At 61.2% G+C, this 57089-nt stretch carries 51 protein-coding genes and 1 tRNA gene (1 of these 52 running past the window's edge); 29 read left to right on the top strand and 23 right to left on the bottom strand.

From position 1 onward, the window contains the following. Nucleotides 1-1473 carry the 5' portion of a M28 family peptidase gene (locus ASR47_RS22350; RefSeq protein ID WP_065310019.1) on the bottom strand. 159 nt of this gene lie to the left of the window's left edge, so only the first 1473 of its 1632 coding nucleotides appear in the window; its start codon is at nt 1471-1473; its stop codon lies off the left edge, out of view. A gap of 166 nt (nt 1474-1639) precedes the next feature. Between ASR47_RS22350 and ASR47_RS22345 the strand changes: the two genes are divergently transcribed. The 3 genes from ASR47_RS22345 (at nt 1640) to ASR47_RS22335 (ending at nt 6815) form a co-directional block, all read left to right on the top strand. Further along, the gene (locus ASR47_RS22345; RefSeq protein WP_065310018.1) at nt 1640-2536 is read left to right on the top strand and encodes an alpha/beta fold hydrolase; all 897 of its coding nucleotides are present in this window, start codon (nt 1640-1642) and stop codon (nt 2534-2536) included. Nucleotides 2537-2737: 201 nt separating this feature from the next. Continuing rightward, nucleotides 2738-4885 (top strand): DEAD/DEAH box helicase, encoded by a 2148-nt coding sequence (locus ASR47_RS22340; protein ID WP_082989137.1) that lies wholly within the window; start codon nt 2738-2740, stop codon nt 4883-4885. 304 nt (nt 4886-5189) lie between these two features. Then, entirely contained in the window at nt 5190-6815 is a 1626-nt protein-coding gene (locus ASR47_RS22335) for a methyl-accepting chemotaxis protein (RefSeq protein ID WP_065310017.1), read from the top strand. Between the two features lie 18 nt (nt 6816-6833). Here ASR47_RS22335 and bamE read toward each other — a convergent pair whose 3' ends face one another. The 4 genes from bamE to ASR47_RS22315 are packed head-to-tail and all read right to left on the bottom strand — an operon-like array spanning nt 6834 to nt 9817. After that, entirely contained in the window at nt 6834-7142 is a 309-nt protein-coding gene (gene bamE / locus ASR47_RS22330) for an outer membrane protein assembly factor BamE domain-containing protein (RefSeq protein WP_065310016.1), read from the bottom strand. Continuing rightward, on the bottom strand, nt 7139-7927 hold the full coding sequence (locus ASR47_RS22325) for a hypothetical protein (RefSeq protein ID WP_065310015.1): 789 nt from the start codon (nt 7925-7927) through the stop codon (nt 7139-7141). Before ASR47_RS22325 ends, bamE begins: the two co-directional genes overlap by 4 nt. A 51-nt stretch (nt 7928-7978) precedes the next feature. Next, nucleotides 7979-8329 (bottom strand): nucleotide pyrophosphohydrolase, encoded by a 351-nt coding sequence (locus ASR47_RS22320; protein ID WP_065310014.1) that lies wholly within the window; start codon nt 8327-8329, stop codon nt 7979-7981. Between the two features lie 33 nt (nt 8330-8362). Continuing rightward, nucleotides 8363-9817 carry a cytochrome P450 gene (locus ASR47_RS22315; RefSeq protein WP_065310013.1) on the bottom strand — a complete coding sequence of 485 codons (1455 nt, stop codon included), beginning with the start codon at nt 9815-9817 and terminating at the stop codon, nt 8363-8365. 114 nt (nt 9818-9931) lie between these two features. Here ASR47_RS22315 and ASR47_RS22310 point away from each other — a divergent pair, with 114 nt between their 5' ends. Next, nucleotides 9932-10789, top strand: a complete 858-nt coding sequence (locus ASR47_RS22310; RefSeq protein WP_065310012.1) for a helix-turn-helix domain-containing protein — start codon at nt 9932-9934, stop codon at nt 10787-10789. A gap of 75 nt (nt 10790-10864) precedes the next feature. On the opposite strand, the gene ilvB is transcribed toward ASR47_RS22310, so the two are convergent. After that, on the bottom strand, nt 10865-12613 hold the full coding sequence (gene ilvB / locus ASR47_RS22305; protein ID WP_065310011.1) for a biosynthetic-type acetolactate synthase large subunit: 1749 nt from the start codon (nt 12611-12613) through the stop codon (nt 10865-10867). Nucleotides 12614-12711: 98 nt separating this feature from the next. On the opposite strand from ilvB, the gene ASR47_RS22300 reads away from it, so the two are divergent. The 4 genes from ASR47_RS22300 (at nt 12712) to ASR47_RS22285 (ending at nt 15313) form a co-directional block, all read left to right on the top strand. Further along, entirely contained in the window at nt 12712-13173 is a 462-nt protein-coding gene (locus ASR47_RS22300; RefSeq protein WP_065310010.1) for an Lrp/AsnC family transcriptional regulator, read from the top strand. Nucleotides 13174-13288: 115 nt separating this feature from the next. Then, a complete protein-coding gene (locus tag ASR47_RS22295) occupies nt 13289-13906 on the top strand; it encodes an AIM24 family protein (protein ID WP_217270619.1) in 618 nt (205 codons plus the stop codon). 18 nt (nt 13907-13924) lie between these two features. Continuing rightward, a complete protein-coding gene (locus ASR47_RS22290; RefSeq protein WP_065310008.1) occupies nt 13925-14566 on the top strand; it encodes an AIM24 family protein in 642 nt (213 codons plus the stop codon). 3 nt (nt 14567-14569) lie between these two features. After that, a complete protein-coding gene (locus ASR47_RS22285) occupies nt 14570-15313 on the top strand; it encodes an AIM24 family protein (protein ID WP_065310007.1) in 744 nt (247 codons plus the stop codon). 2 nt (nt 15314-15315) lie between these two features. Here the strand turns inward: ASR47_RS22285 and ASR47_RS22280 are convergent, their stop codons facing one another. Beyond that, nucleotides 15316-16107, bottom strand: coding sequence for an enoyl-CoA hydratase (locus ASR47_RS22280; protein ID WP_065310006.1), 792 nt, complete (start codon nt 16105-16107; stop codon nt 15316-15318). Between the two features lie 31 nt (nt 16108-16138). Continuing rightward, a complete protein-coding gene (locus ASR47_RS22275) occupies nt 16139-16759 on the bottom strand; it encodes a head GIN domain-containing protein (protein ID WP_065310299.1) in 621 nt (206 codons plus the stop codon). A 153-nt stretch (nt 16760-16912) separates the two neighbouring features. On the opposite strand from ASR47_RS22275, the gene ASR47_RS22270 reads away from it, so the two are divergent. After that, nucleotides 16913-17470: a flavin reductase family protein gene (locus ASR47_RS22270; protein WP_065310005.1), complete on the top strand. Its 558-nt coding sequence runs from the start codon at nt 16913-16915 to the stop codon at nt 17468-17470. 63 nt (nt 17471-17533) lie between these two features. On the opposite strand, the gene gdhA is transcribed toward ASR47_RS22270, so the two are convergent. From gdhA to ASR47_RS22250, 4 genes are all read right to left on the bottom strand, one after another. Then, entirely contained in the window at nt 17534-18877 is a 1344-nt protein-coding gene (gene gdhA / locus ASR47_RS22265; RefSeq protein ID WP_065310004.1) for an NADP-specific glutamate dehydrogenase, read from the bottom strand. A 140-nt stretch (nt 18878-19017) separates the two neighbouring features. Further along, on the bottom strand, nt 19018-19404 hold the full coding sequence (locus ASR47_RS22260) for a hypothetical protein (protein ID WP_065310003.1): 387 nt from the start codon (nt 19402-19404) through the stop codon (nt 19018-19020). Continuing rightward, the gene (locus tag ASR47_RS22255) at nt 19398-19766 is read right to left on the bottom strand and encodes a hypothetical protein (RefSeq protein ID WP_065310002.1); all 369 of its coding nucleotides are present in this window, start codon (nt 19764-19766) and stop codon (nt 19398-19400) included. The genes ASR47_RS22260 and ASR47_RS22255 overlap by 7 nt, the downstream gene beginning before the upstream one ends. Before the next feature lie 157 nt (nt 19767-19923). Continuing rightward, nucleotides 19924-21171 carry a DUF819 family protein gene (locus ASR47_RS22250; RefSeq protein WP_065310001.1) on the bottom strand — a complete coding sequence of 416 codons (1248 nt, stop codon included), beginning with the start codon at nt 21169-21171 and terminating at the stop codon, nt 19924-19926. A 238-nt stretch (nt 21172-21409) separates the two neighbouring features. On the opposite strand from ASR47_RS22250, the gene ASR47_RS22245 reads away from it, so the two are divergent. Next, nucleotides 21410-21823 (top strand): hypothetical protein, encoded by a 414-nt coding sequence (locus ASR47_RS22245; protein WP_150127936.1) that lies wholly within the window; start codon nt 21410-21412, stop codon nt 21821-21823. 9 nt (nt 21824-21832) lie between these two features. Here the strand turns inward: ASR47_RS22245 and trhP are convergent, their stop codons facing one another. Continuing rightward, the gene (trhP, locus tag ASR47_RS22240) at nt 21833-23188 is read right to left on the bottom strand and encodes a prephenate-dependent tRNA uridine(34) hydroxylase TrhP (protein WP_065309999.1); all 1356 of its coding nucleotides are present in this window, start codon (nt 23186-23188) and stop codon (nt 21833-21835) included. Between the two features lie 175 nt (nt 23189-23363). Here trhP and ASR47_RS22235 point away from each other — a divergent pair, with 175 nt between their 5' ends. From ASR47_RS22235 to ASR47_RS22220, 4 genes are all read left to right on the top strand, one after another. Next, entirely contained in the window at nt 23364-23852 is a 489-nt protein-coding gene (locus ASR47_RS22235; RefSeq protein ID WP_065309998.1) for a sigma-70 family RNA polymerase sigma factor, read from the top strand. Further along, a complete protein-coding gene (locus ASR47_RS22230; RefSeq protein WP_082989109.1) occupies nt 23834-24805 on the top strand; it encodes a FecR domain-containing protein in 972 nt (323 codons plus the stop codon). Before ASR47_RS22235 ends, ASR47_RS22230 begins: the two co-directional genes overlap by 19 nt. 151 nt (nt 24806-24956) lie before the next feature. Next, on the top strand, nt 24957-27734 hold the full coding sequence (locus tag ASR47_RS22225; protein WP_065309996.1) for a TonB-dependent receptor: 2778 nt from the start codon (nt 24957-24959) through the stop codon (nt 27732-27734). 1 nt (nt 27735) lies between these two features. Further along, nucleotides 27736-30570: a M16 family metallopeptidase gene (locus ASR47_RS22220; RefSeq protein ID WP_065309995.1), complete on the top strand. Its 2835-nt coding sequence runs from the start codon at nt 27736-27738 to the stop codon at nt 30568-30570. A gap of 11 nt (nt 30571-30581) precedes the next feature. Here the strand turns inward: ASR47_RS22220 and ASR47_RS28245 are convergent, their stop codons facing one another. Beyond that, complete coding sequence (locus ASR47_RS28245; RefSeq protein WP_065309994.1) at nt 30582-32312, bottom strand: methyl-accepting chemotaxis protein; 1731 nt, start codon at nt 32310-32312, stop codon at nt 30582-30584. 418 nt (nt 32313-32730) lie between these two features. On the opposite strand from ASR47_RS28245, the gene ASR47_RS22210 reads away from it, so the two are divergent. Then, a complete protein-coding gene (locus ASR47_RS22210) occupies nt 32731-33567 on the top strand; it encodes a transporter (protein WP_082989106.1) in 837 nt (278 codons plus the stop codon). Between the two features lie 52 nt (nt 33568-33619). Further along, the gene (locus tag ASR47_RS28240; RefSeq protein ID WP_065309993.1) at nt 33620-35170 is read left to right on the top strand and encodes a methyl-accepting chemotaxis protein; all 1551 of its coding nucleotides are present in this window, start codon (nt 33620-33622) and stop codon (nt 35168-35170) included. A gap of 16 nt (nt 35171-35186) precedes the next feature. Here the strand turns inward: ASR47_RS28240 and ASR47_RS22200 are convergent, their stop codons facing one another. Both ASR47_RS22200 and ASR47_RS22195 read right to left on the bottom strand, forming a co-directional pair. Beyond that, complete coding sequence (locus tag ASR47_RS22200; protein ID WP_065309992.1) at nt 35187-36614, bottom strand: sugar porter family MFS transporter; 1428 nt, start codon at nt 36612-36614, stop codon at nt 35187-35189. A 205-nt stretch (nt 36615-36819) separates the two neighbouring features. After that, nucleotides 36820-37332: a host attachment protein gene (locus tag ASR47_RS22195; RefSeq protein ID WP_065309991.1), complete on the bottom strand. Its 513-nt coding sequence runs from the start codon at nt 37330-37332 to the stop codon at nt 36820-36822. Nucleotides 37333-37487: 155 nt separating this feature from the next. On the opposite strand from ASR47_RS22195, the gene ASR47_RS22190 reads away from it, so the two are divergent. The 5 genes from ASR47_RS22190 to ASR47_RS27210 all read left to right on the top strand — a co-directional run bounded on the left by ASR47_RS22190 (nt 37488) and on the right by ASR47_RS27210 (nt 43947). After that, entirely contained in the window at nt 37488-38147 is a 660-nt protein-coding gene (locus ASR47_RS22190; protein ID WP_245714448.1) for a hypothetical protein, read from the top strand. A gap of 823 nt (nt 38148-38970) precedes the next feature. Further along, nucleotides 38971-39972 (top strand): DUF4917 family protein, encoded by a 1002-nt coding sequence (locus ASR47_RS22185; protein WP_065309990.1) that lies wholly within the window; start codon nt 38971-38973, stop codon nt 39970-39972. Nucleotides 39973-40148: 176 nt separating this feature from the next. Then, on the top strand, nt 40149-42221 hold the full coding sequence (locus tag ASR47_RS22180) for a hypothetical protein (protein WP_150127935.1): 2073 nt from the start codon (nt 40149-40151) through the stop codon (nt 42219-42221). Next, on the top strand, nt 42221-42898 hold the full coding sequence (locus tag ASR47_RS27215; RefSeq protein ID WP_150127934.1) for a hypothetical protein: 678 nt from the start codon (nt 42221-42223) through the stop codon (nt 42896-42898). The genes ASR47_RS22180 and ASR47_RS27215 overlap by 1 nt, the downstream gene beginning before the upstream one ends. Continuing rightward, complete coding sequence (locus ASR47_RS27210) at nt 42895-43947, top strand: hypothetical protein (protein WP_150127933.1); 1053 nt, start codon at nt 42895-42897, stop codon at nt 43945-43947. Before ASR47_RS27215 ends, ASR47_RS27210 begins: the two co-directional genes overlap by 4 nt. Here the strand turns inward: ASR47_RS27210 and ASR47_RS22175 are convergent. Next, nucleotides 43924-45213, bottom strand: coding sequence for a DNA methyltransferase (locus ASR47_RS22175; protein WP_065310296.1), 1290 nt, complete (start codon nt 45211-45213; stop codon nt 43924-43926). The two genes, ASR47_RS27210 and ASR47_RS22175, sit on opposite strands and share 24 nt — an antisense overlap. Before the next feature lie 178 nt (nt 45214-45391). Beyond that, nucleotides 45392-45467 (bottom strand) — tRNA-Phe (locus ASR47_RS22170). Between the two features lie 209 nt (nt 45468-45676). Here ASR47_RS22170 and ASR47_RS22165 point away from each other — a divergent pair. Continuing rightward, nucleotides 45677-46357: a hypothetical protein gene (locus ASR47_RS22165; protein WP_245714446.1), complete on the top strand. Its 681-nt coding sequence runs from the start codon at nt 45677-45679 to the stop codon at nt 46355-46357. A gap of 6 nt (nt 46358-46363) precedes the next feature. On the opposite strand, the gene ASR47_RS22160 is transcribed toward ASR47_RS22165, so the two are convergent. Together ASR47_RS22160 and ASR47_RS22155 are read right to left on the bottom strand one after the other, a co-directional pair. Beyond that, entirely contained in the window at nt 46364-46783 is a 420-nt protein-coding gene (locus ASR47_RS22160) for a hypothetical protein (RefSeq protein WP_065309987.1), read from the bottom strand. A 180-nt stretch (nt 46784-46963) separates the two neighbouring features. Further along, a complete protein-coding gene (locus ASR47_RS22155) occupies nt 46964-49243 on the bottom strand; it encodes a S9 family peptidase (RefSeq protein WP_245714445.1) in 2280 nt (759 codons plus the stop codon). Between the two features lie 86 nt (nt 49244-49329). On the opposite strand from ASR47_RS22155, the gene ASR47_RS27575 reads away from it, so the two are divergent. After that, nucleotides 49330-49536, top strand: a complete 207-nt coding sequence (locus tag ASR47_RS27575) for a hypothetical protein (RefSeq protein ID WP_171899018.1) — start codon at nt 49330-49332, stop codon at nt 49534-49536. A gap of 38 nt (nt 49537-49574) precedes the next feature. Then, the gene (locus ASR47_RS22150; RefSeq protein WP_082989135.1) at nt 49575-51152 is read left to right on the top strand and encodes a DUF3300 domain-containing protein; all 1578 of its coding nucleotides are present in this window, start codon (nt 49575-49577) and stop codon (nt 51150-51152) included. Between the two features lie 8 nt (nt 51153-51160). Here ASR47_RS22150 and ASR47_RS22145 read toward each other — a convergent pair whose 3' ends face one another. Beyond that, nucleotides 51161-53056, bottom strand: a complete 1896-nt coding sequence (locus ASR47_RS22145) for a putative bifunctional diguanylate cyclase/phosphodiesterase (RefSeq protein ID WP_425402760.1) — start codon at nt 53054-53056, stop codon at nt 51161-51163. Nucleotides 53057-53232: 176 nt separating this feature from the next. Continuing rightward, nucleotides 53233-53544: a PsiF family protein gene (locus ASR47_RS22140; protein ID WP_065309983.1), complete on the bottom strand. Its 312-nt coding sequence runs from the start codon at nt 53542-53544 to the stop codon at nt 53233-53235. A 212-nt stretch (nt 53545-53756) separates the two neighbouring features. On the opposite strand from ASR47_RS22140, the gene ASR47_RS22135 reads away from it, so the two are divergent. The 5 genes from ASR47_RS22135 (at nt 53757) to ASR47_RS27200 (ending at nt 56563) form a co-directional block, all read left to right on the top strand. Further along, a complete protein-coding gene (locus tag ASR47_RS22135) occupies nt 53757-54296 on the top strand; it encodes a DUF2058 domain-containing protein (RefSeq protein ID WP_065309982.1) in 540 nt (179 codons plus the stop codon). A gap of 124 nt (nt 54297-54420) precedes the next feature. After that, on the top strand, nt 54421-54936 hold the full coding sequence (locus ASR47_RS22130; RefSeq protein WP_150127931.1) for a hypothetical protein: 516 nt from the start codon (nt 54421-54423) through the stop codon (nt 54934-54936). Between the two features lie 175 nt (nt 54937-55111). Next, nucleotides 55112-55543, top strand: a complete 432-nt coding sequence (locus ASR47_RS22125) for a hypothetical protein (RefSeq protein WP_065309980.1) — start codon at nt 55112-55114, stop codon at nt 55541-55543. A gap of 434 nt (nt 55544-55977) precedes the next feature. Next, the gene (locus ASR47_RS27205) at nt 55978-56232 is read left to right on the top strand and encodes a hypothetical protein (protein WP_150127930.1); all 255 of its coding nucleotides are present in this window, start codon (nt 55978-55980) and stop codon (nt 56230-56232) included. A gap of 1 nt (nt 56233) precedes the next feature. Beyond that, nucleotides 56234-56563, top strand: coding sequence for a hypothetical protein (locus ASR47_RS27200; protein ID WP_150127929.1), 330 nt, complete (start codon nt 56234-56236; stop codon nt 56561-56563). 35 nt (nt 56564-56598) lie between these two features. Here the strand turns inward: ASR47_RS27200 and ASR47_RS22120 are convergent. Then, nucleotides 56599-57089 (bottom strand): ATP-binding protein (locus ASR47_RS22120; RefSeq protein WP_171899020.1); only part of this gene is annotated, 491 nt, incomplete at its 5' end.

The following is a 57089-nucleotide window of genomic DNA, read 5'->3' as shown; positions in this document are numbered from 1 at the left end:
TTTCTTGAACGCAACCAGGCGCGCGCTTGACGCTTTCGAGTCCTTGACGAAGTCGAACGAGCCATCGCCCGAAAACACGGCCGAGCCCACGTTGAAGGCGGGAATGCCGGCCTTGGCGAACGCAAAATGGTCGGCGCGGTAAAAGGCGCCGGACAGGTCGGGGATGGCCGGCGCCAGGCGCAGGCCCATGCGTTTGGCCACCTTGGCGGCGCTCGCATACAGGCTGCTGCGCTCGGCGCCGGCCACGCCGATGTCATGCGTCTTGCCGACAAAATTCATGCTGTCGAGATTCAGGTCGGCGGCGGTCTTGGCCAGCGGCCACAGCGGTGCGCGCACCCAGGCGTTGGCGCCCAGCATGCCGGTTTCCTCGCCGGCCGGCCACAGGAAGATCTGCGTGCGGCGCGCCGGCTGCTTGACGGCCACTTGCGCCATCGCCAGCAAGGCCGCCGCGCCCGAGGCGTTGTCGATCGCGCCGTTGTAGATATGGTCGCTGCCGGCGGCGCCCTGGTCGTTGCCGTCGTCATCCTTGCCCAGGTGATCCCAGTGCGCCGAATAAATCACCGCCTCGTCTTTCAGTTTCGGATCGCTGCCGGGCACGCTGCCGGCCACATTGAATTGCTCGATGCCGCGGATGGTGCTGTTCAGCTTGACATTGACGGTGGCGTCCAGGGCCACCGGCTGGAATTCGCGCGTCTCGGCCTTGGCGCGCAGGGCGTCCAGGTCCTGGCCCGCTTGCTGGAACAGGGCGCGCGCCGTGTCTTCCTGCAGCCAGCCTTCCATCGGATTGCCGGCGCCGGCCAGGTTGAAACGCTCATGGCCAAAACCGTTGGCCGGCACCGACCACGGGTAGGAGGCCGACGCCGTCGTGTGGATCAGCAGCACGCCGGCCGCGCCCTGGCGCAGCGCTTCTTCGTATTTGTAGACCCAGCGGCCATACCAGGTCAGTGACTTGCCGGCAAAACGCTTCGGTTCCGCCGCGGTCGGCTGCGGATCGTTGACCATCATGATCACCAGCTTGCCTTTCAGGTCAACGCCCTTGAAGTCGTCCCATTGTTCCTCAGGGGCCTTGATGCCGTAGCCGGCAAACACCACGGGCGCCTCGAAGGCCACTTTCTGTTGCCCGTTGGACGCGCCAAACACGATGCCCTCGCCAAACTTGGGTGCGATGGTCTTGCCGCCGGCCTTGAAGGTCACCGTGCTGTCTGGCAAGGCCTTGCTGCCGACGATTGTCAGGCCCTGGCGATAAGTGCCGTCCTTCAAGGGCTGCAAGCCGGCCAGCGCCGCCTGGGTTTCCAGGTAGCGCACGGCCAGGTCGCCGCCGCGCTGGCCGGTGCCGCGTCCTTCGAGCAGGTCGTCGGCCAGGAAAGCCAGGTGGGCGCGCAGCGGCGCTTCGGCAACCACGGGCAGTTTCTGGGCGCTGGCGGCCGTGCCCAGCAGGGCAAGGCTGGCGGCGAGGGCAAGAGAGGTACGCATGAGGACTCCAAAATAGACAAGACTGGCTGCAACGATGATGTATCGACAGCAATCTTACTCTACGGACCATGTTTCCTGAACGTACAGCGCGGCGTGCCTGAGCCGAATCGGGTCACAATGGCCATGAGGGCCGCCAACCGGCAGGCCATGCAAGCAGGAGGCCGGCATGATCGACGTACGCAGCACCACCGAGCAGGCAGTCGCGGGGAACACTTTGCGCATGCCAGATGGCACGACGATTTACTACAAGGATTGGGGCAGCGGTGCGCCGGTGGTGTTCAGCCACGGCTGGCCGCTGTCGTCCGACGCCTGGGAAGACCAGATGTTTTTCCTCGCCTCCAACGGCTACCGCGTGATCGCCCACGACCGGCGCGGCCACGGCCGCTCCAGCCAGCCATTCGACGGCAACGACATGGACACCTACGCCGACGACCTGGCCGAACTGATCAACGCGCTGGACCTGCAGGGCGCCACCCTGGTCGGCCATTCCACCGGCGGCGGCGAAGTGGCGCGCTATATCGGCCGTCATGGCACGGCGCGCTTGTCCGGCGCGGTACTGGTGGGCGCCGTGCCGCCGCTGATGCTGCAAACGCCGGAGAATCCATTGGGCTTGCCGATCGCAGCGTTTGACGATATCCGCAGCGGCGTGCAGGCCGACCGCAGCCAGTTTTTCCAGGATTTGAGCGAGGCCTTCTATGGCTACAACCGGTCCGATGCGAAGCCGTCGCAAGGCGTGCGCGACGCATTCTGGCGGCTGGGCATGCAAGCCGGCATGCCGGCCGCCTATCTGTGCATCAAGCAGTTTTCGGAAACCGATTTCACCGAAGACCTGGCGAAATTCGACATTCCCACCCTGGTGATCCACGGCGACGACGACCAGATCGTGCCGATCGCCGCCTCGGCGCGGCGCACGGCCGAGAGCATCATCGGCAGCCGGCTGCTGGTCTATCCGGGCGCGCCGCATGGCCTGGCGACCACCCACAAGGACCAACTGAACACGGACCTGCTGGAGTTCCTGCGCCATGCGGCCGATGCGCCGACACTGGCTCCAGAGCATCTGTAGCAATTGCCTGATCTATTGCAAAACATGAAATATTGCTTGGTTTTTGCACCAATTGCGTGCGGATCGCCGATTTTTCTGCGTTTTGAATGGCAAAAATTGGCGATCTGCAGCCCGGTTCCACCCGGTCAGGTCCAGTAAAGAGTAAACTAGCAGATACACTCTTTCGCATTGGGCGATTCGAGCGAACTTGTGAGTGATTTCATGTCTGATACACCAATTTCCTTATTTTCCGATCTCAACCTGAGCGAGCCGCTGATACGCGCGCTCAAGGATGTCGGTTACGAAACACCGTCGCCTATCCAGGCGGCCACGATTCCATTGTTGCTCGCCAACCGCGACGTGCTGGGCCAGGCGCAAACAGGTACCGGTAAAACCGCCGCCTTTGCCCTGCCTATCCTGTCGCGCATCGATCTGAAACAAAGCTCACCCCAAGCCCTGGTCCTGGCCCCGACACGCGAACTGGCGATCCAGGTCGCCGAAGCGTTCCAGGTTTATGCTGCCCATATTCCGGGTTTCCACGTGCTGCCGATCTACGGCGGCCAAAGCTACGGCCCGCAATTGTCGGCGCTGCGCCGCGGCGTGCACGTCGTCGTCGGTACGCCGGGCCGCGTCATCGATCACCTGGACAAGGGTTCGCTCGACCTGTCCAAGCTGAAAACCCTGGTGCTCGACGAAGCCGATGAAATGCTGCGCATGGGTTTTATCGACGACGTCGAACGTATCTTGCAAGAAACACCGGAAGGCCATCAAACGGCGCTGTTCTCGGCCACCATGCCTTCCGTCATCAAGCGCATCGCCACCACCTACCTGGTCAATCCGGCCGAAGTGACGGTGGCCGCCAAGACCGGCACGGCCGACAATATTCGCCAGCGCTACTGGCTGGTGTCGGGCATGCACAAGCTCGACGCGCTGACCCGCATCCTGGAAGCGGAAGTGTTTGACGGCATGATCATCTTTGCCCGCACCAAGCTGGGCACGGAAGAGCTGGCCGGCAAGCTGCAGGCGCGCGGCTTCTCGGCCGCCGCCATCAACGGCGACATCCAGCAGGCGCAGCGCGAGCGCACCATTCAGCAACTGAAAGACGGCAAGATCGACATCCTGGTCGCCACCGACGTGGCCGCGCGCGGCCTGGACGTCGAGCGCATCAGCCATGTGGTCAACTACGACGTGCCGCACGATCCGGAAAGCTATACCCATCGTATCGGCCGCACCGGCCGCGCCGGGCGCAGCGGCGAAGCGATCCTGTTCATCACCCCGCGTGAAAAGAACTTGCTCAAAGCCATCGAACGCTCGACCCGCCAGCCGATCGGCATGCTGGAACTGCCGACCATCCAGGCCGTCAACGACGTGCGTATCGCCAAGTTCAAGGAACAGATCACGGAAACGCTGGCGCTGGGCGAACTGGAACAATTCCAGTCGCTGATCGAAGACTTCGAACGCGAACAGAATATCCCGGCCATCGAAATCGCCGCCGCCCTGGCGAAGATGGCTCGCGGCAATACGCCGCTGCTGCTGGACAAGAACAAGGCGCGCGAACAGGCGACCTGGCAGGATGACCGTCCGGCGCGCCCGGAGCGTTTTGAACGCAACGACCGTCCTGAGCGCGGCGACCGTTTTGAACGCGGCGAACGCAGCGAACGCCCGGCCTTCCCGAAAAAGGAACGCGTGCAACGCCCGGCGGACGCCGGCATGCAGACCTTCCGCATCGAAGTGGGCCATCAGCATGGTGTGAAACCGGGCAATATCGTCGGCGCCATCGCCAACGAAGCGGGCATCGATTCGAAGAATATCGGCCGCATCGAAATCTACGACGACTACAGCGTGCTGGACCTGCCGGACAGCATGCCGAAGGAATTGCTGGATCAACTGAAAACCGTGTGGGTTGCCGGCCAGCAGCTGCGCATCAGCCGCGACGGCGATGCGCCTGACCTGGCGCCAGCGGCCGCACTGCGCAAGCCGTTTGCCGCCAAGGCCGCGCCGGCCTTCAAGGATGTGCCGGAAGCACCGGCCGCCGATGCGCCTGTACGTGCGCCGAAGAAAGAGCGTCCACGTCCGGGAGTCACGGCGTATCGCATCGAAGTGGGCCGCGATCACCTGGTCACGCCGAGCAATATCGTCGGCGCCATCGCCAACGAAGCGAACCTGGAAGCCAAGCATATCGGCCGCATCGATATCTTTGACAAGCACAGCGTGCTGGACCTGCCGGAAGGCATGCCGCCGGAAATCCTCGACCACCTGAAATCGGTATGGGTAGCTGGCCAGCAGCTGCGCATCACCCTGGACGACGGCACCTCGGAGCGCAAGCCCGCGCCACCGCGTCCGAAAGCGCCGCGCAAGACCTACAAGTAATTCCACATTGCTCCTGCAGTGACCAGAGGCGCCTTCGGGCGCCTTTTTGTCGTCTGCCGGGAACATCCATTTGTCTTGTGTTGAATAAGGCTTTTTGCCGATGATTTGAATGGCGGCCGAAAATATTTTGTATGTTAATAAATAAATCGTATTAAATAAAAGAAAATATAAAATACTAATTGATATGTTTTTATATTATTCCTTTGCTGGTGTCAAAGCTGCCCCGCCAGTATGGCCGCCAGCCTTGATGTGGTATATTGTTTTTATAATTTAGCCATGCTATTTAAAAAACAAGGAGACGAGAATGCGCTTGAATATGCCGGTCACGCAGACGGAAACCATTTTAAATGATGGCATGACGATTGTTTCCACCACGGATTTGCAGGGAAACATTAATTATGCCAATCAGTATTTTATTGAAGTCAGCGGCTTTTCCGAATCAGAATTGCTCGGTGCGCCGCAGAATATCCTGCGCCACCCCGATATGCCGGCCGAAGCCTTCGTCGACCTGTGGCGCACCATCCAGAGCGGCATGCCGTGGACCGGCATGGTCAAGAACCGCTGCAAGAACGGCGACTATTACTGGGTGCTGGCCAATATCACGCCGGTGATCGAAAACGGCCGTCCGGTCGGCTATATGTCGGTGCGCACCAAGCCCACGCGCGAGCAGGTGGCCGAAGCGGCGGCGCTGTACAAAGGTTTCAAGGACGGCAACCAGGCCAAACTGGCGATCCGCAATGGCCGTGTGGTGGGCCAGGGGCTGGGCACCGCGCTGAAAGCGCTGAGCCAGCCGAGCTTGTCGCAGGGCATGGCGGTCAACGCCGTCTTTTTCTGCCTGTCCATGGCCGTGCTGGGCGGCGCCGTCTGGAATATCGACAGCGACACCCATGCAGCCACGCGCGGCTGGCTGATCGCGCTGGCCGCCACGGCCTCGGTGATCATGCTGGTGTTCTGGGCGTATCTGCACAACTCGGTGGTGCAGCCCTTGGGCGAGGCGGTGATGGTGGCGCGCAAGATGGCCGGCGGCGACCTGACGGGCACTATCGACAAGGTGCGCGACGACGACATGGGCCAGCTGATGGCGGCCTTGCGCCAGACCAATATCAATCTGCACAGCATCATCGGCGACGTGCGCGCCAATTTCGAGGATATCCGCGTGACCACGGCCGAGATCGCGACCGGCAATATGGACTTGTCCAGCCGCACCGAATCGCAGGCGTCCAGCCTGGAGCAGACGGCGGCCAGCATGGAAGAGCTGACCTCGACCGTACAAAGCAGCGCCGATCACGTGGCAACCGCCAACGACCTGGCGCTGCAGGCTTCCGCAGTGGCGGCCAAGGGCGGCACCATCGTCACCGAAGTGGTCAGCACCATGGATGAAATCAGCGGCTCCTCGCGCAAGATTCTCGACATTATCGGCCTGATCGACGGCATCGCCTTCCAGACCAATATCCTGGCCCTCAATGCCGCCGTCGAAGCGGCCCGCGCCGGTGAACACGGCCGTGGCTTTGCGGTGGTGGCCGGCGAAGTGCGCAGCCTGGCCCAGCGTTCGGCCACCGCCGCCAGGGAAGTCAAGCACCTGATCGACCATTCGATCGCCACCGTCAATGCCGGCACCGTACTGACCAGCAATGCCGGCGCCACCATGAAAGACGTGATCGCCTCGGTTGCCAGGGTGACGGAAGTGATGGACGAAATCTCGTCGACCACGCGCGAGCAGAACCAGGGCATCGGCCAGGTCAACCAGGCCGTGATCCATATGGACGGCATCACCCAGCAAAATGCCGCGCTGGTCGAGCAGGCGGCGGCCGCAGCGACCAATTTGGCGCAGCGTACCGACAGCGTGGCCAAGTCGATGTTTGTGTTCAAGTTGAAGCCGTCGCCGAGGCGCCGGGCCAGTGGCGTGGCGGTGCGGGCGCTTGTCAAATAAGCCAGGCGAGCAGCCAGGCTATTTCTTCAGCTGGTACACCTCGCCTCGCCGCACCTTTTTCACCACGCCATCCTGGCCGAACAGGATGATGTACTCGCCGCCTCCCGGCGAGCCGTCCGGGTAGGTGTACATCCACACTTCATTGCCGCTATCGAAACGTATCGAGGTGCTCTCGCCGAGCGCCGAACGCACCTGTTCGCGGGTGCTGCTGCCCACCTGCACGGTTTGCTCCAGGGTGGCTTGCGGCACGGATTTGCTGGCCTGCAGGGCGCGCGTGCCGGAGCAGGCGGCCAGCGACAGCAGCAGGGGAATCACCAGCCACTTCATGGCGCGACCTCGTCCATATAGTCGAACTCCAGCAAGGTATCGTCGGGCCAGCTTTTGTCCCATAGCGGCGCGTAGTAGGTGCGGTCGAGCAGCACCTGGCAGTCGCAGTAGGGCAATGACGCCGGGGTCTGTTCGCCGCCGGCATACAGCATCTTGAAGGGCAGGGCCAGGCGGCGCTCGCCGTGCACCAGGGTCACGCCCAGCAGCGGGCGGTCGGTAAAGAACAGGTAGTTGCCGTCCGGCTCGGAGCAGACCTTGTCGGTGCTGTACAGCATGCTCGACAGCCATGAAATAATGGCCGGATCGTTCGAGATCAGGCCCGAATCCATGCCGGCGCGGCATTCCAGGCGCAGGTCGCCCAGGCGCCGCGTACCCGGCGGCAAGCCTGGCGTGATGACCTGGGCGCGCCAGCTCATGGTGGTGGCCTTGCGGTTGGCGATCAGCACCGCGTCTTCGCGCAGCGCCTGCGCGTTGCGCACCGGGGCAAAGCTATTGTCCTCAGACAGGGGCAGCGGCACGCTGACGGTGTCGCCGGCAATGCGCAATTTGACGCCCTGCATGTCGACGCCGGGCTGGCGTGGCAGCAGCCGGAAACGCAGGCTGGCCTGCGGCGCCAGCGCATGGTCGCGCTCGAAGCGGTCCACGCCCTGCATCATCTTGCGGTAGGACTTGTCGACCGGGTCGCGCGTGGCGTCCACCTTGACGGTCGGTACGGGGGCCGTTTGCGCCACGGCCGGCACGCAGGGCAGCAGCGAGATCAGGAGCAGGGAAGTAAGAATACGCATGACACCATGCTACGCCGTTTCGCGCATCGGCCACGCACGGGTGAAGCGCGATCAGTAGTCGGAGTATTTGCGCGCGTCGCCACGCACCTGTTCCACCGGATATTTCTCGGCGTTCAAGACCATCTTTTCCAGCACGGCCGCATGCAGGTCGACGCCGCTCTTGTCGGCCAGGCGCACCAGGTACATCAGCACGTCGGCCAGCTCGTGGCGGATGCCGGCGCGTTTGGCGTCGTCCAGTTCCATGTCCGCGCCGGTCGGCAGCCACTGGTAGTGCTCGACCAGTTCGGCCACTTCCACCGACAGCGCCATGGCCAGGTTTTTCGGCGTATGGAACTGGTCCCAGTCGCGCTCTTGCGCAAAGGCGGCCAGGCGTGCACGGATGTCTTGCAGGCTGTCATTCATGGTGTGAACAAGGTGAAATAAAAGCCGATGGTATCACCGCGGCGGCGCCAGCCGCAGCGACAATCCCACCGGCGACATCACAAAGCCCATCAGTTCCTGCGCCTCGCCGCCATCGGGCGTGTCGACGCCGGCGATATCGAAACTGCCCAGCAGCATGGCCATGGCGATCTTGATTTCCAGCAGCGCCAGATAGCGGCCGGGGCAGGTGCGCAGGCCGGAACCGAAGGGCATGGCGGCGCGCTTGTTATTCACCTCTTCCTGGCCAGCCTCCAGCCAGCGCTCGGGCTTGAAGGCCTGCGCATCGGGAAAATGCGCATCGGACAGCGTATCGTGGCGCAGCACGCACCACACCACGCTGCCGGCCGGCACGGCCACGTCGCCCACCACGGTGTCGCGCAAGGCTTCGAGCGGCAAAAACGGCGCCACCGGCTTCAAGCGCATCGCTTCGCTGGCGCAGGCGCCCAGGTACGCCAGGCGGTCCATCTGCTCGATGGTAAAGCCGGCCACATCGGGCGCCAGGGTGCGCACTTCCTCGCGCGCCCGGGCCAGAGTGTGCGGGTTGCGTTGCAGCAGATAAATCATCCAGGAAATCGTATTGGCCGTCGTGTCTTCGCCGGCCAGCAGCATGGTCAGCACATTGCCGGCCACGGCGCGGTCGTCGACGCCGCTGTTTTTCTCGTCGGCGGCGGCGATCATGGCCTCCAATAGATTGGGCGGGCGCAGGCGGCGCGCCGGCTCCTGTTCCAGGCGCGTGCGGGCCTGGCGCACCAGACTTGATACGGCAACGTCGAGCGCCGCCACGTCGCGGTCCAGGCGCTTGTCGGCCGGCAATTTGAAGTAGCGCCAGTAGGGCAGCATCGACAGGCTGCGCCTTGCCACGGCCGGCAGAATCGCATCCATATGGCGCTGGATCACGTCCTCGCCCGCTTCCAGGGTATTGACCTCGGTGCCGAAGGCCAGCCCCGCGATAATGTCGACCGTATAGCGTTTCAGATCGCCATCGAGGCCGATGGCGGCGCCTTGCCGTGCCGACTCCTGCCAGCGCCGCTGCAGGCGCTGCGCCACCGTTACCAGCGACGGAAAGTAGGCCTTGATGGCGCCTGGGGCCATGCCGGCCATCACCATGCGGCGCTGGTTGCGCCATTCGCTGCCTTCGGCCAGGAACAGGCCGGGAATGCCGCCCATTTCCTCGGACACGATATAGCTCGACAGCGGCCGCCGGAAGCCGTCGGGCCGGTCGCGCAGGATGGCCGATACCGCTTCACTGTCGGCCACCACCAGCACCAGGGTGCGGCCGAACCAGGCGCGCATGAAGGGGCCATAGTGGCGTACCCAGCCTTCCACGTCGCGGTGGATGCGATGCAGTTTTAACTGGAAGCTGTTGCCCAGCACGGGCAGGGCGAATGGCCCCGGCAAGTGGCGGATCTGGCGCAGGGTGCTTGGAACGGCGGGGACATCAGGCGCGGCAGTGTGATCGAGTGGCGGCATGGCAAACTCCGTTGAACGGCGAATAATGGCATGACTGTAGCGCGCATGCTGGCGCCAGTCTTGAACGTATACGACATCACCCGGCGGTCATCGTTTCTCGCTACAATCGCTGTCATGCCTGCCGATGCCACTCCTGTCACGCGCCTGATCGCACCGCGCCTGGCGCTCGCTTCCTGCGTGCGCGCCTTTCTCGTGCGCGACACCACCGGCTGCGCGCCGTTGCCGCCGGCGCAGCGGCTGAACCGCTTCCCGGCCGCGCCCATGTGCAGCATCGCCTGGACCATCTCGGGCGAGCTGGAAGCGGCCGCGCCGGGGTTGAACGCGCTGGATGTGCGCATGCCGCCGGCCCTGTTCGGCGGCCCCCGTTCGTATCCGCTGGTCAGCTACAATCCCGGGCCCGTGCACTCATTCATCGTGATGTTTTATCCGGCCGCGCTGCATGCGCTGACCGGCGTGGCGATGGCGCCGCTGCTGGATCAGTTCCGCCCGTTCGACGCGCTGTTCGACGCCGAATGGCAATCGTTGTCGCAGGCTGTGCTGGCCGCGCCCGGCGATGAAGCGCGCGTGGCGCTGGTGGAGGGTTTTCTTGCGCCGCGCTGGCAGGTGGCGCGCCAGCAGGACGACCATCCGGCCAGCGCCGTCCACGACTGGGTGCGGCGCCTGGGCGTGCAGGCGGCGTCCAGCGGCCTGGCCAGCGGCGCGCGCAATATCGAGCGCCGCATCAAGACCTGGGCCGGCCAGCCGATGCGCACCCTGCACCGCATGCGCCGCGCCGAGCAGCTGTTTCTCGACGAGCGCGACGCCATGCTGCAAGGTAAAGTGTCCTGGTCCGATATCGCCGCCCATGGCGGCTATGCCGACCAGGCCCATCTGTGCCGCGAGACGCGGCAGATCACGGGCCTGAGCCCGACGGAACTGGCGCGCGCCAGCCGCGATGACGAAAGTTACTGGATCTACCGGATTTGGGCGTAGGTCGGGTTAGCGCGCAAGCGCGTAACCCGACAACACCACGGGCGTCAACAATGTTGTCGGGTTACGGCCTGCGGCCTAACCCGACCTACCCGACCCACGCTCTTGCGTGTATATACGCCCCTTGGACAAGGTAATCTCATGATGCCCCGCACCGGGCGCCATCATGGGAAAGCAGTTCTCTTCGCCATGCACGCGCACATCGAGGAAATACGGGCCGGGGGCGGCCATGCACTCGGCCAGCGCCGCGTCGAGTTCTTCACGCTTTTCCACCATGCGGGCCTGCCAGCCGAACGCGCGCGCCAGGGCGACAAAGTCGGGCAGCGCCTCCGTGTAGCTGTGGCTGTAGCGCCCGCCGTGGATCAGCTCCTGCCACTGGCGCACCATGCCCATGTAGCCATTGTTCGACAGCACTACCTTGACCGGCAGGTGGTGCTGCACGGCGGTGGCCAGTTCCTGGATATTCATCAGAATCGACGCGTCGCCGCTGACGCAGACCACGCGTTTGCCAGGATGGGCGATCTGCGCGCCGATGGCGGCCGGCAAGCCATAACCCATGGTGCCGGCGCCGCCCGAGGTGAGCCAGCGGCCGGGCTTTTCAAAGCGCAAGTGCTGGGCGGCCCACATCTGGTGCTGGCCGACATCGGTGGCCACGATCGTGTCGACCCCTTCCAGCGCCGCCTGCAAGCGCTGCATCAGGGCCTGTGGCGCAATCACGTCCGCAGTGTCGTCAAACGCCAGCGACTGCTGCGCGCGCCAGGTGCTGATGCGCTGCCACCATGGCGCCAGTCCGGGCAGGGCGCGTCCGCGCAGCAGTGCCAGCAGCGCCGCCAGCACCGGCGCGCAGTCGCCGCGCAGGGCCACATCGGCGCGTACCACCTTGCCGATGGAGGCCGGGTCGATATCGACATGGATGATTTTCGCGCCGGGGCAGAAGGCGTCCAGCCTGCCCGTGACCCGGTCGTCGAAACGCGCGCCAACACAGACGATCAGATCCGCGTGGTGCATGGCCAGGTTCGCTTCCAGCGTGCCATGCATGCCCAGCATGCCGAGAAAGCGCGGGCTGGACGCGGGATAGGCGCCCAGGCCCAGCAGGGTCAATGTACAGGGCGCGCCGGCCAGGTCGACCAGCGCCTGAAAATGCGCGCAGGCGGCCTGGCCGGAATTGACCAGGCCGCCACCGCCATAGAACACGGGGCGCTGCGCGCCGGCGATCAGCCGCGCCGCCGCTTCCAGGTCGGCCATGCCGGGCAGGCGCGGCGGGGTCGTGACCACTGGCGGCAAGGGCACGGGTGTCACCTGTGCCAGCTGCAGGTCTTTCGGGAAATCGATCAGCACGGGTCCGGGCCGGCCCTGCGTGGATTGCCTGTACGCTTCCTGCACCACCGCAGCCACTTCGCTGGCCGCGCGGATCTGCCGGTTCCATTTGGTAACGGGGCGAGAAATACCGAGCGCATCGCACTCCTGGAAGGCGTTGGTACCGATCGCCGTGGTCGCCACCTGGCCGCTGATGCAGATCACGGGGATGGAGTCGCACAGCGCGTCGAGCAGGCCGGTGGTGGTGTTGCTCATGCCGGGGCCGGAGGTGACGAAGACCACGCCGGGCCGGCCGGTGCTGCGCGCATAGCCTTCGGCCGCGTGGACGGCCGCCTGTTCATGGCGCACCAGCACATGGCGCAGGCGCGCCTCGGCGTGCAGCGCATCGTACAGCGGCAGCACGGCGCCGCCCGGATAGCCGAAGACGGTGTCGACGCCGAGCGCCAGCAGGTTGTCGATCAGCGTGCTGGCGCCATTGGCGGCGGGAGGAGTTGAGTGTGGTGTTTGCATGCCTTATTTTCTGCCGGCAAGCGCAGAAAAGGCTGCTGCGTTTCCCGGTTAAAATAGGTAATTCAGCAAAATTTTCTGTCAAATAGAGAAAGTACAGAATGAAACTCGACAAATTCGATCTCGCCATCCTGGCCGCCCTGCAGCAGGACGCCCGCATCAGCCTGCAGGAACTCTCCAGCCAGGTGGGCCTGACGTCGTCGCCTTGCTGGGCCCGCATCAAGCGCATGGAGGAAGACGGCGTGATCGAAGGCTATACGGTGCAGGTCAATGCGGCGAAAGTCGGCCTGGCCGATACCGTCATCGTGCAGGTCACCCTGGACGACCATTCCGACCAGGCGCTGTTCGAATTCGGCCATGCGCTGGCGCTGATCCCGGAGGTGCTCGAAGCGTTCCTGGTGTCGGGTGACTACGATTATTATCTGCGCATCGCCGTCAGCGACACGCGCGACTATGAACGGCTGCTGCGTGAGCGGCTGTATAAAATTCCCGGCATCCGCCACAGCAAATCGAGTTTCGTGCTGCGCCAGCTCAAGCACAGCCATTTGCCGCTGCAGCGCTGAGTTTCCTGGCGCGCAAGCCGCGTACGATAGGAATAGCGCTTGCACGCAAGCAAGTCCGCCGGTATCTTGTCGTTCAGCCATGGCTGTGTTGCCTGGCATTTCAGGAGGATCGCGAGTGACCAGTTTCCGCAACAATACCGACCGCCTGCTTGAAGTGCGTCTGCAGGACGAGAAAGTGCTGGCGATCGCCGGCGCCATGGTCGCCTACACGGGCAGCATCAAGTTTGAAAAATCCCTGCTCGGCGGCGAAGGCATCTTTGGCGCGCTCAAGCGCAAGGTGACCAACGAGGGCATGCAACTGATGCAGGCCTCCGGCAACGGCACCGTGTTCTTTGCGCACAATGCGTTCGAGATCACCGTGCTGGCGCTGGCCGGCGAAAAGCTGACCATCGAAAGCAGCAGCCTGCTGGCCTACGACACCAGCCTCAAAACCGGCACCAGCTTTGCCGGCCTGCGCGGCGCCAGTTCGGGCCAGGGCCTGTTTTCCACCACGGTGGAAGGCAACGGCAATATCGCCGTCATTTCGCAGGGCAACCTGATCATGCTGGAAGTGACGCCATCGACGCCGCTGCGCGTGGACCCGGACGCCTTTGTCGGCTTCAAGGGCGATATCCGCCAGGAATTCGTGTTCGACGTCAACTGGCGCACGATGATAGGGCAAAGCTCGGGCGAGTCCTACCAGCACAAATTCACCGGCCAGGGCGTGGTGTATATCCAGCCCGCCGAACGTTAAGCAGCCAGGAGCCACGCGATGCCGGTTTATCAGCAGATCAATGAAAAAATGCTCGAGGTCAAACTCAGCAACGAAGAAGTATTTGCGCGCAAGGGCGCCATGGTGTCCTACCAGGGCGACGTCCAGTTCAGCCGTTCCTTCCTGGCGGGCCAGGGCGTGCAAAGCCTGGCCATGCGCGCCGTCACCAACGAAGGCTACGCCATGATGGCGGCCAAGGGCAGCGGCAGCGTCTACTACGCGCACGCCGGCCTGTTCGTCACCATCATCCCCGTGCGCGGCGAAACCCTGTATGTGGAAAGCGACACGCTGCTGGCGTTCGATGCCCGCCTGACGGCCGGTACCATGTTCCTGGGCAACCAGGGCGGCGTGCAGGGCGTGGTGCGCGGCGCTGTTTCCGGCCAAGGCCTGTTTACCACCACCTTGCAGGGCACGGGCGAAGTGGCGATTTTGTCGGACGGCAATACCATCGGCCTGCCCGTCACGCCGGACGTGCCGGTGTTTGTCGATCCGCAAGCCTATATCGGCCATACGGGACAACTGAGTTCCAATATCGTTACCGACCTGAACTGGAAAACCTTTGTCGGGCAAGCCTCGGGCGAATCGTACCAGGTGAAATTCACGGGCCAGGGCACGGTCTATATCCAAGCGAGCGAAAGGTAAGCCATGACGATCTACAATCCCTCCACCTTGCCCAAAAACGATAACCTGAACCGCTTCTCGTACGTGATCGACGTCAAGGAACAGATCTTCATTCGCAAGGGCAAGATGATCGCCTTTTATGGCGAGCTGCGTTTCGAGGCCATGGGCAGCAGCGTGCTCGACCTGATCGTGCGCACGGCCTTCAATGCGCCCAAGTATGTGCACCATTTTGTCGTCGCCAACGGCCAGGGCCAGCTGATTCTGGGCGACAACGGCAACGACCTGGCCTGCTACGACCTCGACAACGCCAACATGACCATCCGCGCAAAAAACCTGCTCGGCTTTACCAAGGATGTGGTGTGCCAGGAATCGACCTTGCCCGGCTATCTGACCATGATCGGTACCGGCAAGGTGATCGCCTCGTCGAACGGCCCGGTGCACTTTTTGGAACTGCCGTGCCGGGTCGACGAGCAGGCCGTGCTGGGCTGGGCCGATTGCCCCAGCCCGTCATACCACTACGACTATGCGCACGTGCAGGGCTGGGCCTCGGCGGCCGGCGCGCTGACCGGCTTTACCTTGTCGGGCGAAGAAAAGCAGATCGATTTCACGGGCGCCGGCACGGTGCTGGTGCAGTCGTCGGAACTGGACATGGAGGGCAGCTCGACCCTGTCGCATCTGTTGTCGCAACTGCCGATGCTGGGCCAGGACGACCTGAACAAACTCAGTGTCTCGGCGCAGCAGCAGATGAAAGATAATCGCCAGTCCTGAACTTACGCTCGCCAGTTCGGCGAGCGTTTTTCCAGAAACGCGGTGATCCCTTCGTCCGCGTCTTCCTCCATCATGTTTTTCGCCATCACTTCCCCGGCATAGGCGTAGGCGTCGGCCAGCGCCATCTGGCGCTGGCGGTAGAACATCGCCTTGCCATGGCGCACGGCGGCCGGGCTCTTGTCCATGATGCTTTGCGCCAGCAGCGCCACCTGTTCGTCCAGCGCTTCGTCGGGCACGGCGGTGTTGACCAGGCCCCAGTCGGCGGCCGTGCTCGCGTCGATAAAGCGGCCCGTCACCAGCATCTCGAAAGCGCGCTTGGCCGACACATTTCTCGACAGCGCCACCGACGGCGTGGCGCAGAACAGCCCCACATTGATGCCGGAGACGGCAAAGCGCGCCGACGCACCGGCCACCGCCAGGTCGCAGCTGGCCACCAGCTGGCAGCCGGCCGCCGTGGCGACGCCATGCACGCGTGCAATCACCGGCACCGGCAATTCCTGTATCCACCGCATCACGCGCGAACATTGCGCAAACAGTGTCTTGTAATACGCCAGGTCGCGCGTGGCCTGCATCTCGCGCAGATCGTGGCCGGCGCAAAACGCCTTGCCTTCGGCGGCCAGCACCACGCAGCGCACCTGTGGCTGTTGCGCGATGATGTCGAGTTCGGCCTGCAGCGCGGCCAGCATGGCTTCCGACAGGGCATTGAATTGCAGCGGCCGGTTCAGGCGCAGCGTGACCAGGCCGCCGGCGTTTTCGCGCAGCACCAGCGGCGCGGGGTTGTCTTGATGGTTCATGCGGTCTCCAGCGATAAATGGTTCGTGGCGCTTACTTGGCCGCGCTGACGCTGCCGATGCCGGCCACCGATTTGTGCACGACTTTCGGCTTGCCGTAGTACACCAGTTCGCCCATGCCGCGCACCACGGCGTTCAGTTCGCCCGAGGAATATACCTTGACCGAGCCGATGCCATCGAAGTTGACGTCGACATTTTTCGCCAGCAAGGCGCGGGTATCGACTTCGCCCACGCCCTGGGCTTTCAGGCGCAGCCAGTCGATCTTGCCGTCGGCCAAGAGGCGCCCGGCGCCCTGGTAGCTGATATCGACGCGCGGGCCGTGCAGCTTGGTGAGGATTTTTTCGCCGGCGCCATCGGCGATCAGTTTGAGCAGCTGCGGCATGGTGACGATCACGCGCGGATCGCCCTCGGTCTTCTTGATGTTCTTGTCCTTCATGGAAATTTTCAGTTCGCCATTGACCACTTCGGTGATCACGCCGCTGAGGAATTTCTGGTCACCGCGCAGGGTCACGCTGTGCTCCTTGCCCGACTCCACTTCGATGCTGATCGGGCCGCGGATATCGATGGCGTTGAAAGCCGTGACCGCACGGGTCTGCTCATCGGCATGGACCAGCGGGCTGGCAACGAGGGCGGCGAACAGCAGAAGATGGCGCATGGCGATTTCCTTGTAAGGTTGATCCATGTATTCTAGGTTGCAATTTGAGCAAATGGGAAAATTTGCGATGAATGGCAAGAATTGCGGCTTCAGCTGCGCGCCCGGCGGGGTATTGTTGGGCTATGCTGGAGCTTGACGAGTCCAGGAGCCGCCATGAAAAATTATCACAAAGAAGATTACCCCGTCGACAATATCCGCCGCTTTCTCGAACCGGGGCCGGTGGTGCTGGTCAGCTCCACCTGGAAGGGCGAGAGCGACATCATGACCATGGGCTGGCACATGATGATGGAATTTACGCCCTCGCTGCTGGGCTGCTTTATTTCCGACGCCAACCACAGCTATGAAATGATCAAGCGCAGCATGGAATGCGTGATCAACCTGCCGACGGCCGACATGGTCGACCAGGTCGTGGCGATTGGCAACTGCAGCGGCGAAGACACCGACAAGTTCGCCGCCTTCGGCCTGACGGCGCAAGCGGCGGAAAAAGTCGGCGCGCCCCTGATCGCTGAATGCTACGCCAACTTCGAATGCAAACTGGCGCAGGTGGCGGGCAACCCCAGGGGCGGCTTTTTCATGTTCGAGTGCGTGAAAGCGCACGTGGCCACCTCGCCGAAGCTGCCCGAAACCTTGCATTACCGGGGCAATGGCGAGTTCATGGTGTCGGGCCGTACCATCAGCCGCAAGAGCCTGATGAAACCGGAAATGCGTTGACAACCGTAGGTCGGATTAGCGCGCAGCGCGTAATCCGACAACATTGTTGACCTCGGCGACGGCTTAAATAACCCCCTGCGCCAGCATCGCATCGGCCACTTTCACAAAACCGGCGATATTGGCGCCATCGACATAGCTGACCGTGCCGTCGCTGCGCGTGCCGTAGCGCTTGCATGCCGCATGAATGCCCTGCATGATCTGCAGCAAACGGGCATCGACTTCTTCGCGCGGCCACGACAAACGTGCCGCGTTCTGGCTCATTTCCAGACCGGATGTCGCCACGCCGCCCGCATTGCTGGCCTTGCCCGGCGCATACAACACGCCGGCTTCTTCGAACGCCTTGGCCGCTTCGATGGTGGTCGGCATGTTGGCGCCTTCGGCCACGCACTGCACGCCGTTGGCGATCAGGGTGCGCGCGTCGTCCAGGGTCAGTTCGTTCTGCGTGGCGCAGGGCAGGGCGATATCGACCGGCACATGCCATGGCGACACGCCGGCCTCGAAGCGCACGCCGGTACGCTCGGCGTAGTCGCTGACACGGCCATACAGATGGTTCTTGATCTCCATCAGGATCGCCAGCTTTTCGATGCTAAAGCCGTCTTCATCGATAATGGTGCCGCTCGAATCGGACACCGTCACCACCTTGGCGCCCAACTCCAGCGCTTTTTCCACCGCATACTGCGCCACATTGCCCGAGCCGGAGACACTCACGCGCTTGCCTTCGAACGAGGTGCCGCGGGTTTTCAGCATTTCCTGGGCAAAATAGACGGTGCCGTAGCCGGTCGCTTCCGGACGCATCAGCGAGCCGCCGTAGCTGGCGCCCTTGCCGGTGAATACACAGTCGGCGCGGTTGCTGAGCTTTTTCATCATGCCGGCCATATAGCCGATCTCGCGCCCGCCGACGCCGATATCGCCGGCCGGCACGTCGGTGTCCGCGCCCACATGGCGGAACAGTTCGCTGACAAAAGCCTGGCAGAAGCGCATCACCTCGCCCGCGCTCTTGCCCTTGGGGTCGAAGTCGGCACCGCCCTTGCCGCCGCCCATCGGCAACGTCGTCAGCGCATTCTTGAACGTCTGCTCGAAGGCGAGAAATTTCAGCACCGACAGATTGACCGACGGGTGGAAACGGATGCCGCCCTTGTATGGCCCGATGGCCATGCTGTGCTGGATGCGGTAGCCGCGGTTGACCTGCACCTGGCCATGGTCATCGACCCACGACACGCGAAACATCACCACGCGCTCCGGCTCGATCAAGCGTTCCAGCAAGCCTTGCTCCGCGTATTTCGGGTGCTGCTCCAGGAACGGCCACAAGCTGTCCATCACCTCGGTGACGGCTTGCAGAAACTCGGGTTGACCTGGATTGCGTGCGGCGACATGCTGGACATACTCGTGAGCAGATGCGTATTTCATCAGAATTCCATGGAGGTAAACGGTTATTTGGGCAACTATCTTCGCAGATTTCGCACGAAAATGGTGCGGAAATTTTGTTTTGAGTGGATTCTGCTACTTATTGGGGCGTTTTTTAAGCGGCGTGACGAGAGTAAAAGGGCCTACCGGGAGCACATCGCGCCACCCGCCGAGCCACCGATACTGAGCCCTGTCGACAGATCGAAACCGAACTCGCAGCGATAGCCATCCCGGGGGCGATGGCGGCACAGCAGCATGTCGCGGTGACGCAGGCGTATTTGTGGATCGGGGCAGCCATCGCGCAGATCGGGACCGATGGCCTTGAAAATGTCCTTTGCGGCTGTGCCCGTCAAACGAAAGGCGACCTTGGTATCGCCGGCAACGGGAGGCACGGCGTCATCGAGATAAGCGCCATAGATGGCGTAGAAAGCTGAAAAATCCCTTTGGACATAGTCCCAGGCCGCGCGGGCTTGGTGTGCCAGCAACAGGCATAGCGCAGCGGCAAAAAGCAGGCTGGCGCGTTTCAGCATAGGGAGCCGCCGATGCTGTGCCCGCTCAGCAGATCGAAACCGAAGTCGCAATGATGGCCATCGCTTGGGTGATAAGAGCAGCTCACGTGCGAGCGCTGGCGCAAACGGTTTTCACCCTCCACACCGCAGGTATTGCGCAAGTCCGGACCCATCGCATCGAACAATTGCTTTGCGGCTTTGCCGTCGATCCGGAAGGCGATGCGCTTGTCCTTGCTGGTGGGCGGTAGCGGGTCGCCCAAGCCGCCACCGTAGATCACATAGTGTCCTTGGACTGGCTGGTAAGAAAACAGCCACTTTTGCGCGGATTGCGCCAGGCCGACGCCGAAAACAAGGGCGAGAGCCAGGAAGAAGAGTGATTTCATGTCACCGTCTCTGCTGTTCGCTGTCAAGTGGGAAAAAGTCAGGTGTGCGCAGAGGCCAGCGCGTTTGATGATTGTTGCTGGTTTGTAAGGTCAAAACATTGCGCAGGATCACAGGCAGCCCCGAGGGCTGCCTGCGGACCGCGCCAGGCGCAAACTCTTACCCCGCCATCCCGCGCAGGATCAGTCCCGTAATATAGGCGCCGTAGGTGCCCAGCGCGTAGCCGAGCACGGCCAGCAGCACGCCCACCGGCGCCAGTGCCGGATGGAAGGCGCTGGCGATCACGGGCGCCGAGGCGGCGCCGCCGATATTGGCTTGCGAGCCGACCGCCATGAAGAACAGGGGGGCGCGGATCAGCTTGGCGACCAGCAGCATCAGGCCACCGTGGACGGCGATCCAGATCAGGCCCAGCAGGAACAAGAACGGTTTGTCGAACAGGGCTTTCAAGTCCATGTGCATGCCGATGGTGGCCACCAGCACGTACAACATGGCCGAGCCGATGGTCGAGGCACCGGCGCCTTCCAGGCTGCGCGCTTTTGTAAAGCTCAGCAGCAGGCCGAAGGTGGTGGCGAACACCACGATCCAGAAGAAATTCGAGGTCAGGCTGTAATCCTGCAAGCGCCATTCGGCCGGCAAGGTGTTGATCCAGGCGATGGTGGGGCCGGCCAGGAAGTGCGACAGGCCCGTCACGCCCAAGCCCACGCCGAGGATGATCATCACGTCGGTCAGGGTGGCGATGCGCGCATGCTGGGCACGGTAGCTTTCGATGCTGTCCTTGAGCGCGTTGATGGCGGACAGGTCGGCGCCGGTCCAGCGGTCGAAGGCGCCGGCGCGCCCGGCCAGGAACAGCAGCACGGCGGTCCAGACATTGGCCACCAGCACGTCGACGGCGACGAACTGGCCGAACAGGGTGGCGTCGACTTCAAATACCTCCTTCATCGCCGCCTGGTTGGCGCCGCCGCCTATCCACGAGCCTGCCACGGTGGTCATGCCGCGCCAGGTGTCACCGGCCACCGTTTCCGGATGGATCAAACGCATGGCTTCGAACGACACCAGGGCGCCCAGCATCACGCCGAGCGTGCCGGTCAGGAACATGATGATGGCCTTGGGACCCAGGCGGATGATGCCGCCGAAATCGATGGCCACGCATAGCAGTACCAGCGCGCTGGGCAGCAGGTAGTCGCGCGCCACCGCGTACAAGACCGAGGCGTTGCCGTCGATAATGCCGAAGGTGTTGAGCAGCGCAGGGATCAGGTAGCACATCAGCAGCGACGGAATATAGGTATAGAATTTTTTCCAGAAACCGGAGGTGCGCGAGGCGGACCAGAAAACGGCTCCCAGCGTCATGGCGAGCAGGCCGAGGACAACGGCGTCATTGGTGATCAGGGCGGGTGTGGCAGGTGGCATCGGCGATTCCGGTGGACGTGTCAGGGGCGGCCGGGATGCGGATAGCGGCCCCGGGCGTGGCGTGGTCGTATCGTATAGCAATGTTGGTGGCCAAACAAATTATTTGGCCGCCATCACCGAATGTTTACTTGTAAAATCAAACACATGCGCACGGCTTTGCGCACCCGGCAGGCATGCTGGCGCTGCCTGTTGCATGCAAATGATAAGCTCGTTGTCCCGTATATTTGCAGGAGGCGCCGTGGCATTTCGCTATGTAGAGTTGTCCAGAGAGGAAGCAAGAAAGCTGTTTCCCCGCACAGTCGGCTATGTCTTGTCTTTCAGCCAGTGCTTTGCCGTCGATGATGACAAGGGCGCGGTGCTGGCTTGCCTGGGCGGCAAGGGGAGTCTGGCGCCCGAGCGGGACGAACCGCCCAGCTACTACAATCTGAGCTGGGACGGCCACGTTTATGCAGCTTGCGGGCATGACAAGGTTGCCAAGGACGAGGACGGTTACCTCACCATCTTTGACCTGAACCTGGGCATCCCCGCGCCGCTGTGGCACAAGGAAGAAGAGGTGCTGCGGCTGTGGCGCGACGCGATGCAGGTACTGTACAGCGGCATGTACGGCAGAGACTCACGCGTGCGGGTGAATTTCGCCGGCCGTGCCGGCTGAACCTTTTCCCTACAGATACCGCGCCAGCAAGGCCAGGTCCAGTGATCCGTCGAGTTCGATGCGCACGAAATGCCCGCTGCCCGGCGCAACCTGGATTTCCTCGCCGGCCTCGTTGAGCATGCGGGTGATGGCGATATCGCGGTTGCCGGTCGGGTGCATCACTTCGATGCGGTCGCCGACGGCAAAACGGTTTTTCACGTCGACCCTGGCCCAGCCGTTTTCCACGCTCAGCACGTCGCCCACATACTGGCTGCGGTCCGCTTCAGAGGCGCCGCGCATGTAGTTCTGGTGGGTTTGCGTGTGGTGGCGCTGGTAGAAACCGTCGGTATAGCCGCGGTTGGCCAGGCCTTGCAGTTGTCCCAGCAGGGAAATATCGAACGGGCGTCCCGCCACCGCGTCGTCGATCGCCTGGCGATATACCTGCGCCGTGCGCGCCGCATAGTACAGCGACTTGGTGCGGCCTTCCACCTTCAGCGAGTGCACGCCGATTTTCACCAGCCGCTCGATGTGCTCGACGGCGCGCAAGTCCTTCGAATTCATGATGTAGGTGCCGTGTTCGTCTTCCAGTATCGGCATCAGCTGGCCCGGGCGCTGCGCTTCCTCGATCAGATAGGGCTGGTCGGCCAGCGGGTGGCGCGGCTGCTGGTGCAGGGCGGAAAAGGAATTGGCTTGCTGCAGCGCCTGTTCGAACTGCAGCGGGATCACCTGCATGGCGCCCAGGTCGCCGCTGGCGTCTTCGCTGGCGTGTTTCACCTTGTAGTCCCAGCGGCAGGAATTGGTGCAAGTGCCCTGGTTCGGGTCGCGGTGATTGAAGTAGCCCGACAGCAGGCAACGGCCAGAATAGGCGATGCACAGGGCGCCATGGACGAATACTTCCAGTTCCATCTCCGGACAGCGCTGGCGGATTTCCTCGATCTCGTCGAGCGACAGCTCGCGCGACAAAATCACGCGCGTCAGGCCCATGCGGTGCCAGAATTTCACGTCGGCCCAGTTGACGGCATTCGCCTGCACCGACAGGTGCACCGGCACGTCCGGCCACTTGTCGCGCACCATCATGATCAGGCCGGGGTCGGCCATGATCAGCGCATCGGGCCGCATGGCGATCACCGGTTCCATGTCGCGCAGATACGTTTTCAGCTTGGCGTTGTGGGCGAAGATATTGCTGGCGACAAAGAACTGCTTGCCGCGCGCATGCGCGCCTTCGATACCCTCCTGCAGCGCCTGCAAGGTGGAAAAGTCGTTATTGCGCACGCGCAGGCTGTAGCGCGGCTGCCCCGCGTAGACGGCGTCGGCGCCGTAGTCGAAGGCGGCGTGCATCTTGGCCAGCGAGCCGGCAGGCAGGAGTAATTCGGGAGCGTGGCGCATGGCAAGGATAGGCAAAGCCGGCGATTGTAGGCTGGGGGCGGCACAAATGCCTTGCCTTGGGTCAAGAGATTACTGTTGCATTTCGTGATCTGGGAGTGACAAATGGTAAAGGAATGCTTGTGACAATTCCACTTTTAAATGATAATGGTTCTCATTTAATGGTGAGGGGTTCCGGGTGGAGGTCAGTGTCGAGAGTCTGTATCGTGAGCACCGCTCCTGGCTGAACAGCTGGCTGCGGGCGCGGCTCGGGCATTGCTCGCACCGTGCCGCCGATTTCGTGCAGGATACCTTTGTACGCATCTTGCAGTCCGGCACCAGCGCCGCCGAGATCGCGCAACCGAAATCCTACCTGGCCACCATCGCGCGCGGCCTGATGGTTGACCATTTCCGCCGCAGCGACCTGGAGCAGGCCTACCTGGCCGAACTGGCGCACATGCCGGAAGCGCTGCAGCCTTCGCCCGAGGAACGCGCCATCCTGCTGGAAACCTTGCTGACCATCGACCGCATGCTGGCCGGGCTGGGGCCGAAAGTGCGCCAGGCCTTCCTGCTGGCGCAGATCGACGGCCTCGACTATGCGACTATTGCGCAGGAGCTCGACGTGTCTGTCAGCAGCGTCAAACAATATATGCGCAAGGCCGTCTTGCAATGTCTGAAATGTCTGTAAATCCGTCGGACGTCGAAGACCCGCACCTGGAAGCGGCGGCCGAATGGTTTGTGTCGCTGGCGGAGGAGGGCGGCGCCGAAGCGCTGCGCCGCTGGCAGCTGTGGCATGACGCGGCGCCTGCGCACCAGCAGGCGTGGGCAAAGGTCGAGCGGCTGCAAAGCCTGCTGGCCGGCGCGCCCTTGCAGGCGGCCCACGTGTTGCGTGTGCCTGTGCGCGAAGCACAGAAGCGCGAACGCAGGTCACGGCGCCAGCTGATGGCCTGCATCGGCGTGGCCTTTACCACCGGCATGGGTTGGGCCTTGCTGCCGGCCGCACCCGAACGCGCGCCCATCCGCTGGCTGGCCAGCGCGCGCGGCGAGCGCCGCCTGGTGACCTTGCCCGATGGCGGGCTTGCCTGGCTCGGCTCGAACACGCGCGTCGGCCTGGCCTACGATGGACAGCGCCGCGATATCTACCTGGCCCAGGGCGTGCTGCAGCTGACCACCGGCAGCGACGCGCGGCAACGCCCCTTGCGCATCGTCTCGCGCGATGGCGTGGTGCGCCCGCTGGGCACGCGGTTGACGATCAGCCAGTTTGCCGCGCATACCGTGCTGACGGTGCAGCAGCACGCGGCCCAGGTGCAGGCGCCAGGCGGCACCATGGCGACGGTGCGGGCTGGCCAGCGCGTGCGCTTTGCCAGCACCGGCTGCGGCCGCGTGCAGCAGGCAACGGTTGCCGACGATGCCTGGACCCGCGGCTTGCTGATGGCGCTCGATATGCCCTTGCCGGAATTTGCCGCCCAGTTTGCCCTGTATTCGGGGCAGGCGGTCGAGGTGGCGCCGGCCCTGGCCAGCCGCCGTGTTTCCGGCACTTATCAGATCGATGCGCCGGAACGCTCGCTCGCCACCCTGGCCGAGGTGCTGGACCTGCGCGCCGAACGCAGCGCGTCGGGCTGGCGGCTGCGTCCTCGTTAAAATAATTTTGCCAGGGGCTGTACTTTTTTGCCGCTGCTTCGGCCTACAGACAAGCCCATTATTTGTAGACGACAAAATGACCCCTGTTTTCGATAGCGCTGTCCCCGCTTCTGCTTCTGCACGCACTTTACGTCCCTTGCTGGCGGCTTTGTTGAGTGCCGGCATTATCCTGCCCGGCTTTGCCGCCGAGACGGCGCCCGTCAGCGCCGTGCGCGCGGCGCCGGCCAGGTCCTATGCGCTGGCGCCGGCGCCGCTGGCCGATGTGCTGAACCGCTTTGCCGCCGAGTCCGGCGTCATCCTGGTGTTTGACGCGGCCCTGCTGCAGGGGGTGCAGTCGCGCGGATTGCAGGGAAAATACGATGTGCCGTCGGGCTTCCAGGCCCTGCTGGCCGATGCGACATTTGAAGCCGTGATGAGCGCCTCGGGCGGCTATATCGTGCGCGCCCGTCCTGTTGCCGCGCCTGCGCGCGACGAACGCTCGGCGGCCGAAAAGCGGCCGGCGCACACCTTGTCGGGCATTACCGTCGAAGCGACGACCTTGCCGACGGTCGAGCGCATGGACCGCGAAATGCTCCGCAACATGCCGGCCATTAACGGCGACCTGACCAGCCAGCTCAAACTCAACCCGAACATCCAGTACAGCGAAGCGTCGCTGGCCTCGGCCACCGGCGGGGAAATCGCGCCGGCCGAGATCAGCATCCACGGCGCCAAGGCCTACCAGAATGAAATCCTGGTCGATGGCATTTCGATTGCCAACGATCTCGATCCTGGCAATAAAGTGACCACCACCAGCGTCGACCAGATTCCGGGCGGCGCGCAGGCGCTGGCCATCGACAGCAGCATCCTGTGCGAGGTCGACGTCAAGGATTCCAATGTGTCGGCCGAGTACGGCCGTTTTACGGGTGGCGTGGTCAGCGCCACCGTTTGTTCGGCGCGCAAGAAGTTCGGCGGCAATGTGTCGGTGGGCTACAGCTCGTCGAGCTGGAGCAAGCTGTTCATCGACCCGGCGCGGCAGGAGGAATTCGAAGGCTCGAGCAATGCCGATTTGCAGCCCCACTTCAGGAAGTGGACCTATAAAACCACGCTCGAGGCGCGGCCCGGCGACAGCTGGGGCGTGCTGATGAATGTGGTGCGCAGGAAATCCGAAATTCCGCTCAAGCGCTTTACCACCGAAAACGCCACCACCACCGCCAGCCGCGAAGTCACCCAGACCCGCCAGCAGGATACCGTGCTGCTCAAGGCCGACTACTCGCCGGCGGACAGCCGCCACAAGGGCGAAGTGACGATGGTGTATGCGCCATCGTCGAATACCTATTTCATGGAGAACTACCGCGACAGCAATTACACCATCGATGCGGGCGGCCTGAACCTGAGCGGCAAGTGGGAGTCGCGCTACGACCTGGCCAGAGTGACGCAGCAGCTGTCGTATTCGAAGAACGAGCAGTCGCGCCGCAGCGATGCCGATTATTACCGCGCCTGGCGCTGGTCGACCGACAAGAACTGGGGCGACCCTGCGAACGGCACCAATCCCACCAGTGGCGAAGGCGCGCGCGGCGATATCGACCAGGAAATCCAGACCATGCAGTACAAGCTGCGCGCGGCGTTCGAACCCTTTAACCTGGGCCAGACCCGCCACCGGGCCACGGTGGGCGCCGAACTGCGCCGCCAGGAAGCCAATTACGAGCGCCTGAAAGACCATTTCTACTATCTGACACTGGCCAACCTGCCAACCACCGGCACCGCTTCCCGCTGCACCTTGCCCAACGGTACGGTCGATACGCAAGCGTGTTCGGCCACCAGGACGCCGCGCCTGAACCTGGGCCAGTATTTTGGCCGGCTGATGGTGTATCACGCAGGCAAGTTCGATATCGAGAGCAACGCCTGGGCCGCGTATGCGGAAGACGAGGCGACCTGGCGCAACCTGACCCTGCGCGTCGGCGTGCGCGGCGACAGGGACAGCCTGGCCGGCGGCACCAACTTCGCGCCGCGCCTGAAACTGGGCTGGCAGGTCAACGATCCTTTGTACCTCGATGTCGGCGCCAACCGCTACTACGGCCGCAATCTGTTTGCCTATGCGCTGCAGGAAAAAGCCAACACCCTCTTGACCACGCAAACGCGCAGCAACAACCTGGTGTGGGGCGCGGCCACCACCAGCAAGCCGCTGAACCGCCTGGAAGACATGAAGTCGCCGTATGACGACGAACTGACCGCCGGCCTCACGTATGAATCGGACCTGCTGGCCGGCCCCTTGAGCGTGCGTTTTACGCACCGCGACGGCAAGGACCAGGTGGTACGGCTGTTGCGCTCGGGCCAGGCCGATTGCAACAGCAACAGCTGCTATATCTTCAGCAATGACGGCGGCAGCGTGACCAGGGACATCACCGTCAGCTGGTCCAATGCGCGCGCCTTCAAGATCGGCGACACGGCCAACCGCCTGTGGGTGGCCTTCAACAAGAGCGACGTCAAATCCAATTATGCGACCTATGCGGAAAACTACAGCAGCGCCATGCTGCGTGACGACCTGATCCGCTACGACGGCAAGGTGATACGCTATTCGGACCAGCCGGCGCAAAACTACAACCGGCCGTGGACCTTGCGCATCGGCGCCATGACCACCTGGCCTGCGCATAGCTTGAGCATCAGCAATATTTTGCGCATGCGCGGGGGCTACGAGCAGATTTTGCGTAACGGCAATTTTGTGTACCAAGGCACGACCCTGGAAAACTACGAGAAGACCCGCCTGCCGCAGGCCAGCGCCATCGATACCGTGCTGAACTGGAACCCGCGGGTCTACCGCAACCAGCGCCTCGATGTGAAACTGACCATCGAAAACATCACCAATGAAAAGAACAAGATGACCGTCAGCGACACCTATGCCACCTACGAGCGCGGCCGCACCTTTGCGCTGGAGATCGGCTATGGCTTCTAAGATGTTTACTACACCCAAAAAAATGCAGGCCATCGCGCTCTTGACCCTGTGCGTTGCGGTACTGGCGCCAGCGATGGCCGCTACCGCTGAAGCATTCCGCTGGGACAGCAAGGTGCGGCGCGGCCAGCTGGCCAATGGCTTCACGTATTACATCGTTGACAGCGCCGCCGATGCCGGCAAGCCGGTATCGCAGCCGGTGGCGCTGCAGCTGCTGGTGCGGGTCGGCTCGCTCGATGAAAAGGATGACCAGTCCGGCGTGGCGCACATGGTCGAGCACATGGTGTTTCAAGCCACCAGGGGCCATCCCGAGGGCCTGAAGACCCATATGGAAAGCCTGGGCTGGCGCATCGGTTCGCACTACAACGCGCAAACCAATTTCGAGCGCACCTTGTATTACCTGACGGCGCCACCTGGCCGTGTCGCCGCGGGCCTGGGCGTGCTGGGCGAGATTGCCGGCGGCGCGCTGATACCGGCCGATGGTCTCGAACGCGAGCGCCAGATCATCCTCGAAGAATGGCGCACCAAGCTCGGCGTGCGCGAACGCATGGACCGCCAGCGCCGCGCCATGCTGCGCGAAGGCTCTTTGTATCCGCAGCGCCCGACCATCGGCACGCAGACAAGCATCCGCCAGCAGCCGGCGGACAATTTGCGCCAGTTCTACCGCGACTGGTATCGCCCTGGCAACATGGCCCTGATTATCGTCGGCAAGGTCGACGCCGCCGCGCTCACCCCCGTGATCGAGCGCCACTTCGGCGCCCTGGTGCCGGCCGCTTTGCCGCAACGCAATTCGCCCGATCCCGTGCTGCGCGAGCAGCTGCGCATCACACGATTGCAGGACGCGGAAAGCGGCACCAGCCAGGTAGGCTGGATCACCCGTTTCACGGTCGACAAACGCCAGGATGAGGCCGGCCTGCGCGAGCGCATTATCGACCGCATCGCCGAGCGCAGCCTGCGCTCCCTGGTGCGCGAATCGGCCGACAGCCTGCCCGCTGGCGTCACCTCATTGACCGTCAGCAAGGGTGAGCTCGGCGAATCGACTTCGTCGCTGGGCTTTGCCGCCAGCGTGGCGGTCGACGCGCACCGGGCCGGCATGGAGCAGATTTTGCTGGTGCAGGAGCGCCTGCGACGCCATGGGCTGAACACTGCCGATATCGAACGCGAAATGGCCGATGTGCGCCGCCTGAACGGCAAGGGGCCGGCGCAACAGGGGGCGCGCGACTTCAACGGCTGGCTGCAAGTGCTTGTCGAAGCGGTGCAGGCCGAGCGGGCGCTGCAGGACCCGCTGCAAAAACAGGCGCAGATCGGCCGCATCCTCGATGGCTTGCGCCCCGCCGACATCAATGCGCGCGCGCTGCAGTGGATCGACGCGCCGGACCGCGCGCTGTTCATGCTGGCGCCGGGCCTGAGTCCATTGACCTTGCCATCGCAAGCGGAGGTGCTGGCGGCGCAGCAAAAAATTGCCTCGGCACCGTTGCCGCCCCTGCTGAAGCCGGCGCCGGTGGCCACCGCCGCCAGCATGCCGCAGCTGTCGTCCAGTGGCCAGATCGTGCGCCAGGATGAACTGGGCAGCGGCGTGCAGCGCTGGACCCTGGATAACGGCGATGTGCTGGTGTGGCAAGCAACGCCGCAGGATCAGAAAGATCAGCTGGTGCGCTTTGCCGCCCACTCGCAGGCCGGCTACCGCTTTGCCGGTGCGCCGGCGTGGCAATGGCAGCTGGCGGCCCAGCTGGGCCGCGACGCCGATGTGAGCGGCCAGACGCCGGGCGAACTGGCGCGCTGGGCGGCGCAGCACAAGGTAAAACTGTCGCAGCAGCAAAGCGCGACCCAGCTCAGCTACACCGCCCAGGTAGCCCCCGCGCAGCTGGAAGACCTGCTGCGCCTGTATGCGGCGGGTCAGCTGGAAAGCGAGATCGGTCTGGAAGCGCTCACCGGTGTCGGCCAGCAGCTGGCGCGCCAGGCGGCGCGCCGTCCGGACAGCGCCGGCGAGCGCGCCGGCCGCGAAATGAGTGTGCTGCGCTATGGCGAGCTGCCGCTGGACGGCTATCCCGATCCTGGCGCCCTGAAACAATTGATGACGGAACAGGGCTTGCAGACGGTGCGCGGACAATGGCTGCAGCTGCGCCGCCAGCCGGTGACGTATTTTGTCAGCGGCCCGTTTGACGCGGCCCAGGTACGGGACCTGGCCGAGCGCTACCTGGCCGGCATTGCGCGCCAGGGCGCCGCGCAGGCGCCAGCGGCGCTGGTGCAGCGCCCCGGTTATCGCGAAAGCCGCCTGGCCATCAGCCTCGAGCCGCAAGGCAGCGTGCGCGCCGAAGGCAGCCAGGCGATGCCATGGTCGCCGGAACGCGCCATGCGCACGGCGATCCTGTCGCGCATTGTCTACCGCAATCTGCGCCAGGAGCTGCGCGAAAAAGAAGCCGGCATCTACCGCCTCAACTACAAGCTGAGCCTGGACCCGCAAGGCCGCGCCAACAGCGAACTGTCGTTTACGGCCGCGCCGGAACGCCTCGACGCTTTATGGGCCTCGGCCAGGCGCGTGCTGGAGCGCCTGCCGCAGCAGCTCGATACCGCCATGCTGAAGGAAGAGATCGCCAAAATGCGCAGCGACGAATCGAAACGGGTGACGGACAGCACCACCCAGTTCAACCGCTTGCAGCTGAGCTACACGCAATACGGCGACGCACGCTACCTGGAAGACAGCAAGCAGCTCGCTGGCGTCTTGACGCTGGAGACCATGCGCGCGTTTGCGCAGGAGTTCAGGCTGGCGCAGGACATGGCGGTGGTGAAGGTGCTGCCGAAGCGTGCGGCAAGCAACGCTGCGGCAGCGCTGCCGTGACCAGGCACTGATCAGAACTCTTCCCAGTCCGACTCGGCGGGGGCGGCTTGCCGTGCGGGCTTGCTGGCCTTTGCCGCAGCGGGCGCCTGGGCGCGCGGCCTGGCGGCTGGCGCAGCCAGCTTGGGCCTGGGCGCGGCGCGCTGAGGCGTGATGGCCGTGGCCGCTGGCCTGGCCGGCGCACGTTCGGCGGACAACTGGAAGACGGCGACGGTCTGCAGCAATTGCCCGGCGCGGTTCTTCAGGCCGATGCCGGCGGCAGCCATCTGCTCGACCAGGGCGGCGTTTTCCTGCGTCACCTGGTCCATTTGCTGCACCGCCTCGCCGATCTGAGAAATCCCCTGGCTTTGCTCGCCGCTGGCGGCATTGATTTCCTCCATGATGTCGGTGACCCTGCGGATCGCCTCCAGTACCTCGCTCATGGTGCTGCCGGCCTGGTCGACCAGCAGCGTGCCTTCCTCGACCCGCTCCACGCTGGAAAAGATCAGCGACTTGATTTCCTTGGCCGCTTCGGCGGAACGGCCGGCCAGGCTGCGCACTTCGGTGGCCACCACCGCAAAGCCACGGCCCTGTTCGCCCGCCCGCGCCGCTTCCACGGCCGCATTGAGCGCCAGGATATTGGTCTGGAAGGCGATGCCGTCGATCACGCTGATGATGTCGGCGATCTTCCTCGACGACGCATTGATGCCTTTCATGGTATCGACCACTTTCGAGACCATCTCGCCGCCTTTGCCGGCCACGCTGGAGGCGCTCTGGGCCAGCAGATTGGCCTGGCGGGTATTGTCGGCATTCTGTTTTACCGTGGAACTGAGTTCCTCCATCGAAGCGGCGGTTTCCTCGAGCGCGCTGGCCTGGTGCTCGGTGCGCTGGCTCAGGTCATTGTTCCCCTGTGAAATCTCCGCGCTGGCCGTCGCCACTTCTTCCGAGCCTTCGCGCACGGTGGCCACGACCTCGGTCAGCGACACCTGCATGCGTGCCATGGCCGCCATCACGCTGCGCTGGTCGCCGTTGCGCACCGCCAGCGGCACGCTCAGGTCGCCTGCCGCCACTCTGGCCGCCATCTCGGACAACTGCGCCGGTTCGGCTCCCAGGGCTTGGCCCAGGTCGCGCACGATCAGCCAGCCGACAACGCCGCCGATCAATATCATGGCCGCGCCCAGCACCAGCATCAGGGTACTGGAGGTATTGGCCAGGGACTGTGCGTCGAGCGCCAGTTTTTCGGCGATATTTTTCTGGAATGTGCGCGAATCGTCCACCGCCTTGAAGACCACGGTTTGCGAGGCACGCACCTCGCCCAGCAGCGACTTCATGGCCGCGTCTTTCTGGCCATCGGCCGCCAGTTGCACGACATGGTCGATGGCCCGGTTATACATCGGCCGGTTATCGTTGAGCGTCTTCAGCAGTTCGATCGACGCAGGGCTCTGCAGGCTTTGTTGCAGCTTGGCGATCAAGGCAGCGTTGGCCGCACGCAAGGCCGTGATCCTCGATTTTTCTTCCGCGCGAAAGGCAGCGTCATCGGTGATGACGGCGTTGCGCACGCGCCTGGCGATTTCATTGAGATTGTCCTTAATCTCCGTAAATTGCGCGACCTTGACCATGCGGTTATTGGCCATTTCATCCACGGTCGTGCTCAGCGCATGCAGCCTGATCATGGCGATCACGGCAATGACAAAGCCCAGCACGATAACGGCGCCAAAGCCCAGTGCCAAACGGGTGCTGACCCTGGTATTTTTTAAAATCGACATACATTCTCCACAGAACATTGATAAAAAATGTTCAGGCTAAATTTTCAAGACAGACAGGGGTAGGCCGCAGCAAGTGGCGGCGTATGTACAACTTCTGATCGGACGGAATGGGTAAGGCGGCAGGGTTGAGGCCAGGACAGATGTTCAGTAATCAAAACATCATGTGCATGGAGCTTACGTAGTTTCTATTCGGCAATCAAGCGCTATCTGCATTTCGTGCTGAATTGAAACGGTCTTGTCCTCTGTGGCTTATATCGGCTTGCGCAATAAACGACACAAAGCCGGCACCTGCCTCCATTTCGCCAGAAATGGTCAGAATAATCTGGTGTAGCTGTCAGATATGCATCAAAATTAATTCGTCTTGGCAACTAGCGACAGCCGTTGCTACTGCAAGGCCGTGATGATGACGGAGACAACCATGAACCTGAGCACACCAGCGCGCGCAGTTTTTTTTCTCGGTGCCTGCCTGTATGGCGCCACTGTACTGGCGGCCGGGGACGACAGCAGCGACAGCGGCGACAGCGGCGACAGCGACAAGATTGCCACCGACCGGCCCGATTTCGTCGAATCAAGTGACGTGGTGGGCAAGTACCGATTTCAGATCGAAACGAGCGTGGCGCTGGAACGCAACAAGGTAGATGGTTTCAAGGAACGCACGTTCAGCACGCCCACCTTGCTGCGCTATGGCGTGTCGGACAATCTGGAATTGCGCGCCGAGACCGATGGCCGGCTGGTCGCAAGGACTGACGACCTGGTCGCCGGTACGCGCGTGACCGAGCGCGGCTATGGCGACCTGTCGCTGGGCGTCAAATGGCATGCCCTCGACGAAGCGGGCCTGACGCCGTCGCTGGCCGTGCTGGCCCACGTCGACCTCGATTCTGGTTCCGCCCGCTTCCGCGGCAAGGGCGCGCGTCCCTCGCTGCGCGCGGTGGCCGAGTGGGAACTGCCGCACGACATGTCGCTGGGCATCATGCCCGGCGTGCTGCTAGACAAGAACGACGCCGGCCGCCGCTACACGGCTGGCATCCTCGGCGTGGTGGTGGGCAAGGAGTGGAACGAGCGCTGGCGCAGCTTTGTCGAAGTGGCCGCGCCGCAGATCGCGCGTGCCAGGAACGGTGGCAGCCTGGTCACCCTCGACGTGGGTGCCGCCTATCTGCTGACCAGGCATTGCCAGCTGGATACCGCCATTGCGCGCGGCCTGAACCGCAATACGGCGGACTGGAGCTGGACCATCGGCCTGTCGCTCAAGCTGTAGCCTGCTGGCGCATTTCCTGTTCCTTGCCACTGATCCCACCTGCGAGCGCCCCATGAATTTATCCATCAAGAAAAAACTCCTGCTCTCCAACCTGGCGAATCTGGTCTTTGTGGCCTTGGTGGGCGTGATCGGCTATGTTGCGGTGCAAACACTGAACGGTTCGATGGACGCGATCCAGTCCAACGGCGCGACGATCAAGAACCAGTTGCAGGCGGACCAGGCCCATGACGCCTTGCGCGCCGACGTGTTGGCCGCATTCCTGGCCAGCGCACGCCAGGATCCCAAGGAGATGCAGCAAGTCACGCAGGATACCCAGGAGCATATGGAGTTGCTGCGCAGCCGTATCAAGGCGCTGGAAAGCGGCACCACCGATCCCGCCATCCTCAAGGCCATCGCCCAGGTGCGGCCCGATATCGTTGCCTATCTTGATGCGTGCGCCAGCATCGTGCCTGCGGCACTGGCCGACGCCGCCGCGGCGCAGGGCCGCTTCGGCGCCTTCACGACCGCTTTTCGCACGCTGGAAAAAAGCATGGCCGAGCTGAGCGAATTGATCGAAAAAGATTCCGCCGCCGCACAAGAGGAGGGCGACGCCGCCGCCATGGCGTCGAGCCGCAACATGCTGCTCGCGGCCTTGCTGTCCGGCGTGCTGGCGCTGGCCATCGGTCATGTGATTTCTCGTTCGATCACGCAGCCGCTGGACCAGGCCATCGTCTTTGCGGCCCGCATCGCCGACGGCGACCTGGGCACCCGCCTGGCGCAGCAGGCGGGCGACGAGACCGAAATCGGCCGCCTGAGGCTGGCGCTGCAGGACATGCAGGACAGCCTGCGCAAGATCGTTGCCGAGGTACGCAGCGGCACCGACACCATCGCCACCGGTTCGGCCGAGATCGCCAACGGCAACCTGAACCTGTCGGCGCGTACCGAGCAGCAGGCCAGCTCGCTCGAGGAAACCGCCGCCTCGATGGAACAGCTGACCTCCACCGTCAAGAACAATGGCGACAGCGCGCGCCAGGCCAACGAGCTGGTGCAGGCGGCCGCGCAGGTGGCGGTGCGCGGCGGCCAGGTGGTGGCGCAAGTGGTCGATACCATGGCCGAGATCAATGCCTCGTCGTCGAAGATCGTCGAGATTATCGGCGTGATCGACGGCATCGCCTTCCAGACCAATATCCTGGCGCTGAACGCCGCCGTCGAAGCGGCGCGGGCAGGTGACCAGGGGCGCGGCTTTGCGGTGGTTGCGTCGGAAGTGCGTGGCCTGGCGCAGCGCTCGGCCGCCGCCGCCAGGGAAATCAAGACATTGATCGACGCCTCGGTCGAACGGGTCGGCGCGGGCAGCCGCCTGGTTGCCCAGGCCGGCAGCACGATGGACGAGGTGGTCAGCAGCGTGCAACAGGTCAGCAGCATGATGGGCAATATCGCCACCGCCGGCCTGGAGCAGGAATCGGGCATCGAACAGATCAACCAGGCCATCGGCGCCATGGACGGCGTGACGCAGCAGAACGCCGCGCTGGTCGAGCAGGCCGCCGCTGTGGCCGCTTCACTGCAGGAGCAGTCGGCGCAATTGCTGCAGGTGGTCAGCGTGTTTCGCTTCGAGCGCCAGGGGTGACTTGCGCCGACTTCGGTCAGGCAGGTTTGCCCAGTTCCGTTGCCAGGAATTTTTCCAGCGCCTCCAGCGACTTGCCCTTGGTTTCGGGCAGGCAGGTGGCGACAAAGATCAGCGACACCACATTGATGCCGGCGAACACAAAGAAGGTGGCACTGCCGAACTGCGCCATGGCGACCGGGAACAGCAGCGCCACCAGGCCATTGAACACCCACTGGCAGGCCACGGCGGTGCCGGTCAGCACGCCGCGCAAGTGCATCGGGAACAGTTCCGACATCAGCAACCAGTACACGGGCGAAATCAGCATCTGCATGAACAGCAAAAAGCACAGGATGCAGAACAGCGCGGCGTAACTTTTCATGATTCCCTCTGGCATGAACAGCAGCACGGCGCCCAGCGCGGCCTGGGTGGCGATCACGAAACCGAGACCGGTGATCATCATCGGCCGGCGTCCATGCTTGCCGATCAGCCAGATACCGATAAAGGTGGCGATCAGCGCCACCACGCCATTGCCGATGGTGGCGGTCAGGGCCGCATTGGTGCCAAGACCCGTCGACTTCAGGATGATGGGCGTGAAATACATGAAGGCGTTGACGCCCGTAAATTGCGCGACGAAACCGAGGCCGATGCCGATCCACAGCAGTTTGCGTATCCAGGGCGTGCCGAGCACGGCCGTCCAGCCCGTCTGTTCATGCTCGATCTTGTTGAGCTTGACCATCTCGGCCAGTTCCAGTTCGATCTGCTTGTCGCTAGCACGGATCTGTTCCAGCACGGCGCGCGCTTCTTTCATGCGGTTCTTGCTGGCCAGCCAGCGTGGCGAGGCAGGCACGAACAGCATGCCCAGTCCCAGCAGGATGGCCGGCACGGCAGCGATCGCCAGCATATAGCGCCACACATGCGGCGAACCGGAAAAATGCGCCAGCGCAGCGTTGAGGATATACGCGATCAACTGGCCGCCGACGATCATCAGCTCGTTCTGGCTGACCAGCCTGGCGCGCCGGCTCGGTCCCGCCATCTCGGCGATAAAGACCGGCACCGTGGACGAGGCGCCGCCGACGGCAATGCCCAGCACGAAGCGCATGACGACCATGATCGCCACCGACGGCGCGAGGGTGGTGCCGAGCACGCCGATCAGGAACACCAGCGCCAGGCCCATCAGCGTGGTGCGCCGGCCGTACCTGTCCGATAAGGTGCCGGCCATCAGCGAGCCGATCGCTGCGCCAAATACCAGCGCCGAGGTAACGACGCCTTCCGTGACGGGAGTGAGGCCCAGCCCGCCTTGGGCAAGTGGCGTGCTCATGAAGGGCAGGGCGCCCGAGATGACGCCGGTGTCGTAGCCGAACGCCAGCGCGCCCATGGTGGCGGCGATGGCGACCTTGAACACGAAGCGGCTTTCCTTGGTGTCGGGCGGCATCGCCGCAGCGGCCGGTTGTGCAGTGGAAAGCATGAATGAATATCCTTCTGGAGTGATGTGGCTGTAGCCCGCGTGACCAGAAAGGTGGCGTTGACAATTGCTCAGCATTAATGTTGAGCAGAATAAATGAAATCGCTTGGGGTGACTGTTAGTTACCGGACATAAACGCAGGACGGTGCCATGCGCACGCTGCCGATACCGGCAAGCGTGCGGCATGGCAGGGGGCAGGGGGCAGGGGCTATGCTTGCCGGGATTGATGTGCTTGCAACTGCTCGCGCAACTGCTGGCCATTGCACTGTGTGTAGTCCTTGTTGACCTCGAGCTTGATCAGCGGCTGCAAGTGGCTATCGAGCGCCGCACGCAGCAGGCCCAGGAACTGTGGCGTGGCGGAGATGACCAGGTGCTGGAAGCAGCCTTCCTGGTGCGCCTTGAGCAGATAGGCTGAAATATCGCTGGCGAACTGTTCCGCCTCCAGCTCTTCAGGTGTGTGCGCCGGCTGGTAAGTCTTGTTCGGCGCACCCACATTTGCATTGTGCGCCAGGCCCACGCCCTCGGTTCCACCGATGTTGTGGCTGCTTTTTCCGGCAGCGGTGTTGCCTGTCCTGTCGGTCTCTCTTTCTGTTTCAGCCATGCGCAAGCGCGCGGCGGCATTGACCATGTCTTCAAGCTCGGCCAAAGGCTTTGCCGGACTGGTTTCGGAAAAAAATCGTGCCCGGCCTGCATTGGCGGCGATGATCCAGGTGGTTTCCATATGCCCTCCTCTCAAAAATCAATCGGAACGGTGATATCCGGAAGACCAGTATAGTCACGATAGACGACGCCTGGCGCACCGGCGTGGTGGCCGCGCACCGGGCAATATTTGACCATGTACACTGCTTCTTATCGACAATCAGCAGCGAGACCGCCATGCGCAATATCGATTTCAGTTCCTGGGAAGCGGCCATGACCACCATCGTCGGACTGGCGGTATTTACCTTGCTGGGCGTGGGCATCCGCATGCTGATGATGCAGACCATCCAGCAGCGCCGCGAACGCATGAACCGGCAGATCAATGAGCGCGTGAAAACCCTGATGGCGGCCTACCGCACCCTGGGTGGCTCATTTACCGGGCAGCTGACAGTCGACCCGACCCACCTGCGCGACCTGCGCGAGCGCGCGCTAGCCGGCGGGGAAGGGCAGCCAGATACCGCGACCGCCAGTTCCGAGCGCGCACGCCGCATCCGCGACGCGGTCGAAGCCGCCCTGGCGGATATCCTGCTGCTCGGTACCGAAGAACACTGCCGCTTGGCCGGGCAGGCGGCCAGCGACCTGGCGGCGGGCCGTCCGATCCATACGGCCGAACTGGTCATCAGCCTGCGCAGCTTTATCCGCAGCGCGCTCGACCTGGGGCCGATGCCGGACGATGTCGTAATTCCATTGCAGGGGCCGACGCGCACGCAGGGGAGCGCAGGACGGGGCAAGGCGGATGGGGACAAATCGGGGAATAAAGGTGGGGGCGGTGGTGGCGGCATAATGAGCATGGACACCGTGCATGGGACGGATTCCGTGCCACCGCATGCGATGTGAATCTGGAATATCTTTCGCGGAAACAAAAACTCCAACCCGGAGGTTGGCGTTTTTGACCTGTACCGCTGAATTTCTGGTGGCCCGGGGCGGAATCGAACAACCGATACAAGGTTTTTCAATCTTCGCGCTGCGTTACCGAACGTACCAGCGACTCGCTGGACTAAAGTTCTGCCACAGCCTGCCAATTTTTCATGGGGCGTTGCCGATCCAATACGCCAGCAAACACGCTGGTGCATCGCGTAGCGGCTCTGCCTACTCCTCGCAAGCCTAATGGCAGCGTAGTGCCGCTTAGGGCCGCGAAAACTGAACACAGGACCGGCTGCGGACCAGTGGGTTTCAGTACAGAGGAACGGATGGGTGGAGTCATTTCCTTAGTGCTACGATTTCAGCTTTGGCCATCCGTTCTGAGTTCATTACGAAAAGACCGGCGAAAAATAATCTAGATAATCATTCAAAAATTTTCCTAGATATTGAGAACATCATCTAGGGCCTCTGGGTTGTCCTTGGTATAGTCACAGCCTACATATCGTCTATGGATGATGTCTCTCTTCTCCATTCATTGCCAAGTCGGCCGTGCTGTGATGTTCGTACAGTATTTCTTTTGGAAGGAGTTGAATAGACGAGTTCTAGTGCGATTTCTGCTTGAACTCTGATCTCTGATGCGGACTCTTCGCAATGAATGCGCGGTGTGGTTTGATTGCAACCGAAAAAATAATATATCGATAAATCATGATTGATTTGCGAAAAACAACCGACTCGTTCCTTTTGCGCAAATTTTCCAGCTAATATACGGTAGCGTGAAAAAATTCAGAAGATAAATTAGATGCCTGATATAGTTCAATGGAATGCCATTCGAGAGCAGTTTCACAAAGGGGGGCTGTTGCTAGGGAATGGGGCTAGCATGGCACTGCATCCGGGGTTCGGGTACGAGTCTTTGTACGAAGTCGCGCAGCAAAGACAACACCTTACCGAGGAGGTCGCCGGTGTGTTTGCCGCTTTTAGGACGAACGATTTCGAGTTGGTGCTGCGCCGATTGTGGCAAGCTCAACTTGTAAACACGGCGCTCGCCATTGCTCCGGGACCTGTTGAAGCAGCCTATAAATTGGTAAGAAATGCCCTTATCGCGACTGTTCGCGACAGTCATGTGAAGTACGACGATGCAGCGCCGCACTTTCAAGCAATGTGGGCCTTTATGCAACAGTTCAGGACGGTGGTCTCGCTGAATTACGATTTGACCGTCTATTGGGCCATGATGGCTGGAAATTCAGCCTTAGGCGGATCTTGGTTCAAGGACTGTTTCCTCTACGGCGAATTTGTCGATGACTGGCAGAGCCGTCGGGAATTTTGGGGGCGAATGACTGATGCCTGCTTGGTTTTCTACCCTCACGGAAATCTTGTTTTAGCGAGAACATCAGATTTTGAAGAATGTAAGATTGCAGCTGGAAATAATTCAAATTTGCTGGAAAAAATACTTGCCGAATGGGAGTTGAACAATTTTTCTCCATTGTTTGTTTGTGAGGGAACTGCAGAACATAAAAAGAGGTCGATTGAAAGTTCAACCTACTTACAGCGAGTTTTTCGAGAAGTCATTCCAGCGCTAGGAGAGACCCTTGTGATTTACGGCTGGAATGCCTCTCCGCAGGATATGCACATACGCGAACAGGTGAAGATAGCTAGGGGTAACGCCCTCCGCGCAGTAGCAGTTTCGGTTTTCCGAAATAATCAAAACGAGGCGCAGCGATTACAAGAAGTGCTTCAGGAAATTGGTGTTGCTGAAATATATTTCTTTGACGCCGAAAGCTCGGGTTGCTGGATTCATACGTAAATTGATGATTGATCGCGTGTGCATAGGTCTCACATCAGTTTCCAGTTTACGCTAATCGGATCGAACGGAATTTCGGAGCTTGCCAAATATTTGGTTTGTTGGTGGCTAAACGATGCAACATAAGATAAAAATTTTGCGGAAGAGACCGCCATTTGCGAAACTATAAAAAATAAATTATGCAAAATTCAGATGCTAGCGCCGCAAAAGCCTTGTCGGTGCGCCAAATATATTTTCCCGTGATCGAGCACATTGATGTCGATGGCTACGTTCTTTACCCTGGTAAAGAAGACGCCGTCGGCCTATCACATGAATTCAGAGCAGGCGTCAACGTTATTCTGGGGATTAACGGGATTGGCAAGACGACGCTTTTGCTATTGCTCTACCGGATGCTTACCGGTGATCGGGACCTGCGCGAGGGCGAAGAGCTTGGGGGAGCGCAGCGGAAATTGACAAAGTCTGACAATTCAGTATTTGCGGTTCGTGTTCCAGATCGTGCAGCAAGCGCAACTGCAACTCTTCGGTTCCGCCTTAGAGATCGTACTATAACCATCACCCGGTCGCTCAAGGATTTATCGTTAGTTTCTGTTGTGCCGGATGAGGCAGGCGCAGCATTGCCAGTTCATACTGAACTTGAAGATACATACAAAGCAGTAGTGGCAAACTTAGCGGGTTTGGATGATTTTTTTGACTGGGTATTGCTATTAAAATATCTCGTTTTTTATCTTGAGGATCGCCGTTCTTTAGTATGGGATAAATGGGCCCAGACAGAAGTATTTCGAATACTGTTTTTGCCCGATTCTACTCAGGCCAATTACAAAGGCCTTCTCAATAGCGCCTTATCTGCAGATAGCCAAGCCCGGAATATTCAGTCGGTATTGACGGGCGAGCAAAAGAAGCTTGCCCGACTTGAAAGGGAGTCTGCGCAAGCAAGTCCGGAGGATTTGAGGTTGTTGCGGGCAGAGGTTGACGGCCTAGTCTACCGATCTGAGCGTGTCGAGACGCAGTTAGCTTCCTACGATGTGGAACGCATTCAATGTAGGGATAACGCTGCTAGGCTACGTAGTGACGCAGAAAAATTATCTCAGAAAGAGCGCGAACTGCGTGAGACTCTTCTTGCTTCAATTTTTCCGAAACTTAGCGATTACGGGGCGTTTGCCATTGCGTCGATTGAGGCATTGCGGGGCTGCATTGTTTGCGGCAGCGTAGATGCTGCACATCTCGAAGTGGCCCGTAAGCGTATTCACGAAAAATTGCATTGCCCTTTATGTGATGCTGATCCTCTTGAACAAGAGCAGACTGCGGCATCGGACGATGCTGCTGCCAATAGCCACGAGTTGGACGACCTGATTCAGCGTTCTGCTAGCATCAAAGCTGCTGCAGTGAAGGCGGAGGCGGAAGAAAATGCTGCAATTAGAAATTATTCTAAGGTACAAGCAGAAAAGTATGAAATTGAGCGAGATCTGCGAGCGTCCAGGCAGAAGTTAGAGGTAGTCGAGCGGGCGGCAGGAATTGTAAGTAGTGGTGGCGTAAACAACTCTCGTGAGCGACTTCAACTACTTCAAGAATCTGTAGATGATTATAAGATGGAGAAAAATGACGCGCTGGGGCAGTTACGCGTTCTCATTGAAGAAATTTCAGCGAATGTCGCTGATTTTAAAGAACAGTTAATTGAAGATTTTCAAAGAATTATTGCGCACTTCTTGGCGGAAAAATGTGAATTAACTTTTCGTACTGCCGCACGTAATATCGGACAGTCAAGCTCACCGGTTGCGTTATTGTTCCCGGAATTCCATGTCTTGATGACATCGGGAGTGTTTCGGGAAACGGGAACACCGCGTGAAGACACCGGTTCCGTTTCTGAATCTCAAAAGGAATTCATTGAACTGGCGTTCCGTATGGCAGTGCTTTCCGCGTCTTCCGGAAAGCATGCATGCACCCTCATCATTGAAACTCCGGAAGCCAATTTGGACGCTGTTTTTATACCCAAGGCTGGGGCTGCATTGAATGATTTTGCGCTTAAACGAGAGGGCGAGCGTTCCACAATTATTGCGTCATCGAACCTCAACGGGAGCCAAATGATCCCAGCTTTGCTAGGGCTCCTTGATAGCCACGGCGCATCTACCAAGCTTGAAACTGATGTGTCAAAAAATGTATTAAACCTACTTGATTTTGCTGCTAAAAGTGCCGCTCTGCGTGATTTTTCTGCGGAATATCAGACCCAGTTTGACAAGGCTATGGCGGGCATATAATGAATCCAAGCAAACCAGCGGGTAACTTTATCGGAGGCGGAGATGAAATGTTGTATCGTCGTTTTTGGATTCTCTCGCTTTTGTCGGGCGTGGAGGAAGTAGGGTGTTCTCCGATTGAATTGAAACGTTTCAATATCTTGGCCTATCTTGCAAACGCCGTAGCAAAGTGCTACGGCGTTACTCCGCTGGATCCTACGGTCCTGAAGGAGAATGATGGTCCTCTTTACCCGGAGCTGTTGTGGGAAATTGATCGGCTAGTTGGAATGGGGCTTGTGATAGTAAGCGACATCGTGGTCGATAGGTCGAAGGCTGTACGGAATGTATCGTACTCGATTTCCGCACGTGGCTTGAATTGCGAGTCGCAGTGCCGTGCACTGCATCGGGAATTTTCCCGCATTGGGGACTCTTTGCGATCAGCAGCCATGGCTTATTCGAGAAATCGCCTATCTTTGTCCATTGAGAGCCTAAAGAGCCGAGACGGTAATTACGCTGATACAACTGTCGCTAACGGTGAGGTAGTGGATTTTGGTGACTGGGTAAATACTAACGCGACAGCAAATTCGATTGACAGATTATCAAAGAAAATAGGCCAATCGCTGGAGTCTGATCCATCCGTGAGCGTAAATATCTACAACCGGTACCTCGCAGCGTTTTCTGCTGAAGGGGGCGCTGAATGAGTATTGATGATTTCGACGTTAAGTTCGGTGGTGTGGACCTTGCCTTACTCGATAGCGCTAGTGCGAGTGGAGTAGGCGCTGCATCTGATGCGGATCCAGTGCCTTGGGACCAGAGGTGGCATCGAAGCTTCGAAAGTTGGAAACCTACCGCCTCCACACCGGCTCCTATCATGCTCGTTTTTTGCAAAACTCCAAGCGTAATTGGAATGGAAAAAAGCTGTGCCAAAATTTTTCAGCTTGGCATGTATTCAAATCGCCCAGAATGCGGAGTATATTTGGTCGGCCGTTCTCCTACAGGAAACGGTTGGAAGTTACCTGCTACAGGCGAGGAACATCAACTCAACTGCAAAGCCGTAGAAACTGCCGGCCTTGATGAACTGCCAACGATTGTAGTTGGGCTTGTTGACGACGGAATACTATTTCTCCCAAGGGGAATAAAGCATGCGGACGATCACGGAGTATTGATCCCTGCTTCCCACGATGGCTCGCCAATGTCGGACGAGGTTCTTACTGCCGAGCTCGATTCATTCGCAGCGACGAATTTGCCATGCGATGAGTTACGATCCGAATTATGGACCGACGCCTCAAAATATTGGCCGATTAAAGAAGCGGAGGTAACAATACAGAAATTTTTACTTATAGCATTGCGTGCGGTATTCAAAAATTACGTGATTCTGTCCGAAACTAAAGTCGCGCCTGGCCGAATTGATATCTTGATTTTACCAGGCAGTTCGAAAGAGGCGGGGAAGGTGGTCTTGGAGCTAAAGGCGATCAGACAGTATGGATCTACTGGAATAGCGGTGTCTTCGAGCACGACAATTGCGCACTTGGTGGGAGGAGTTGTTCAGGCTACTACGTACTTTCAGGATGCTACCAATAAATATATCTGTACTTACGACATGAGACGAGACATGCTGGATGAGGTATTTGTGCAAGCTAGGGTCGATTGCGTTACCAATAATGTAAAGCTGCGGCCCTATAAAGTCTATCCCAATGCCACTTCGGTTAGACACGCTGTGCTGGCATCAATGGACTGCGAAGGCAAGTAAGATAAGCCATTCGTCGAGTTCTTTGGTACCGGCTGTTTGTTGTGAGGAAGTGCGCATCACACGAACCGACTCACATTTTTTGACAATAAGTCCATGGTGATGGGCGATCTCTTTAAGGATCTCGCTCGAATCCACTGTTATCCCAGCGTATGCCGAATTTCCCACGATGATCGCAATGTGGCCATCGGAATTTAGTGTTTTGACAATCCCTCGTACTATTTCGTCAAGATCGCAAAAATACGCAAACACCATCTCTGGAAGCCTCTTATCCCAAAGCTGAGATGCCTTGGCGCGGAGTAGTTCTAGTGTTGAGTCAAGTGTTTTACTTCCAAGCAAAGATATTGGAGATTCCCACTTTACTTGAACATGTGATCTGAGAGTCTGAAGTCGAAGTTTAGTGTTGTCGGCAGCTACGTCGAAATACCCCAGCATCCATAATTCGACATTGTAGATATCCGTATAGTCGAATGAGTTTGGGTAAGGCGGAGAAAAAATAGCGAGATCGATCGTTTTCGCAGGGAGGCTTTTCAGCACTTCACGTGAGTCACCGCGCAAGATCTCGTTGTCCCCGTTCTTAGAAGGAAATCGCGCGATATCTTCCACCATCCGAGCCACCATGTCGACGAAAAGCTGTCGAATTGCCGTGGCTTCGATACGTCGTGTTTTCCAGTTTGTTTTGTATCGTCGCGCCTTACCATCGATACGAACATTGCTTGCATCGATCAAAACAGAGCCAAGAGCGACGCGAAAAAGTCGCTGGAGTGCGAGAGCCTGGACGTCTAGAATAGCAGTTCTAAGCTGCTCTATTGCAACTGCTGCCTCTTTACCGAAGATCCAGCGTTCCTTCTTGCCGGGCTCAAGAAAAGTTGGGGGAAGCCGCCCGCGCAGCTTTTCCACAGGAACCAATACTTGCTCTGACGCAGCCAGAACTGCAAGCGCTTCAGTCGGGATATCGAAGTCCTCGTAAGAACCTAGCTTTGCTTCGATCAAATCAGCCAAGAACGGATTGACTTCAATCAGAGTTGAATCGATTCCGAGCATTGCGGCCACTACAGCTGTTGTGCCGGATCCGCCAAAGCAATCAAGTATGCGAACGGGTCTCTGCGGTAAAGACTCTATTACGTCTTTGACTAGCGAGGGAGAAAATGCTTCCTTGAACTTAAACCACCGCTGAAATGCAAGGGAGTCGCTCCGTTGATAAGTGCTGGGAGCGGGAGTTGTCCACCCGTTAACCCAATCATTAAATTCCCTGTTTTCAGCTAGCATTCGTGTAGTCTCGTTGTACGCCATTAGATCGAAGCAGTCTACTTCAGAGTACGCTCATTCCGACTGTTCACCACACTCTAAACCCCAGCTGACCGGAAATATACCGGAGACAAGAAATTCGCTGATCGGAAACAAAAACGCCAACCTGCATGGGTTGGCGTTTTGTGAACTTTATTCTTGGTGGCCCGGGGCGGAATCGAACCACCGACACAAGGATTTTCAATCCTCTGCTCTACCGACTGAGCTACCAGGCCAAGGCGGCGAATTATAGCAGAAAGAGTTTCTACCTGACCAGTGCATCCTGTGTTCAAATGCAACAGATGGCCAAAACATGGTGTTTTGGCATCCTTGTACGACCTGAAGGGATGCGACGATGCAGTTACGCTGTGGTGTGCGATGCCTGGCTGCGGCCGGGCTGTTGAGTATGGTTTGCGGCACGGCGCGGGCCGATGGGCTGGCCGATATGAAAGCGGCACTTGCCAGGCTGCAGGGGCAGTCGCCCGTGAAAGCGCAGGTGGACTCATCCACCTGGCGCCGGGAAGGCGAGGGCAAGGACGCCGAGGAGGATAGCGGCCAGGCCAGCGTGGTGGTCGACAGCGGCGTGGCGGGATTGCAGGTGTTGTACAGCAAGGAGTTGCTGGCGAAAGTGGAGGCCGAGCAGCGCGCGAAAGTGAAAGACCCGAAGGCGAAGACCTCGACCGACTTCGCGCTGGGCGAGCTGAAGGGGACGGAGCTGCGCGCCATGGTATCGGCGGCGGGCGCCTTGTCGCGCGAGCTTGACGAGGCGGTGTTCAGCGGCGAAAAGATGGACAGCTACAAGGGCAAGCCGGCGCGCAAGCTGAGCTTTAGCTTGTCGATCGACAAGGTGCCCGAAAAAGACCGCAAGTATGTGAAAAAGTTCGATGGCGGCATCGATGTGTGGATCGCGGCCGATGGCACGCCGCTGGGCAGCAGTTTCCGCGTCGATGTCAGCGGGCGCGCCTTCGTGGTGGTCAGCTTCGCGCAGAAGACGGACGAGACGCGCCAGTATGGCGTTTCTGGCGACCATCTGCTGTTGCTGCGCAAGGAAAGTCGGCACGCGATCTCGGGCGCGGGCGAGAAAGTGGAAACCAAACTCGTCAAGACCTTGCAGCTGCAGTCCTGACGCGCTTTACATGACCGGGGCGATACCCTTGTTCAGCACGCAGCGGCCCGCCTCGCAGGTCGCGCCCGGGTCGGTGACGATGGCGCAGGCGGACATCATGCCGTCCGCCTGCTGCAGCTTGCGGCTGGCCTCGGCTTGCGCCCGGGCCAGCGCCGTCAATTGCTTGCCGTCATTGCTCTTGTTTGACCATGCCAGGTAGCGCTCCGGGCCGCCACAGGCCTTGGCGCCGATGGCGATGGTCTGGCATTGCTTGGGCGCGTCGCAGGCGGCGTCGCCTACTATCGCCTTGATCTGTTCGGCCAGCTTGGCGTCACCAGGGGCGGGTGCCGGCGTGGCGGTGGGGGCGGTGCCGCAAGCCGTGGCGGCCAGCACAAAAAGGCTGGCGCAGGCGGCGCGCAGCAGGGTGGGGAGGGCAGGGGTTTTCATCGTTGCATGATGTGCCAGAGTTGATGGCGTGGCAAGCGTGATTTGCATCGTAGAGGTAATCTCGCGCAGGTCGGGTCAGGTCCGAAAGACCGTAACCCGACAACATTGTTGGCGCCAGCGGTGTTGTCGGATTACGCCGCTTCGCCGCTAATCCGACCTACGTGATACCGCCATCGATGTTTATTTCAACGTCCGCTGGAACAGCTGATAAATCCGGCGATACTCGTCATACCACGCTTCCGGCTGCACGAAGCCATGGCGTTCCATCGGGTAGCTGGCCATTTCCCAGTTGTCCTTTTTCAGCTCGATCAAGCGCTGCGACAGGCGTACCGAGTCCTGGTAGAACACGTTGTCGTCGATCATGCCGTGCGCGATCAGCAGGTTGCCTTTCAGCTGCTCGGCGTATTCGATCGGCGACGAGATTTTATAGGCTTGCGGATCGACTTCGGGCGTGTTCAGGATATTGGCCGTGTATTCGTGGTTATACGTCGTCCAGTCGGTCACGGGGCGCAGCGCGGCGCCGGACTTGAACAGCTCGGGCGCGCGCATCAGGGCCATCAGGCTCATGAAGCCGCCATAGCTGCCGCCGTAGATGCCGACGTTTTTCAGGTCGCCCTGGTGCTGTGCCGCCAGCCAGTGGGCGCCATCGATGAAGTCCTCCAGTTCCGGGTGGCCCATCTGGCGGTAGATGGCGGTGCGCCAGGCGCTGCCATAGCCCATCGAGGCGCGGTAGTCGACATCGAGCACGATGTAACCCTGTTCAACCAGCAGGTTGTGGAACATCTGCTCGCGGAAATACACCGGGTAGCGCTCGGTCACGTTCTGCAGGTAGCCGGCGCCGTGGGCAAACATCACGATGGGGTACTGCTTGCCCGCTTCCAGCTGCGCCGGGCGATACAGCTTGGCCCAGATCGGCGCCGCACCGTGCGTGGACGGCACTTGCACCAGTTGCGGCATGACCCAGTTGCGCGCCTTGAAGGCGTCGCTGCGGGTATCGGTCAGCAGGTTCGCCTTGCCGCTCGATACGGGCACGGTGGCCAGCTGCGCCGGCAGGTAGCTTGCCGAATAGCGCACCAGCAGCTTGCCGGCGTCCGGCGACAGGGCGAAGCTCTCCACGCCTTTCAATGAGGTCACCTCGCGCGCGCCGCCGTCTTTCGCGCTCGAGGCGCAGACTTCATAGGTGCCCGGCTGCTGCGGGTTGCACAGGAAATAGGCGCGCGCGCCGTCGCGCGTCCATTCCACGTTGCTCACTTCCCAGTTGCCATGGGTGAGGGCGCGCGCCGGTGCGGCGCCGGTCTTCGCGTACAAATGGGCGTAGCCGCTTTCCTCGGACAAGTACCACAAGGTGGCGTTGTCGGGCAGCCAGCCGAATTCGTCGGCGCGGCGGTTGACCCAGGCCGCATCGCTGATGTGGTGCGCCGGCACCAGGGCGGCGTTGGCCAGATCGACGGTGGCCAGCCAGCGGTCCTTGTTGTCGACGGCGCGCACGCGCACTGCCGCCTGCGTGCCGTCGGCGCTCCAGACGATGCCGTCGCGCAGGGCGTCCACGCGTACCAGGCGGTTGCCCTTTAACGGCGGAAGCTTCTGCTCGGCGCGCAAGGCGGCCAGCGGATCGGTGGCGATGCCGGGCAGGGTGTCGAAGCCGATCTCGCGCACGGCGCCGGTGCGCAGGTCGGCCAGTCTCAAGGTTTGCGCGATCGGCATGTTGCGGCCCACGCGCGTGCGTTCATCGTCCGCTTCCGGGTAGCCGGTCTCGGTCACGTAGCGCGCCAGCTTGCCCAGTTTGCCCTTTTCGGCGCCCTTGTCCTGCGTGACGAACAGCAGCCAGCGGCCGTCCGGCGACAGCACGCTGCCTGAGATCGTGACCTTGTCTCCCAAATAAATCGGTTCCGGCGCGCGCGTGGCGTCCAGGCGGCGCTCTTCCTTGCGGCGCGCCAGGCTGGTGTCGCGGTTTTCTTTCTGGCGCGCCAGGTTGACGATCAGGCGCAGCTGCAGTTCTCGCTGCGCGTCCGCCTCGGGTTTGGCGTCCGGGTCCTTGGCGGCGCGCAGCAGCGCCACCGGCGCGCTCAGGCGGTCGAGCCGGTTCCAGCTGTACCAGTCGTCGCCGCTGCGGTACTGCACCGCGCCGCCGTCGCTGGAATACTGCGGGTCGCTGATGGCCGGCACGCCGCGCGTGATCTGCGTCAGCACGCCGCTTTTGATGTCGCGTTCGAACAGGTCGCCGTTGCGCAGCACGATGGCGCGCTTGCCATCGCGCTGGTAGACCATCTGCTCGCCATCGAGATTGGCCAGCTGCGCGTCGGCCACCGGCTTGCCGCTATTGAGCGCGGCGCCGGCGCCGGCCAGCTGGTAGATGTCGCGCAAAGGAGAACCGAGGCGTTTTTGCTTGTAATAGACCTGGCCATTCCAGCCCCACCACGCCGTTTCGACGGGCGTGCCGATCCAGTCGGGATCGGCCATAGCCTGGTCCAGCGTAATCGGTGTCGGGGCAGTGGCAGGAGCGGCGTGGGCGAGGGTGCCGGCAAGGGCCGACAGGAGCAGGGGAAATGCCAGACGCATCGGAAATCGCTTTACAGAAAGTAAAAGGCGGCATGGGCAGAAAAGCGCCGGGCCGGACGGCCGGTATTTTAGCGAAAGGGTTTCATGAGGGAAATGGCGGAAGATTAAGTCCCTTTTTTGGCTATCTTGCGCCCGCCGCCAGCGTTACACGCACGTTACAACAGGTAACAGTTCCAATGGCACCAGCCTGCTAATCTCCCAGCCATGCGTTCAACGAAGAAGGATGTGGATCATGGATGTTCATGCTAGGCGTTTCAGGACTGCGGTGTCGTCGTCATTGATACTGAGTTTGCTGGTGCTTGCCGGGTGCAACAAGCCCGCCGGCGCGCCGGCGCAAACGGGTGCCGTCGCCGCCACGCCACCTCAGCCGCCTCAACCATCCCCACCAGCTCCGTACACGCCGCCGAGCGCCGATCAGCTGGCGCAGATGGTCGCGCCGATCGCCCTGTTCCCCGATAAATTGGTGGGCCAGGTACTGGCGGGCGCCACGTATCCGGAACAGATCGCTGCCGCCAACCAGTGGCTGGTCCAGAATCCGTCGTTGAAAGGGGCGGCGCTGCAAACGGCCGAAACCGACCAGCCCTGGGACGTCAGCGTCAAATCGCTGACCACGTTTCCCACCGTGCTGGGCCAGATGGCAAACAATCTCCAGTGGACCACGGCGCTCGGTACGGCTTATGTCAACGATCCCATGGATGTGATGAATGCCATCCAGCTGCTGCGCTCGCGCGCCCGGCAGTCGGGCAACCTGAAAACCTCGCAGCAGCTGCGTGTCTCGACGGTGGTGCGTCCGTCGGAACCGGCCTATGCCACGCGGGGGGCGTCGTATCCGCCGGTCTACGACGGGCCGGCCGTCATTGCGCCGCCGCCGCAGACCATCGTCATCGAACCGGCGGCGCCCGACATCGTCTATGTGCCGCACTACAATCCGACCGTGGTCTACGGGGCGCCGATGCCGGTGTATCCGGGCTGGGTCGATCAGCGGCCGGCATACAGCACCGAAACGCTGGTGACGGCCGGCGCGCTGTCGTTCGGCATCGGCATACTGGTGGGAGCGGCGGTCAGCCATCACCATGACCCGGTCTGGAGTGCGTGGGGCGTCAACTGGGGCGGACCGGCGCCGTATCCTGGCTACGGTGGCGGCTGGCGCCGTCCTGCGGTGGTATACAACAACGCGACCTATGTCTCGAAGTCGGTCACGGTCGTCAATCACGTCAACAATATCAACGTCACCAATAACAACGAGCACTACCGCACGGTCAACAACATCAGCAGCGTGGCCGATCGCTCGCAGCGCCTGGCCGTCCACGCTATCGCGCCGCGTGCGCCAGCGATGATGAGCATGCCGCACTTCGCGGCGCGCGACACGGTTGCCGGGGCACGCCCCTTGCCTGTGGCAGCGGCACAGCCGGTGCGCCTGGCCGCAGCGCCGCAGACGCACGCAGTCGCCGCGCCGCCGCGCAATGCGCTGATGCAGCCCATGGTGCGGCATGACTTCCAGCAGCCGCAACACCAGCACCAGCACCAGCAGCCGCAACAGCCGCAGATGGAACGCCAGCACGCCGACGCCGTGGCGCAGCATATGGCGCAAGAAAGAGCCAGCGCGCCCGTGCCCGCGCCGTTGGCGCGCCATGAAAATGATACGGGTCATGGCCGGCCCCAGCGCAACCACCAGGACATGCTTGCCGTGCATGCGGCGCCAGCCCGGCCGGCGCCGCCACATGCCGACCATCATGCGCAAAAACATGAGCAAAGCGCCCATCATCACCAGGATCACGAGCCGCACGAGCCGCATGACAGGCATGGTTAAATAGCGGATCAGGGCCGCTGCGCCAGCCACCGCATCAAGTCGTCCAATGGCATCGGCCGCGCATACAGATAGCCCTGCAAGCCGTCGCAGCCGTGGGCCACCAGGAAGTCGGCCTGCTGCTGCGTTTCCACGCCTTCGGCCACCACCCGCAAGCCCAGGTGGCCGGCCATGCCGAGGATGGCTTGCACGATGGCCGTGCCGCTGGTGTCGTGCGGGGTGGCGTCGACAAAGCTCTTGTCGATTTTCAGTTCGTACAGCGGCATCGAGGTCAGGTAGGCCAGGCTGGAATAGCCGGTGCCGAAATCGTCGATCGAAAAACGGATGCCCAGCGCGGCCAGTTCGCGCATGCGCGCCAGCGCCGTGTCGCGCTTGTCGACCAGCAGCCCTTCCGTCAGTTCCAGCACCAGGGCGCCGGCCGGCGCACCCGAGTCGTTCAAGGCGGCGCGCACGCGGGCGGCAAAATCGGGCTGGCGGAACTGGGCCGGGCTGACATTGACCGACAGCGCGAAGTGGTGGCCGGCCTGCGCCAGGCGCACCGCCGCCTGGCAAGCCTGCCGCAGCGCCCAGTTGCCCAGCTTGATGATCAGGCCGGTTTCTTCGGCGACCGGGATGAACAGCGATGGCGCGATCATGCTGCCGTCCTCCTGTGGCCAGCGCATCAGCATTTCGGCGCCCGTCACCTGGCCGTGGCGGTCCAGCTGCGGCTGCACGTGCATGCGCAATTGGCCGGCGTCGAGCGCGCGCGCCAGCGCCCGTTCCATGGTCAGGCGGCGCTCCACGCCGGCCTGCATGGCCATTTCAAAAAAGGCGATGCCGTTGCGCCCTTCGGCCTTGGCGCGGTACATGGCGATGTCGGCCTCGCGCAGCAAATCGTGCGCCTGCTGCCCCGTCTTGGGCAGCAGGGTGACGCCGATGCTGGCCGAGCAGTGATATGACTGCGCGCCGATCTCGAAGTCGCGCGCGATCGCGGCGCGGATTTTTTCCGCGACCAGGCCCGCCGCCTGGGCCGCGCTGTCCATGTCGTCGGCCAGGTGGGCCAGCAGTACCACGAATTCATCGCCGCCGAGGCGCGCCACCGTGTCGGCCTTGCGCATCAGCTGTGCCAGGCGTTCGCCCGCCATGCGCAGCAGCGCGTCGCCGGTGGCGTGGCCGCGCGCATCGTTGATATGCTTGAAGTGATCGAGGTCGATGAACATCAGCGCACCGATGGCGTGCTCGCGCGGCGCGGCCGCCAGCAGCTGGCCGATGCGGTCCATCAGCAGGCGCCGGTTCGGCAGCCCGGTCAGCACATCATAAAAAGCCAGTTGATGGATGTCTTGCTCCGACTTCTTGCGCTCGCCGATTTCGCGTTCCAGCGACAGCGCGCTGGCGTGCAGACGGTCGAGCGAGCGCTCGAGGTGCTGCAGCAGGAACGCCGTCGACAAGGTCAGGATAGACGCGATCAGCATGAAGTTGAGGGTGACAATCAGCGAACGCAGCAGTGGCGAATCGGGTACGCCCTGCAATTGCAGGCTGATGTCGGGGTGCAGACCCAGCAGGAATAGCGAGCTCGACGTCAGCGCCAGCACCCACAGCGCCGGCAACAAGCCCAGCAGCAAAGCCGCCAGCACGGGAATGGCCAGCAGGTAGATCTGGCTGACCGGGCCGATCTTCAGCAGCAGCCCGATACCGACAATATAGATGACGGCAAGAAACTGCCATACGCGCCAGCGCCAGGGCGTGCCGCTTCGATACCAGATGACGGCGATCCAGGCGATGGATGCCATGTCGAGCGCGACGATCGGCCAGATGCCTTCACGCGCCGCCAGCAGGGAGCTGGGGATGGCCGTGACGATGCCCAGCAACAGCACCACTTGCAGCAGGCGTGCAAATATCTGGCTGCGCCAGTGCGCAAGATCATTCAATACCGCCACCTTGCCGTCCTCTCTGGTAGGTACTGCGCCGCTGTAGTTGCTATTGAGTAAATACTACGCGTGATCCAAGCAGATGTCATCTTGATCATTGATCATGTTTTCCGGCATGGCGTGCGCATGAAAAAAGCCAGCGCGCTGGCTGGCTTCGCAGTACCACTGTGCATGGCTTATTTTTTCGGCGCGCTCAGGCACGACTTCATGAAGGCCTTGCGCTCGTCGCCTTTCATGTCCTTGGCGTCGGCATTGCAGGTTTTCATCTTGTTTTGCTGCGCCGTACCGGTGGCCGGCGCCGGCTTGGCGCTCAGGCATTCCTTCATGAAGGCCTTGCGTTCGTCACCTTTCTTGCCGGCGGCATCGGCATTGCAGGTAGTCATCTTGTTTTGTTGCGCCGTCTTGGCGGCCGGGGCCGCGTCCTGCGCGACGGCAAATCCTGCGCTGGCAAACGAGGCGGCGATACACAGAGCAATCAGTTGTTTCATGGCAGATCCTTGCAAGAAGGCGGTTAAGTAAGTGCTGCGTGAGCGTGCGCATCAATATGCGGTACGTAACTAACTATATGACATTTATCAACAACTTTGGCAGCGAAATCGGCTTATTTTGTTTCTATTTGTGAGCCGGCCGTTTGTCCTGCGCTATGCTTACGTTTTTCCGCCGGTCACCACCGACGCATCTTCAATACGGAGTAGTCATCATGGTTTCGTTGCAAGAGCAATTTTTAAAGGCCGGCCTGGTCGACAAGAAAAAGGTCAAGCTGGCCAATCAGGACAAAAGCAAGCAAAAGAAGGATGAGCGCAAGAGCGGCACGCAAAGTGTCGACGAAGTGCGCCTGGCCGCACTGGAAACCCAGCGCAAGAACGCCGAGCGCGCGCGCGAACTGAACGCCCAGCGCGACGCAGCCGCCAACCAGAAAGCCATCGTTGCGCAGATCGCGCAGATGGTGCAAAAGAACCGCCAGAGCAAGGGCAACCACGCCGAAGTACCGTATAACTTTACGTTCAACAACAAGATCGAACGCATCTACGTCACGCCGGCCGTGCAAGGCCACCTGGTGGCAGGGCGCCTGGTAATCGTCTGCCTGGCCGGCGCGGTGGAACTGGTGCCGCGCATCATTGCCGACAAGATCGCCGAGCGCGACCCGGCCATCGTCGTGCGCGTCAAGCAGGCCAGCACCCAAGTGGAAGAGGACGATCCGTATGCGGCGTTCCAGATTCCTGACGATTTGATGTGGTAAGCGGGTTTTAAGATACTGCGCTGAGCGAAGTCAACGCTCCCGCGGCGCAGACGGCATGCTGGAGGATTCTTCCTGCTCAGACGCCATGATCACTCTTACTCCTGCCCGCCAGCGATTGCGCGCCATGCTGGCGGCGCAAGACCAGCAAGCCGATGGCGAAATACGGCGACTGCTGCATGCCAGCCATGCTCGCCACGACAGCGCGATCCTGATCCGTCCAGCTCAGCGCGCCAGCCGGCTGTTGCAATCGCTGGACCAGGCAAGCGGTCCCGCACTCAGGCTGCTGCGGCGGCAGTTCTCGCGCATCGATATTGCCACCGCCTGGCCTCAATTCAATGATATTTGCCACGCCATTGCCCTGTGCCTGGGCATGGCAACGCTGGCCGGCAAGGCGATGCTGGAAAGCCTGCTGGCAAACGTATTCGATGCGGGCACCTTGGGCAAGTCGATGGTCGCCGGCCTGCACGACGCCGGCACCGTATATCGCCGGGCGTATCTCAAGATATGGGGTGCGGACCCTGCCGGCTCCCGCTTTGCCAGCGCCACACGCCAGCATGGTGGCAGCCGACTTTGCCCATGCTCATCTGCTGGCCGTAACTGCACTGCTGCGTACCCTGAGTGCCGGCATGCGGCATGGTAGTGTGCGGCGGCTAGCCATACTGGCCGCCGCCAGGCGCAATCCGAGGCTGGGTCCCGGTTTTGCGGCATGGCTTTCGCGCAACGAGTCGGCGCTGGCCAGCCATCCATCCTTGCGGACAAGAACGGCGTCGTTTGACGTTGTCCCTGCCGTATCTGCTACCCTGCCACGACGCAGCATGTCCGCCGCCGCTGCCGCCAGTATCAGCAAGGTCGAGCGCGATATGGAGATCCTGCGTTATTACGCGGCACAGGGTAATCGTCAGGCTTGCTGGCACTATCTGGCGGCAAATGGCGACCGGTATGCGCGGCTGGCATCGGGCGTGGTGCGCAATGACACCATCAGCGGGTTTATTGCCAATGGTTATGCAAAGATGCGTGCGGGTGAGCTGAAAGTAGCCATGACTGAGCGAGATTGGGATAAGTTCGGCCGTGATCTGATGCGGGCTGATTTTACATACCGTGAAAAGTATTTGCCTGATTCGATAGCGCTAGGGAAAATTGTGCAGCTTCCTGTAGAGGAAATTGCCAGTATCACACCGAGGTGTTCAACAGATACAAGCTGGACGCAAACGCCTGGACCGCACATATTCCCCTATCGCCATATCTGAGTGCAGGCGACTACGCAGGGGCAGAAAAAGTCTGGCAAACCATGCTCGATGAACGTTTTTATGTTACTTCACTACACGTATCGCAATCGGAGGCCCACGCATTAATGAGCGGTGTAGATCCGGCCATGCATGTGGCGTGGTTCGGAAAAATGGGCGCCCTAGTGTCTAATGCCGTTCAGTTAAGCTGTCTGATGCATTAAATGCGTAAGGCCTAACGTACAAACGGCGGGCCGGAGACGCGAGTCCGAGAAAATGCCGATGGCTGCGTTGCAGCTCCTAGCCGACCATGCGTACTGTCGTCGTCGCTGCGCCTTGCCCTCGACATTTTTCGGACCCGCTTGGCCCGGTGGGCCTGTGCTGGAGACCGAGGCCTCAATCCGTTTTGCGAGTTTCCTGACAGCGTAGGCGAGCTAACTGAACGGCATTGCGCCCTAGTGTCAGCTTATTCCTCCGATCCATTCCAGGCATATGACGATGCCGATAAGATCGGCAACTGGCGCTATGAAAATGGTGTCTGGTCGCGGATGCATTTCGAGTATCCGTCCGTGATGGATGGCAGCATGGGTGTTGCTACCGCGCCGGAACAATTGGGCAGGCAACTGGATATGGACCGGCTATTTCGGCTTGAACGCCAGCGTCCCCTGAATAAGCATCCGCTCGACCTGACGCACCTGATACCGGAGAGATAGGATGGCGCAATCGCTCCCGCGCAAGCGATCTTTTATACGAAAGATATTGTTGGCCTTTTTCTGTGTCGCCGTACTCGCGTGGTTTGCATCGCCACGTAAAGCGCTGCCAATAGAGTTGCACCTGAAGGTCAATGAAAACCATCTTCTTGTGCCAGCGGACTATATTCCGCGATATATGCTGAATTTGTACGGTCAAGCCAAAAACAGGAGGGGGTTGCTTCTGCAAGCAGAGTGGAAAAAAGGCAAGCTGCAGCCCTATATTGATCCGCATGATGCGTATTTCGGTGAACGCGCCCACCCATTCCGGTCTATCGTGCCCACTTGCGCATGAGATGGTGTTACGCGGTTAAATTGTAGTCGGTGCGGTCACGATGGGTCGATATTTCTCTCCTTTTTGGCTGTTTTAGGTCGCTGGGCACGTAGCGAGTCGCCGGTCAGCGTGAAACGGTGGTTGCGCTGCATGACGCGGTCCAGGATGGCGTCGGCGATGGTGGCATCGCCGATCCATGCATGCCAGTGTTCGACCGGCAGTTGGCTAGTAATGATGGTGGCCTTGTTGCCGGCGCGGTCGTCGATGATCTCCAGCAGATCCGAACGCGTCATGCTGTCGATGGCCCCCATGCCCCAGTCGTCGAGCACCAGGACGTCGGTCTTGGCCAGTTGCAGCAGCCATTTGCCGAAGGCACCGCTGCCGTGCCGGATGCGCAGTTCTTCCTGCAAGCGCGGTACACGCTGGTAGATCGCCGAGTATCCACGCCGGCAGGCGTACTGCGCCAGCGCGCAGGCCAGCCATGATTTGCCGGCGCCGGTGGGGCCGGTCACCAGCACGCTGTGGCCAGCGCTGACCCAGTCGCCCA

The sequence above is a fragment of the Janthinobacterium psychrotolerans genome, from assembly GCF_001677885.1.
Taxonomy (GTDB): domain Bacteria; phylum Pseudomonadota; class Gammaproteobacteria; order Burkholderiales; family Burkholderiaceae_D; genus Janthinobacterium; species Janthinobacterium psychrotolerans.
This window is presented reverse-complemented; position numbering and strand designations above follow the sequence as displayed.

Excerpts from the sequence above, each read along its gene's own strand:
- ASR47_RS22345 (WP_065310018.1), top strand. The coding sequence starts at position 1,640 with ATGATCGACGTACGCAGCACCACCGAGCAGGCAGTCGCGGGGAACACT.
- ASR47_RS22340 (WP_082989137.1), top strand. The coding sequence starts at position 2,738 with ATGTCTGATACACCAATTTCCTTATTTTCCGATCTCAACCTGAGCGAG.
- ASR47_RS22335 (WP_065310017.1), top strand. The coding sequence starts at position 5,190 with ATGCGCTTGAATATGCCGGTCACGCAGACGGAAACCATTTTAAATGAT.
- bamE (WP_065310016.1), bottom strand. The coding sequence starts at position 7,142 with ATGAAGTGGCTGGTGATTCCCCTGCTGCTGTCGCTGGCCGCCTGCTCC.
- ASR47_RS22325 (WP_065310015.1), bottom strand. The coding sequence starts at position 7,927 with ATGCGTATTCTTACTTCCCTGCTCCTGATCTCGCTGCTGCCCTGCGTG.
- ASR47_RS22320 (WP_065310014.1), bottom strand. The coding sequence starts at position 8,329 with ATGAATGACAGCCTGCAAGACATCCGTGCACGCCTGGCCGCCTTTGCG.
- ASR47_RS22315 (WP_065310013.1), bottom strand. The coding sequence starts at position 9,817 with ATGCCGCCACTCGATCACACTGCCGCGCCTGATGTCCCCGCCGTTCCA.
- ASR47_RS22310 (WP_065310012.1), top strand. The coding sequence starts at position 9,932 with ATGCCTGCCGATGCCACTCCTGTCACGCGCCTGATCGCACCGCGCCTG.
- ilvB (WP_065310011.1), bottom strand. The coding sequence starts at position 12,613 with ATGCAAACACCACACTCAACTCCTCCCGCCGCCAATGGCGCCAGCACG.
- ASR47_RS22300 (WP_065310010.1), top strand. The coding sequence starts at position 12,712 with ATGAAACTCGACAAATTCGATCTCGCCATCCTGGCCGCCCTGCAGCAG.
- ASR47_RS22290 (WP_065310008.1), top strand. The coding sequence starts at position 13,925 with ATGCCGGTTTATCAGCAGATCAATGAAAAAATGCTCGAGGTCAAACTC.
- ASR47_RS22285 (WP_065310007.1), top strand. The coding sequence starts at position 14,570 with ATGACGATCTACAATCCCTCCACCTTGCCCAAAAACGATAACCTGAAC.
- ASR47_RS22280 (WP_065310006.1), bottom strand. The coding sequence starts at position 16,107 with ATGAACCATCAAGACAACCCCGCGCCGCTGGTGCTGCGCGAAAACGCC.
- ASR47_RS22275 (WP_065310299.1), bottom strand. The coding sequence starts at position 16,759 with ATGCGCCATCTTCTGCTGTTCGCCGCCCTCGTTGCCAGCCCGCTGGTC.
- ASR47_RS22270 (WP_065310005.1), top strand. The coding sequence starts at position 16,913 with ATGAAAAATTATCACAAAGAAGATTACCCCGTCGACAATATCCGCCGC.
- gdhA (WP_065310004.1), bottom strand. The coding sequence starts at position 18,877 with ATGAAATACGCATCTGCTCACGAGTATGTCCAGCATGTCGCCGCACGC.
- ASR47_RS22260 (WP_065310003.1), bottom strand. The coding sequence starts at position 19,404 with ATGCTGAAACGCGCCAGCCTGCTTTTTGCCGCTGCGCTATGCCTGTTG.
- ASR47_RS22255 (WP_065310002.1), bottom strand. The coding sequence starts at position 19,766 with ATGAAATCACTCTTCTTCCTGGCTCTCGCCCTTGTTTTCGGCGTCGGC.
- ASR47_RS22250 (WP_065310001.1), bottom strand. The coding sequence starts at position 21,171 with ATGCCACCTGCCACACCCGCCCTGATCACCAATGACGCCGTTGTCCTC.
- trhP (WP_065309999.1), bottom strand. The coding sequence starts at position 23,188 with ATGCGCCACGCTCCCGAATTACTCCTGCCTGCCGGCTCGCTGGCCAAG.
- ASR47_RS22230 (WP_082989109.1), top strand. The coding sequence starts at position 23,834 with ATGTCTGAAATGTCTGTAAATCCGTCGGACGTCGAAGACCCGCACCTG.
- ASR47_RS22220 (WP_065309995.1), top strand. The coding sequence starts at position 27,736 with ATGTTTACTACACCCAAAAAAATGCAGGCCATCGCGCTCTTGACCCTG.
- ASR47_RS28245 (WP_065309994.1), bottom strand. The coding sequence starts at position 32,312 with ATGTCGATTTTAAAAAATACCAGGGTCAGCACCCGTTTGGCACTGGGC.
- ASR47_RS22210 (WP_082989106.1), top strand. The coding sequence starts at position 32,731 with ATGAACCTGAGCACACCAGCGCGCGCAGTTTTTTTTCTCGGTGCCTGC.
- ASR47_RS28240 (WP_065309993.1), top strand. The coding sequence starts at position 33,620 with ATGAATTTATCCATCAAGAAAAAACTCCTGCTCTCCAACCTGGCGAAT.
- ASR47_RS22200 (WP_065309992.1), bottom strand. The coding sequence starts at position 36,614 with ATGCTTTCCACTGCACAACCGGCCGCTGCGGCGATGCCGCCCGACACC.
- ASR47_RS22195 (WP_065309991.1), bottom strand. The coding sequence starts at position 37,332 with ATGGAAACCACCTGGATCATCGCCGCCAATGCAGGCCGGGCACGATTT.
- ASR47_RS22190 (WP_245714448.1), top strand. The coding sequence starts at position 37,488 with ATGCGCAATATCGATTTCAGTTCCTGGGAAGCGGCCATGACCACCATC.
- ASR47_RS22185 (WP_065309990.1), top strand. The coding sequence starts at position 38,971 with ATGCCTGATATAGTTCAATGGAATGCCATTCGAGAGCAGTTTCACAAA.
- ASR47_RS22180 (WP_150127935.1), top strand. The coding sequence starts at position 40,149 with ATGCAAAATTCAGATGCTAGCGCCGCAAAAGCCTTGTCGGTGCGCCAA.
- ASR47_RS27215 (WP_150127934.1), top strand. The coding sequence starts at position 42,221 with ATGAATCCAAGCAAACCAGCGGGTAACTTTATCGGAGGCGGAGATGAA.
- ASR47_RS27210 (WP_150127933.1), top strand. The coding sequence starts at position 42,895 with ATGAGTATTGATGATTTCGACGTTAAGTTCGGTGGTGTGGACCTTGCC.
- ASR47_RS22175 (WP_065310296.1), bottom strand. The coding sequence starts at position 45,213 with ATGCTAGCTGAAAACAGGGAATTTAATGATTGGGTTAACGGGTGGACA.
- ASR47_RS22165 (WP_245714446.1), top strand. The coding sequence starts at position 45,677 with ATGAAAGCGGCACTTGCCAGGCTGCAGGGGCAGTCGCCCGTGAAAGCG.
- ASR47_RS22160 (WP_065309987.1), bottom strand. The coding sequence starts at position 46,783 with ATGAAAACCCCTGCCCTCCCCACCCTGCTGCGCGCCGCCTGCGCCAGC.
- ASR47_RS22155 (WP_245714445.1), bottom strand. The coding sequence starts at position 49,243 with ATGGCCGATCCCGACTGGATCGGCACGCCCGTCGAAACGGCGTGGTGG.
- ASR47_RS27575 (WP_171899018.1), top strand. The coding sequence starts at position 49,330 with ATGCCAGACGCATCGGAAATCGCTTTACAGAAAGTAAAAGGCGGCATG.
- ASR47_RS22150 (WP_082989135.1), top strand. The coding sequence starts at position 49,575 with ATGGATGTTCATGCTAGGCGTTTCAGGACTGCGGTGTCGTCGTCATTG.
- ASR47_RS22140 (WP_065309983.1), bottom strand. The coding sequence starts at position 53,544 with ATGAAACAACTGATTGCTCTGTGTATCGCCGCCTCGTTTGCCAGCGCA.
- ASR47_RS22135 (WP_065309982.1), top strand. The coding sequence starts at position 53,757 with ATGGTTTCGTTGCAAGAGCAATTTTTAAAGGCCGGCCTGGTCGACAAG.
- ASR47_RS22130 (WP_150127931.1), top strand. The coding sequence starts at position 54,421 with ATGCTGGCGGCGCAAGACCAGCAAGCCGATGGCGAAATACGGCGACTG.
- ASR47_RS22125 (WP_065309980.1), top strand. The coding sequence starts at position 55,112 with ATGTCCGCCGCCGCTGCCGCCAGTATCAGCAAGGTCGAGCGCGATATG.
- ASR47_RS27200 (WP_150127929.1), top strand. The coding sequence starts at position 56,234 with ATGGCGCAATCGCTCCCGCGCAAGCGATCTTTTATACGAAAGATATTG.